General features: G+C 71.1%; 52 protein-coding genes (1 of these 52 running past the window's edge). 22 read left to right on the forward strand and 30 right to left on the reverse strand.

The annotated features are described in order from the left end of the window. Positions 1-47: 47 nt before the first annotated feature. The 11 genes from OB08_RS03775 to OB08_RS03825 all read right to left on the reverse strand — a co-directional run bounded on the left by OB08_RS03775 (position 48) and on the right by OB08_RS03825 (position 11831). Entirely contained in the window at positions 48-1448 is a 1401-nt protein-coding gene (locus OB08_RS03775; RefSeq protein ID WP_461472266.1) for an FAD-dependent oxidoreductase, read from the reverse strand. Beyond that, the gene (cobA, locus tag OB08_RS03780; protein ID WP_461472268.1) at positions 1445-2278 is read right to left on the reverse strand and encodes a uroporphyrinogen-III C-methyltransferase; all 834 of its coding nucleotides are present in this window, start codon (positions 2276-2278) and stop codon (positions 1445-1447) included. Before cobA ends, OB08_RS03775 begins: the two co-directional genes overlap by 4 nt. After that, the gene (locus tag OB08_RS03785; RefSeq protein ID WP_461472270.1) at positions 2275-3201 is read right to left on the reverse strand and encodes an ABC transporter permease; all 927 of its coding nucleotides are present in this window, start codon (positions 3199-3201) and stop codon (positions 2275-2277) included. Before OB08_RS03785 ends, cobA begins: the two co-directional genes overlap by 4 nt. Beyond that, complete coding sequence (locus OB08_RS03790; RefSeq protein ID WP_461472527.1) at positions 3191-3916, reverse strand: ABC transporter ATP-binding protein; 726 nt, start codon at positions 3914-3916, stop codon at positions 3191-3193. Before OB08_RS03790 ends, OB08_RS03785 begins: the two co-directional genes overlap by 11 nt. A gap of 143 nt (positions 3917-4059) precedes the next feature. Next, positions 4060-5127, reverse strand: a complete 1068-nt coding sequence (locus OB08_RS03795; RefSeq protein WP_461472272.1) for an ABC transporter substrate-binding protein — start codon at positions 5125-5127, stop codon at positions 4060-4062. A 46-nt stretch (positions 5128-5173) separates the two neighbouring features. Further along, on the reverse strand, positions 5174-6487 hold the full coding sequence (locus OB08_RS03800) for a sulfate adenylyltransferase subunit 1 (protein WP_461472274.1): 1314 nt from the start codon (positions 6485-6487) through the stop codon (positions 5174-5176). Beyond that, the gene (gene cysD, locus OB08_RS03805; protein ID WP_461472276.1) at positions 6487-7437 is read right to left on the reverse strand and encodes a sulfate adenylyltransferase subunit CysD; all 951 of its coding nucleotides are present in this window, start codon (positions 7435-7437) and stop codon (positions 6487-6489) included. Before cysD ends, OB08_RS03800 begins: the two co-directional genes overlap by 1 nt. After that, a complete protein-coding gene (locus OB08_RS03810) occupies positions 7434-8177 on the reverse strand; it encodes a phosphoadenylyl-sulfate reductase (protein ID WP_461472278.1) in 744 nt (247 codons plus the stop codon). Before OB08_RS03810 ends, cysD begins: the two co-directional genes overlap by 4 nt. Further along, positions 8174-9919 carry a nitrite/sulfite reductase gene (locus OB08_RS03815; RefSeq protein WP_461472280.1) on the reverse strand — a complete coding sequence of 582 codons (1746 nt, stop codon included), beginning with the start codon at positions 9917-9919 and terminating at the stop codon, positions 8174-8176. Before OB08_RS03815 ends, OB08_RS03810 begins: the two co-directional genes overlap by 4 nt. 171 nt (positions 9920-10090) lie before the next feature. Continuing rightward, positions 10091-10783, reverse strand: coding sequence for a sirohydrochlorin chelatase (locus tag OB08_RS03820; RefSeq protein WP_461472282.1), 693 nt, complete (start codon positions 10781-10783; stop codon positions 10091-10093). Between the two features lie 151 nt (positions 10784-10934). Next, the gene (locus OB08_RS03825; RefSeq protein ID WP_461472284.1) at positions 10935-11831 is read right to left on the reverse strand and encodes a hypothetical protein; all 897 of its coding nucleotides are present in this window, start codon (positions 11829-11831) and stop codon (positions 10935-10937) included. Positions 11832-11947: 116 nt separating this feature from the next. On the opposite strand from OB08_RS03825, the gene OB08_RS03830 reads away from it, so the two are divergent. Next, on the forward strand, positions 11948-12496 hold the full coding sequence (locus OB08_RS03830) for a MarR family winged helix-turn-helix transcriptional regulator (RefSeq protein ID WP_461472286.1): 549 nt from the start codon (positions 11948-11950) through the stop codon (positions 12494-12496). 15 nt (positions 12497-12511) lie between these two features. On the opposite strand, the gene OB08_RS03835 is transcribed toward OB08_RS03830, so the two are convergent. After that, positions 12512-13876: an MFS transporter gene (locus OB08_RS03835; protein ID WP_461472288.1), complete on the reverse strand. Its 1365-nt coding sequence runs from the start codon at positions 13874-13876 to the stop codon at positions 12512-12514. A gap of 169 nt (positions 13877-14045) precedes the next feature. On the opposite strand from OB08_RS03835, the gene OB08_RS03840 reads away from it, so the two are divergent. After that, the gene (locus OB08_RS03840) at positions 14046-15623 is read left to right on the forward strand and encodes an MFS transporter (RefSeq protein WP_461472290.1); all 1578 of its coding nucleotides are present in this window, start codon (positions 14046-14048) and stop codon (positions 15621-15623) included. A gap of 5 nt (positions 15624-15628) precedes the next feature. Here OB08_RS03840 and OB08_RS03845 read toward each other — a convergent pair whose 3' ends face one another. Further along, positions 15629-16189 carry a GNAT family N-acetyltransferase gene (locus OB08_RS03845; protein WP_461472292.1) on the reverse strand — a complete coding sequence of 187 codons (561 nt, stop codon included), beginning with the start codon at positions 16187-16189 and terminating at the stop codon, positions 15629-15631. Positions 16190-16473: 284 nt separating this feature from the next. Between OB08_RS03845 and OB08_RS03850 the strand changes: the two genes are divergently transcribed. The 5 genes from OB08_RS03850 (at position 16474) to OB08_RS03870 (ending at position 23741) form a co-directional block, all read left to right on the forward strand. Further along, positions 16474-19503 (forward strand): M14 family metallopeptidase, encoded by a 3030-nt coding sequence (locus OB08_RS03850; RefSeq protein WP_461472294.1) that lies wholly within the window; start codon positions 16474-16476, stop codon positions 19501-19503. Positions 19504-19751: 248 nt separating this feature from the next. Continuing rightward, complete coding sequence (dnaK, locus tag OB08_RS03855) at positions 19752-21623, forward strand: molecular chaperone DnaK (protein WP_461472296.1); 1872 nt, start codon at positions 19752-19754, stop codon at positions 21621-21623. Between the two features lie 2 nt (positions 21624-21625). Next, a complete protein-coding gene (locus OB08_RS03860) occupies positions 21626-22222 on the forward strand; it encodes a nucleotide exchange factor GrpE (RefSeq protein ID WP_461472298.1) in 597 nt (198 codons plus the stop codon). Between the two features lie 8 nt (positions 22223-22230). Next, positions 22231-23226 (forward strand): DnaJ C-terminal domain-containing protein, encoded by a 996-nt coding sequence (locus OB08_RS03865; RefSeq protein WP_461472300.1) that lies wholly within the window; start codon positions 22231-22233, stop codon positions 23224-23226. A gap of 29 nt (positions 23227-23255) precedes the next feature. Beyond that, positions 23256-23741: a heat shock protein transcriptional repressor HspR gene (locus OB08_RS03870; RefSeq protein WP_461472302.1), complete on the forward strand. Its 486-nt coding sequence runs from the start codon at positions 23256-23258 to the stop codon at positions 23739-23741. Between the two features lie 53 nt (positions 23742-23794). Here OB08_RS03870 and OB08_RS03875 read toward each other — a convergent pair whose 3' ends face one another. Then, positions 23795-25192, reverse strand: a complete 1398-nt coding sequence (locus OB08_RS03875; RefSeq protein WP_461472304.1) for a DUF2252 domain-containing protein — start codon at positions 25190-25192, stop codon at positions 23795-23797. 91 nt (positions 25193-25283) lie between these two features. On the opposite strand from OB08_RS03875, the gene OB08_RS03880 reads away from it, so the two are divergent. Genes OB08_RS03880 through OB08_RS03890 form a run of 3 tightly spaced genes read left to right on the forward strand, consistent with a single transcriptional unit; the run spans position 25284 to position 28228 of the window. Next, on the forward strand, positions 25284-26384 hold the full coding sequence (locus OB08_RS03880) for an AI-2E family transporter (protein ID WP_461472306.1): 1101 nt from the start codon (positions 25284-25286) through the stop codon (positions 26382-26384). Positions 26385-26388: 4 nt separating this feature from the next. Next, positions 26389-27459: a DUF998 domain-containing protein gene (locus OB08_RS03885; protein ID WP_461472308.1), complete on the forward strand. Its 1071-nt coding sequence runs from the start codon at positions 26389-26391 to the stop codon at positions 27457-27459. 49 nt (positions 27460-27508) lie between these two features. After that, positions 27509-28228 carry a potassium channel family protein gene (locus OB08_RS03890; RefSeq protein ID WP_461472310.1) on the forward strand — a complete coding sequence of 240 codons (720 nt, stop codon included), beginning with the start codon at positions 27509-27511 and terminating at the stop codon, positions 28226-28228. Between the two features lie 75 nt (positions 28229-28303). Here OB08_RS03890 and OB08_RS03895 read toward each other — a convergent pair whose 3' ends face one another. The 4 genes from OB08_RS03895 to OB08_RS03910 form a co-directional block, all read right to left on the reverse strand. After that, positions 28304-28654: an SHOCT domain-containing protein gene (locus OB08_RS03895; protein ID WP_461472312.1), complete on the reverse strand. Its 351-nt coding sequence runs from the start codon at positions 28652-28654 to the stop codon at positions 28304-28306. An 11-nt stretch (positions 28655-28665) separates the two neighbouring features. Further along, positions 28666-29085, reverse strand: coding sequence for a DUF6325 family protein (locus OB08_RS03900; RefSeq protein WP_461472314.1), 420 nt, complete (start codon positions 29083-29085; stop codon positions 28666-28668). Positions 29086-29109: 24 nt separating this feature from the next. Then, positions 29110-29490 (reverse strand): SHOCT domain-containing protein, encoded by a 381-nt coding sequence (locus tag OB08_RS03905; RefSeq protein WP_461472316.1) that lies wholly within the window; start codon positions 29488-29490, stop codon positions 29110-29112. Positions 29491-29587: 97 nt separating this feature from the next. Next, positions 29588-29809 (reverse strand): hypothetical protein, encoded by a 222-nt coding sequence (locus tag OB08_RS03910; RefSeq protein ID WP_461472318.1) that lies wholly within the window; start codon positions 29807-29809, stop codon positions 29588-29590. A gap of 145 nt (positions 29810-29954) precedes the next feature. Between OB08_RS03910 and OB08_RS03915 the strand changes: the two genes are divergently transcribed. Further along, positions 29955-32540, forward strand: a complete 2586-nt coding sequence (locus tag OB08_RS03915) for a LuxR C-terminal-related transcriptional regulator (protein WP_461472320.1) — start codon at positions 29955-29957, stop codon at positions 32538-32540. A 35-nt stretch (positions 32541-32575) separates the two neighbouring features. Next, positions 32576-33706 (forward strand): AI-2E family transporter, encoded by a 1131-nt coding sequence (locus tag OB08_RS03920; RefSeq protein ID WP_461472322.1) that lies wholly within the window; start codon positions 32576-32578, stop codon positions 33704-33706. A gap of 4 nt (positions 33707-33710) precedes the next feature. On the opposite strand, the gene OB08_RS03925 is transcribed toward OB08_RS03920, so the two are convergent. The 5 genes from OB08_RS03925 to OB08_RS03945 form a co-directional block, all read right to left on the reverse strand. Then, positions 33711-34610, reverse strand: a complete 900-nt coding sequence (locus OB08_RS03925) for a formylglycine-generating enzyme family protein (RefSeq protein WP_461472324.1) — start codon at positions 34608-34610, stop codon at positions 33711-33713. A gap of 4 nt (positions 34611-34614) precedes the next feature. Then, positions 34615-36093 carry a cardiolipin synthase gene (gene cls / locus OB08_RS03930; protein ID WP_461472326.1) on the reverse strand — a complete coding sequence of 493 codons (1479 nt, stop codon included), beginning with the start codon at positions 36091-36093 and terminating at the stop codon, positions 34615-34617. 9 nt (positions 36094-36102) lie between these two features. After that, positions 36103-36315 (reverse strand): hypothetical protein, encoded by a 213-nt coding sequence (locus OB08_RS03935; protein WP_461472328.1) that lies wholly within the window; start codon positions 36313-36315, stop codon positions 36103-36105. 89 nt (positions 36316-36404) lie between these two features. Further along, positions 36405-37244: an LLM class F420-dependent oxidoreductase gene (locus OB08_RS03940; protein ID WP_461472330.1), complete on the reverse strand. Its 840-nt coding sequence runs from the start codon at positions 37242-37244 to the stop codon at positions 36405-36407. An 11-nt stretch (positions 37245-37255) separates the two neighbouring features. Then, entirely contained in the window at positions 37256-37852 is a 597-nt protein-coding gene (locus tag OB08_RS03945) for a hypothetical protein (RefSeq protein WP_461472332.1), read from the reverse strand. Positions 37853-37915: 63 nt separating this feature from the next. On the opposite strand from OB08_RS03945, the gene OB08_RS03950 reads away from it, so the two are divergent. The 4 genes from OB08_RS03950 to OB08_RS03965 all read left to right on the forward strand — a co-directional run bounded on the left by OB08_RS03950 (position 37916) and on the right by OB08_RS03965 (position 43464). Further along, complete coding sequence (locus OB08_RS03950) at positions 37916-39187, forward strand: glycosyltransferase (protein WP_461472335.1); 1272 nt, start codon at positions 37916-37918, stop codon at positions 39185-39187. A gap of 4 nt (positions 39188-39191) precedes the next feature. Next, a complete protein-coding gene (locus OB08_RS03955) occupies positions 39192-40451 on the forward strand; it encodes a glycosyltransferase (protein WP_461472337.1) in 1260 nt (419 codons plus the stop codon). Positions 40452-40716: 265 nt separating this feature from the next. Further along, on the forward strand, positions 40717-41742 hold the full coding sequence (locus tag OB08_RS03960; RefSeq protein WP_461472339.1) for a GlxA family transcriptional regulator: 1026 nt from the start codon (positions 40717-40719) through the stop codon (positions 41740-41742). A 51-nt stretch (positions 41743-41793) separates the two neighbouring features. Next, entirely contained in the window at positions 41794-43464 is a 1671-nt protein-coding gene (locus OB08_RS03965) for a SulP family inorganic anion transporter (protein ID WP_461472341.1), read from the forward strand. A gap of 3 nt (positions 43465-43467) precedes the next feature. Here the strand turns inward: OB08_RS03965 and OB08_RS03970 are convergent, their stop codons facing one another. Beyond that, on the reverse strand, positions 43468-45393 hold the full coding sequence (locus tag OB08_RS03970; protein WP_461472343.1) for an alkyl/aryl-sulfatase: 1926 nt from the start codon (positions 45391-45393) through the stop codon (positions 43468-43470). A 162-nt stretch (positions 45394-45555) separates the two neighbouring features. Between OB08_RS03970 and OB08_RS03975 the strand changes: the two genes are divergently transcribed. Together OB08_RS03975 and OB08_RS03980 are read left to right on the forward strand one after the other, a co-directional pair. Then, entirely contained in the window at positions 45556-47724 is a 2169-nt protein-coding gene (locus tag OB08_RS03975; RefSeq protein WP_461472345.1) for an ATP-dependent Clp protease ATP-binding subunit, read from the forward strand. Between the two features lie 70 nt (positions 47725-47794). After that, positions 47795-48637: a UbiA family prenyltransferase gene (locus OB08_RS03980; RefSeq protein WP_461472347.1), complete on the forward strand. Its 843-nt coding sequence runs from the start codon at positions 47795-47797 to the stop codon at positions 48635-48637. A gap of 116 nt (positions 48638-48753) precedes the next feature. Here the strand turns inward: OB08_RS03980 and OB08_RS03985 are convergent, their stop codons facing one another. The 3 genes from OB08_RS03985 to OB08_RS03995 are packed head-to-tail and all read right to left on the reverse strand — an operon-like array spanning position 48754 to position 51837. Next, entirely contained in the window at positions 48754-49890 is a 1137-nt protein-coding gene (locus OB08_RS03985; protein WP_461472349.1) for an FAD-dependent oxidoreductase, read from the reverse strand. Beyond that, positions 49883-50611 (reverse strand): methyltransferase domain-containing protein, encoded by a 729-nt coding sequence (locus OB08_RS03990; protein ID WP_461472351.1) that lies wholly within the window; start codon positions 50609-50611, stop codon positions 49883-49885. Before OB08_RS03990 ends, OB08_RS03985 begins: the two co-directional genes overlap by 8 nt. Next, the gene (locus OB08_RS03995) at positions 50608-51837 is read right to left on the reverse strand and encodes a type III polyketide synthase (protein ID WP_461472353.1); all 1230 of its coding nucleotides are present in this window, start codon (positions 51835-51837) and stop codon (positions 50608-50610) included. The genes OB08_RS03990 and OB08_RS03995 overlap by 4 nt, the downstream gene beginning before the upstream one ends. Before the next feature lie 112 nt (positions 51838-51949). Here OB08_RS03995 and OB08_RS04000 point away from each other — a divergent pair, with 112 nt between their 5' ends. Continuing rightward, positions 51950-52417, forward strand: coding sequence for a class I SAM-dependent methyltransferase (locus tag OB08_RS04000; RefSeq protein ID WP_461472355.1), 468 nt, complete (start codon positions 51950-51952; stop codon positions 52415-52417). A 6-nt stretch (positions 52418-52423) separates the two neighbouring features. On the opposite strand, the gene OB08_RS04005 is transcribed toward OB08_RS04000, so the two are convergent. Continuing rightward, complete coding sequence (locus OB08_RS04005) at positions 52424-53875, reverse strand: MFS transporter (protein WP_461472357.1); 1452 nt, start codon at positions 53873-53875, stop codon at positions 52424-52426. Positions 53876-53932: 57 nt separating this feature from the next. On the opposite strand from OB08_RS04005, the gene OB08_RS04010 reads away from it, so the two are divergent. The 3 genes from OB08_RS04010 to OB08_RS04020 all read left to right on the forward strand — a co-directional run bounded on the left by OB08_RS04010 (position 53933) and on the right by OB08_RS04020 (position 56242). Next, complete coding sequence (locus OB08_RS04010; RefSeq protein ID WP_461472359.1) at positions 53933-54487, forward strand: ArsR/SmtB family transcription factor; 555 nt, start codon at positions 53933-53935, stop codon at positions 54485-54487. An 82-nt stretch (positions 54488-54569) separates the two neighbouring features. Beyond that, positions 54570-55781, forward strand: a complete 1212-nt coding sequence (locus OB08_RS04015; protein ID WP_461472361.1) for an acetyl-CoA C-acetyltransferase — start codon at positions 54570-54572, stop codon at positions 55779-55781. An 80-nt stretch (positions 55782-55861) separates the two neighbouring features. Then, complete coding sequence (locus tag OB08_RS04020) at positions 55862-56242, forward strand: VOC family protein (RefSeq protein ID WP_461472363.1); 381 nt, start codon at positions 55862-55864, stop codon at positions 56240-56242. A gap of 75 nt (positions 56243-56317) precedes the next feature. Here OB08_RS04020 and OB08_RS04025 read toward each other — a convergent pair whose 3' ends face one another. After that, positions 56318-57424, reverse strand: a complete 1107-nt coding sequence (locus OB08_RS04025) for an ABC transporter permease (protein ID WP_461472365.1) — start codon at positions 57422-57424, stop codon at positions 56318-56320. Beyond that, positions 57421-57671, reverse strand: partial view of an ABC transporter ATP-binding protein gene (locus OB08_RS04030; RefSeq protein WP_461472367.1) — the final stretch only. Its footprint extends 634 nt past the window's final position; the window shows 251 of its 885 coding nt (coding positions 635-885); the start codon falls outside the window, past its right edge — the gene reads right to left on this strand; the stop codon is at positions 57421-57423. The genes OB08_RS04025 and OB08_RS04030 overlap by 4 nt, the downstream gene beginning before the upstream one ends.

Here is a 57671-nt window from a genome sequence, read left to right on the forward strand (position 1 = left end):
ACAGGCCCGGTCCTTGACATCCACACACGGCAGCGCGATGACGTACGTCATGTGCGGATCAGCGCCCCGGACCGCGAGATGGCGACCTGCTCGTCTCGCGGCACGACCTTGACGCGCTCGCGGGTGTGCACGTGGCCGGCGCCCAGCGCGCGCTCGTGCGCGTCGAGGGCCAGCCAGCCGTCCCATGTCGTGTACGCGACCTCGCGCTCGTCGAGCACGTCGAGCACGTCGCCCTCGACGGTCGGCGCCGACAGCCGTCCGGCCGCGGCGTCGGCGACGAGGTGCGCGATCGTCTCCATCGCGTCGGACTTGGTGTGGCCGATCAGGCCCACCGGTCCGCGCTTGATCCAGCCGGTGGCGTAGAGGCCGGTGACGACCGGGGCGTCGACGTCGCCCGTGGTGGCGGCATCCTTCACCCGTCCTTCGACGTTCGAGACCACGCCGGCCTTCTCGTCGAACGGTGCGTCGATGACGGGCGTTCCGTAGTAGCCCACGGCGCGGTACACCTGCTGCACGGGGTACTCACGGAACTCGCCGGTGCCGCGCACCCGGCCGTCGCCCGCGGGCTCGGTGCGCTCGAAGCGGAGGCCTTCGACGCGCTCGGAGCCGAGCACCTCGACGGGCGAGTGGTAGAAGTGCAGGTGCAGCCGCCGGCTCGCGCCGGTCGCCTCGCGCGTGCGCCAGCTCTCGAGGATGCGCAGCATCACCTTGAGCTGGTTGGTGGCCGGTGTCACGCCCTCGAGATACGCGAAGTCCTCATCGTCCACGACGATGTCGACGTCCGGCACCTCGCCGAGCTCGCGCAGCTCGATGGGCGTGAACTTGATGTCGGCGGGCCCGCGACGCCCGAAGACGTGCACGTCGGTGACGGCGGACGACTCGAGCCCGGCGAGCACGTTGTCGGGGATCTCGGTCAGGCGCAGGTCGACCGAGTGCTTGGCGAGCATCCGTGCCACGTCGAGGGCGACGTTGCCGTTGCCGATGACCGCGACCTCGCGCTGGTCCAGAGTCCACGCGGTCGGCACGTCGGGGTGGCCGTCGAACCACGCCACGAAGTCGGCGGCGCCGTACGAGCCGGGAAGGTCGATGCCGGGGATGTCGAGCGCGGCGTCGCGGATGGCGCCGGTGGCGAGGATCACCGCGTCGTAGCGCTCCTTCAGCTCGTCGATCGAGATGTCGCGGCCGACCTCGACGTTGCCGATGAACCGCGTGGTGCCGGCATCCAGCATCTCGTGCAGCGAATTGACGATCCCCTTGATGCGCGGGTGGTCGGGCGCGACGCCGTAGCGGATCAGGCCGTAGGGCGCCGGCAGCGTCTCGAAGAGGTCGATGCCGACCGTGCCGCCGGCCTCGACGACCGCGTGGGTGAGGATGTTCCCCGCGTAGATGCCCGCGGGGCCGGCGCCGACGATCGCGACGCGGAGGTGCTGGAGGGTCGAAGAGGTCACAGGGCGGGGGCCTTTCCGGTGGCGTCCCCGCGCGAAGCCGGCGGGGTGAGGGGGTCGAAGTCCGCGAGGGCATCGATGGCCAGCTCGACGGGGGCGTAGGGGCTGAGGCGCACGACGTCGCCGACGACGACGACGGCGGGGGAGCGGATGCCGCGCTCGGCGGCCTGGTGCGCGATCGTCGCCAGGGTGCCGACGGTCACGCGCTGGCGCGCGCCGTACCCGTCCTCGACGATCGCGACAGGGCAGTCCGCGCCGCGCTCGCCGCGTGCGAGCGTGAGGGCGGAGTGCGCGAGCGTGCCGACGCCCATCAGCAGGACGACGGTGTGGTCGCGGCCGCCGCCGAGGTCGCGGATCTGGTCGTGTCCGGTCGCGACGGTGAAGGCCGTGGCCACACCGCGGTGTGTCAGCGGAATCCCGGCGATCGCCGGCACGGAGATCGCGCTGGTGATGCCGGGCACGACCTCGACCTCGACGCCGGCCTCGTGGCAGAACGCGAGCTCCTCGCCGCCGCGGCCGAACACGTACGGGTCTCCGCCCTTGAGGCGGACGACGCGCTTGCCGTCGTGGGCGAGCTGCACCAGGAGCGCGTTGATGGCGTCCTGGGGCACGGCGTGATGGCCGGGACGCTTGCCGACGTCGACGACCTCGGCGGTGAGCACGACGCCGTCGGCGGCGAGCCCGTCGAGCACCGCGCGGGCGCCGAGGCGGTCCGCGACGATCACGTCAGCGGCCTCGAGGGCCCGGAGCCCTTTCACCGTTAGCAGGCCAGCATCGCCGGGGCCGGCGCCGACGAGCCACACCTTGCCGGTGCGCTGCGCGAGCGCGCTCATCGCGTCGCCCCCGTGATGAGCAGACCGCGGCGGGTGAGCAGCCGGCGCTCGAGCGGGCCGAAGAAGACCAGCTCGATGAGGATGCCGATCGCGAGGATGAGGATGATCGTGGCGAGCACGCCCGCCAGGTCGGCCAGCTCGCGGGACTGCTGCAGCATCGCGCCGAGGCCGAAGCCGATGCTGCCGCCGGTGGCGATGATCTCGGCGGCCATGAGCGAGCGCCACGAGAACGCCCAGCCCTGCTTGAGACCCGCGACGTAGCCCGGCAGCGAGGCGGGCAGGATGACCGAGGTGGCGAGCTGCCAGCGGGAGGCGCCGAGCACGGTGCCGACGCGGCGCAGCTGCGGGGGCACCTGGTCGACGCCGGCGACGAGCCCGTTGACGATCGAGGGGATCGCGCCCATGAGGATCACGAAGTATACCGTCGCGTCCGAGAGCCCGAACCAGATGATCGCGGCAGGAACCCACGCGACGGAGGGCAGCACCTGCAGGCCCGAGATGAGCGGTCCGACGGCGCGGCGGATCGGCCGCACCTCGGCGAGCAGCAGCCCGAGCGGGGTGCCGACCACGATCGCGATGAGGAAGCCGACGACGCCGCGCTCGAGGCTCGTCCACACCGCCTCCTGGAGGCGGCCGGTCTCCCACGCGAGGCCCAGCGCGTTCCACACGTCGACGGGGCTCGGCACCTTGTCGGGCCGCGGGTCGGCGATGACGACGTACAGCTGCCACGCCACGATCAGCAGGACGAGGAACACGACGGGAGGGATCACGCTGGCGGCGATGCGCCGCCACCGGCTCTGGCCGGTCTGGGCGGTGGTCTGCAGACGGTCGAGGCCCGCGGAGAGGCTGCGCAGCTCATCGCCCTGCGACGACGCGCCCTCGTTCGCGCTTCGCGCGGGGGCGGTGGGGGTCTCAAGCGGCATTTCGCCGGATCTCCTTCCGCAGCTGGTCGGTGATCTCCACCGACAGTGCCGCCACCTCTGGGGACTCGATGCGCCGGCCGTGCGTCTTCGCGATCGTCCACTCCTGCACGATGCGTCCCGGACGGCTGCCCATCAGCACGACCCGCTGGCCCAGCCGGGCCGCCTCGCGCACGTTGTGCGTCACGAAGACGATGGTGCGGCCCGTCGCGCGCCACACGCGCTCCAGCTCCTCGTGGAGGAGGTCGCGCGTGATCGCGTCGAGGGCGGCGAAGGGCTCGTCCATGAGGAGCACGGGCCGGTCCTGTGCGAGCGCCCGCGCCAGGGCGACACGCTGGCGCATGCCGCCCGACAGCTCGTGCGGGCGCTTGTCGGCAGCATCCGTCAGGTTCACCGCATCGAGCAGGGAGAGGGCCTTCTCTCGGCGCTCGCCGCGCGGCACGCCGCGCAGCCGCAGCGCCAGTTCGACGTTCCGTCGGGCGGTCAGCCACGGCATCAGCGCGGACTCCTGGAACATGACCGCCGAGCCGGCCGCCGGCGTGCGGATGTCGCCCGCGGACGCGGCGTCGAGGCCCGCGATCAGGTTGAGCAGGGTCGACTTGCCGCAGCCCGAGGCCCCCAGCAGGCACACGAACTCGCCCGGGGCGATGTCGAGCGACACGTCGTCGAGCACGACGGGGCCGTTGCCGAACCGCTTCGAGACGTGCTCGATGCGCACCGCCGGCTCGGGCGCGGCAGCCGGCTGCACGACGGGTGCGACGCCGTCGAAGCTCGGCCCGAGATGGTTCGGGATGCCGCGGCCCGGTGCCGCGTGGCCGACGGGCGACGACGCGACACCGGCACCTCGGCGGCCGGAGGTCGTCACGGCGAGTCCTCACCGAGCCCGGCGGCCGAGACCGTCTCGGCACCGGACGCCTCGAGCAGGCCGTTCAGCAGACGCAGGTCGAACAGGCCCTCGATCGAGCCCTCCTTCTGCGTGCCCGCCTCGAGCCCGTTCGCGACCAGCGTCTCGAACGTGTCCGCGTGCGGGTCGGCCGAGAACGTCACGTGCTCGAGCGCGCGCTGGATCACCTCGTCGGAGAGCGGCTTGCCCGTCTCCGCCTCGATCGCGCCATTGATCACCGCGGGCGCCTCGTCGGGGTTGTCGGCGATCCACTGGACCGCCGCGAGGTGCCCCTCGAGCAGGTCCTCGACGACGTCGGGGTGATCCTCGAGGAACTCCGCACGCACGAGCAGCACGGTGGTGGGGAACTCCCCGTCGGGCCACAGGTCCGCCTCGTCGACCAGCACCTCCGCGCCCTCGTCGATCACGAGGCGCGAGACCCACGGCTCCGGCAGCCACGCGCCGTCGAGCTCCCCCTCCTGGAAGAGCGTGAGCGTCTGGGCGTTCTCGGTCGGAGTGACCGCGACGTCTCCGCCGCCCGACGTGTCGGTCTCGTAGCCCTGGTCGGCGAGCCACACGCGCAGCGCGACGTCCTGCGTGTTGCCCAGCTGCGGCGAGGCGAGGGTGGTTCCCGCGAGGTTCTCCGGGCTGTCGATGCCGGGCGCGACGACGAGCGCTGCGCCGCCGGTCGCGGCGCCGGCGATGATCCTCGCCGACTCGCCGCCCGACTGGATGAACGTGTTGATCGACGGGTTCGGCCCGATGTAGGTCGCGTCGATCGCGCCGGCCGTGAGAGCCTCGATGGCGGCCGGCCCGGCGTTGAAGACCGAGGTGGTCACGTCGACGTCGCCGAGCGACTCCTCGAAGAGCCCCTCCTCGAGCCCGACGAGCGCCGGAGCGTGGGTCACATTCGCGAAGTAGCCGAGGCGCAGCTCGGTCACGTCCTCGACCTCCGGTGTGCTGGCGCCGGCGGAGGCGCAGCCCGCCATCATCACCGCCACGAGTCCCAGGGTTGTGATCGCGGTCGCGGTGCGGATGTTGTTCACGGTGTCGCCTCCTTCAGTCGGTGGTGCTTCGGTGGATGGGTGCGCGTCAGTCGCGCGCGATGCCGGCGGCGAGAGTCGCGCCGTCGGACGGATGGATCACGAGGAACGAACCCCCGTGGCGGCTCGTGCCGTACGGCTCGAGCGGAAGGTCGGCGGCCAGGCGCAGACGCACTCGGCCGATGTCGTTGGTCTCGAGGATCTGCGCCGGCTCGTGCGTGAGGGCGTCGAGGTCGTAGCGCGACTCGATCTGGGCGACGATCGCCTGCACCGTGGCGGTGCCGTGCTTGACGAGCACGCGTCCGCCCGGGGTCAGCGGCCGGGCGTCGAGCTGGAAGAGCTCGGCGTCGATCTCGCGACGTCCCGCGGGCAGCGTGCCCTCGGCGACGATGACGGCGCCGCGCGCGGTGTCGAGGTCGTCGGCGAACTCGAGCGACACCGACTGCGGAGCGGCGGCCTCCTCGACGGGCGCGCCGGCCGAGCGGATGCCGGTGACCGACGTCGCGATGCCGGACGGGAAGATCTGCACCCGGTCGCCCACGCGCACCGTGCCCGACGAGATGCGTCCGGCGACGGCGCGGTAATCGCGCAGGCGCTCGGCCTCGGCAGCGTCGGACGCGAGCTCGGGCGACAGTCCGCCCTGCGGACGGACAACCAGCTGCACGGGTACGCGCAGCGGCTCGAGGTCCTCGGCCTCGTCGGCCGCCGGCAGCGTCTCGAGCAGCTCGAGGAGCGCCGGACCCTCGTACCAGGGCGTGCGCTCAGAGCGCTCGACGATGTTGTCGCCTTCGAGCGCCGACACCGGCAGCACGTGCAGGTCGTCGATCCCCAGCTCGGTCGCGACCGCCTCGGCCTGGGCCGCGACACCCGCGAAGGTCTCCTGCGAGAACCCGACGAGGTCGATCTTGTTCACCGCCACGATGACGTGCGGTACGCGCAGCAGCGCGACCACCGCGAGGTGCCGGCGGGTCTGCTCGAGCACGCCCTTGCGGCCGTCGACGAGCACGACCACCGCGTCGGCCGTCGTGGCGCCGGTGACCATGTTGCGCGTGTACTGCACGTGACCGGGGCAGTCCGCGAGAATGAACGACCGCGTGCCGGTCGAGAAGTAGCGGTAGGCGACGTCGATCGTGATGCCCTGCTCGCGCTCGGCGCGCAGGCCGTCGGTGAGCAGGGCGAAGTCGAACTCGCCGTGCGCGAACCCGCGGTCGGCGCTCGTTCGGGCGACCTGCTCGAGCTGGTCGGCGAGGATCGCCTTCGAGTCGTGGAGCAGACGCCCCACGAGCGTCGACTTGCCGTCGTCGACGGATCCCGCCGTCGCGAACCGGAACAGCGTCGTCTGGGTGGTGAGCGTCGTGCTCATCAGAAGTACCCGTCCTTCTTGCGGTCCTCCATGGCGGCTTCGCTCAGCCGATCGTCGGCGCGCGTGGCGCCGCGCTCGGTGAGGGTCGAGACGGCGACCTCGGCGACGATCGCGGCGAGGGACGAGGCATCCGATTCCACCGCCCCGGTGCAGCTCATGTCGCCCACCGTGCGGTAGCGGACCGTGCGCACCTCGACCGTCTCGTCCCCGCGCGGCGGCGAGAACGGGCCGACAGGGCGCCACATGCCGTCGCGGGCATACACCTCGCGCTCGTGCGCGAAGTACAGCGGCGGAAGAGCGATGCCCTCGCGCTCGATGTAGCGCCAGACGTCGAGCTCGGTCCAGTTCGAGATCGGGAACGCGCGCACGTGCTGGCCCGGCGTGTGGCGGCCGTTGTAGAGGCTCCACAGCTCGGGACGCTGGTTGCGCGGATCCCACTGCCCGAACTCGTCGCGGAGCGAGATGATGCGCTCCTTGGCGCGGGCCTTGTCCTCGTCTCGGCGCGCGCCGCCGAAGACCGCGTCGTGGCGGCCGGCGGCGATCGCGTCGAGAAGGGGCAGCGTCTGCAGCGGGTTGCGCGTGCCGTCGGCCCGTTCGTGCAGACGTCCGTCGTCGATGTAGTCCTGGACCCGCGCGACCTCGAGGCGGATGCCGAGGCGCTCGACGGTCGCGTCACGGAAGGCCAGCACCTCGGGGAAGTTGTGGCCGGTGTCGACGTGCAGCACCGGGAAGGGCACCTTGCCGGGCGCGAAGGCCTTCGTCGCGAGGTGCAGCACGACGACGGAGTCCTTGCCGCCTGAGAACAGCAGCACGGGGCGCTCGAACTCCGCCACGACCTCGCGGATCACGTGGATCGCCTCGGCCTCGAGCAGGTCGAGCGTCGACAGGGCGGTGCCCTCTGCCGCCGATCGAGTAGCCGAGGAACGAGGCGTATCGAGATCGAGGGTCATTCGTGGAGCCCGCATTCCGTCTTGGCCGAGCCGGACCAGCGGCCGGACCGGGGGTCTTCGCCGGCCGCGACCGGCTTCGTGCACGGCTCGCAGCCGATCGAGGGGTAGCCGAACCCGACCAGCAGGTTCACGGGCGCCTTGCGGTCGGCGGCGTACTCGAGCACGTCGTCGAAGCTCCACGCGGCGACCGGGTTCACCTTGACGAGGCCGTTGCGCTCGTCCCACGTCACGAGGGGCGTGTTCGTACGGGTCGGCGCCTCTTCGCGGCGCACCCCGGTGAACCACACCTCGTACCCGCCGAGCGCGTCCTGAAGGGGCGCCACCTTCCGTCGTGCGCAGCACAGGCTCGCGTCGCGCTCGAACAGCTTCGCGCCGAACTCGGCGTCCTGCTCGGCGACGGTCTGGTCGGGCGTGATGTCGACGATCCGCACGTCGAGCGCGCGCTGCACCTCGTCGCGCGTCGCATACGTCTCGGTGAAGTGGTAGCCGGTGTCGAGGAACAGCACGTCCACGCCGGGGAGCTGCTCGGCGACGAGGTGGGGCAGGGCGGCGTCGGCCATCGAGCACGCGACGGCAGTGGCCGTCATGGAGAAGTTGCGGGCCACCCACGCGACGACTTCTGCGGCGGATGCCTCGTGCCCGGTCAGGCTGGCGAGCTCGAGGTTTCCGCGCTCGGCGAGGGCGCGCAGCTCGTCGGCCGAGCGCTTGACCGCGACACGGGGTGCGAGGGAGACACTCACTGCAGGGCCTCCTCGTCGGCCCGGTGCGCCCACTGCGCGAAGGTCTCGTCGGTGGCGGCATCCCGGTCCGTCAGGAAGCGGCGCACGACGCGGTCGACGTAGTCGGCGATGCCGTCGGCACCGACCTTGAGGCCGCGCACGGTGCGGCCGAGGCCGGCTTCGTCGCGGTCGGCGCTCACCAGGCCGCCGCCCAGGTGCACCTGGTACCCGGGCACCTGCTCGCCTTCGATAGTCACGAGCTGGCCCTTGAGCCCGATGTCGGCCGTCTGGATGCGCGCGCACGAGTTGGGGCATCCGTTCACGTGGAGCGATATGGGATGCGGCAGGTCGAACTGCTCGAGCCGCTTCTCGAGGTCGAGCACCGCGGCCGTCGCGTACGCCTTCGTCTCCACGATCGCGAGCTTGCAGAACTCGATGCCGGTGCACGCGATCGTGCCGCGGCGGATGAGGCTCGGTCGGGCCGAGAGGCCGAGCTCGTCGAGCCCCGCGACGAGCGACTCGACGCGGTCCTCGGGGATGTCGAGGATCACCAGCTTCTGGTGGGGCGTCGTGCGCAGGCGGGTCGACCCGTGCGCCTCGACGAGATCGGCGAGCTTCGCGAGCGTCGGACCCGACACGCGCCCGACGATCGGCGTCACGCCGACATAGAAGCGGCCGTCCTTCTGCCGGTGCACGCCGACGTGGTCGCCGTGGGCGAGCGGCTTCGGCGCCGCCGGGCCGTCCGGGAGCGCGTAGCCCAGGTACTCGTCCTGCAGCACCTGTCGGAACTTCTCGGCGCCCCACTCCGCGAGCAGGAACTTGAGGCGCGCCTTGTTGCGCAGGCGCCGGTAGCCGTAGTCGCGGAAGATCTGGGCGACGCCGTGCCAGGCATCCGACACCCGATCGGGCGACACGAAGACACCCAGGCGCTCAGCCAGACGCGGGGTCGTCGACAGGCCGCCGCCGACCCACAGGTCGTAGCCGACTCCCAGCTCGGGGTGCTCCACCGCCACGAACGCGACGTCGTTGATCTCGTGCACGACGTCCTGGCTCGGGTGGCCGGTGATCGCCGACTTGAACTTGCGGGGCAGATTGGCGAGCGTCGGGTCGCCGATGAAGCGCGACGTGATCTCGTCGATCTGCGGTGTCGGGTCGATGAGCTCGTCGGCGGCGATGCCCGCGACGGGCGAACCGAGCACGACGCGCGGCACGTCGCCGCACGCCTCGGTCGTGCCGAGGCCGACGGCTTCGAGGCGGCGCCAGATCTCCGGCATCGACTCGACCTCGACCCAGTGCAGCTGGATGTTCTGCCGGTCGGTCAGGTCGGCGGTGTCGCGGCCGAACTCGTGCGAGATCCCGGCGACGACACGCAGCTGCTCGGTGGTGAGCTGCCCGCCGTCGATGCGCACGCGCAGCATGAAGTAGGCGTCCTCGAGCTCGTGCGGCTCGAGCGTCGCGGTGCGGCCGCCGTCGATGCCGGGCTTGCGCTGCGTGTAGAGACCCCACACGCGGAAGCGCCCGTGCAGATCGGTCGGGTCGATGCTCGAGAAGCCGCCCTTGGAGTAGATCTTCTCGATGCGCTCACGCACGGCGAGGCCGTTGTCGACCTGCTTCCACTCCTCGTTGCCGTTGAGCGGCGCGGTGCCGTCGATCTTCCACTGCCCGTTGGGCTTGGACGAGGGCCGCGGCGGGCGCGCGGTGGCGCCGGCGCTGCGCTCGGGACGCGGCGCCGCGGCGCGGGTGTCGGTGTCGCTGATGGTCACGGTGGCCTCCGGGTGACCCCGGACGTCTCCGGGGCGGACTCTATCGAGCCCATGCCGCGAGATTAGGAGCGGCGCGACGGGGGACCTAGGCGCGCGTCAAGCGCCGTCACCGTGCGTAACGGGGCGTCACACAGGTTGCGGCGCGGCAGGTTTGCGGGCCGGGTGCAGAAATCAGAGCGCGGCGCGATACCGGTCGACGACGATGTCGACGAGGGATGCCGCGGGAGCGTCGTCGTCGAGCAGCGGACGCGCCACGGGCGAGCCGTCGGCCAGCCGGACGGCGAGGTCGTGGAAGTAGCCCGGCGCCAGAAGGTAGTTCGCGACGACCACCCGCGCCGCTCCCTCTGACCGCGCGGCGGCGACCGCGGCTCCGACGCGGGGATCGGCGGCGGCGAGGAATCCGACCGCCACCTCGCGCGACAGGCGGTCGGCGAGCATGCCGGCGATCACGCGGCAGTCGTCGTTGGCGCGTTCGTCGCTCGACCCGGCCACCGCGATCACGAGCGGCTCGCCCGGCTGGAGGTCGAGCGGCGAGAGGCGTTCGACCATCGCATCGACGAGGCGCGGATCGGGGCCCAGGGCGGCGGCGATCGTGACGCCCTCGCGGCCGGCGGTCTGCTTCTTCAGGTCGACGCGCACGTGGTACCCGGCCGACAGCAGGAGGGGGACGATGACGACCGGCTGCCCGTCCGGAAGAGCGTCGAGGGAGGCCGCGACATCGGGCTGCTGCACGTCGACGTGCCCGAGCCTGACGGTGACGTCGGGCAGACGTGCGGCGACCGCGTCGACGAGCGCGGCGACCGCGGACTGTCCGGCAGGCGAGGCGGTGCCGTGGGAGATCGCGAGGAGCGCGGGCGTGGTCATCGCGTCCATTGTGCTCCCGTCGTGTGGCGGGCGTGTTACGTCGCGGACGACGGGGCCCGGATGTGTCGAAGCGGCGGGAGATTCCGGACCGAGGGCGTCGTGTGACGCCGTCGGGGCGCAGAATCTCCCGGCGCTTCGACGGAGGGACGGGTCAGGCGGCGCCGGCCTCGCGACCGCGCCGGTAGCCGGCGTCGAAGCCGCGCTCGTACGCGCGCTGCCGGCCCTGGCCGCCGTGACGCGGGTGGCCGTGGTGGCTGCCGTGTCGGTGGTCGCCGTGGGGGCCGTGGCCCTCGCCGTGGTGCCCGAGGCCGTGGTGGCCCTGGCCGTGGTCGCCGTGGTGCCCGCGACCCTCGCGGGGGTGCCGCTCGCCGTGCCCGGCGTGGCCCGGGTGCCCGCGGTGGCCGTGATGCCCGTCGAAGCCGTGGCGGCAGTCGTCCTCGTCGCGTCCGTACGCCCAGGCCTCACCCCGCGACATGCCGTGTCTCGGACCGAAGCCGAAGCCGGCGCGCGGTCCGAAGCGCGGGCCGAACCCGAAGCGGGCGTCCGGGCCGAAGGCGGGCGGTCCGCCGAAGCGGCGCCTCCACCCGCGCCCGCTCCGCGGCGTGCTCTCGTCCCACCCGAGCTCGCGCGCGATCGCCTCGAGAGAGGTCATCGTGATGGCGAAGTCGTCGTCGGAGACGGCGCCGGAGACCCGGGAGCGGATGCCCGCGACGGTCTCGCCGAGGCGCACGTGGGCCTCGCGTCCGGCGTCGGTGAGGGTCCATGTGCCGTCGCCCTGCTCCTCGGCCCAGCCGAGGTCCTCCAGGCGCCGCAGGCGCTTCCCCTTCGGTGCGGGGCCTCCGGGGGTTCCGGCGGAGGGGGCGCCGGCCAGCGTGTTCAGCAGCATCCAGTCGCGGCGCGTCACGCCCTCGTCGCGGAAGGCCGCGGCGAACTCCTCGGTCAGGAGCGCGTCCACGGCGCGGAGCCAGTAACCCAGCGGCAGGCCTTCGGTGGGGGCGCCCGTCGTGTCGTCGTTGCCGTCGAAGTCGATGTTCTCGTCGTCGTTCATGTGAAGTCCTTTGGTCGGGGGCAGCGGGTCGGCCGCCCGATTACATGTCGAAGTGCATGTATATGTAGCATGACATGCGTTCCGGATGTATGTCAAGTCGCATGTAAATTGGACGCATGCCAAAGGATTCCGCCGAGCCCGCCGAGGCCATCGCCGCCGCACTCGTCCGGCTCCGAGGGCGGCGCCCGCCCCGCCCTCCCTGGGAGGGCGGGGGCCCGCATCCCCATTCCCCGCACCCGGGTCCGCACGGCCACGGAGACGGACCGTGGGGGCGCGGCGGTCCGCACTTCGGCCACGGCGGTCCGCCATGGGCCGCATCCGGTCGCATGGGCGGCCCGGCACGCATGCGCCTGCTCGAGGCCCTGGCTGCAGCATCCCACCCGCTGTCCGTGGGCGAGATCGCGGATGCGGTCGGCGTCGATCAGCCGCGTGCGTCGCGACTCGTGCAGCAGGCGGCTCAGCTGGGGCTCGTGCGCCGCGAAGCGGACCCTGACGACGCGCGGCGTACCAGGGTGGCGCTGACGGATGCCGGCACCGCCCTCGTCCGCGGGTTCCGCGGCGAACGGCGCGAGGCGGTCGACACCGCGCTGGCCGGCTTCACCGACGACGAGCGCGCCGAGCTCGCGCGGCTGCTGACGAAGCTCGCCGACGCCTGGCCCCGGTGAGGCGCGGAGCCGGGGTCAGTCCGTCAGCTGAGGCTGGCTGGCCCGCACCGGAAGCAGCAGGATGAGGCCGAGGACAAGCACGAGCACGATCCCGAGGATGCCGTAATAGGCCTCGCCCGAGAGCCCGACGAACAGCGCGAACATCGTGGGCGCCAGGAACGAGACCGCGCGACCGGTCGTCGCATACAGGCCGAACACCTCGCCCTCGCGGCCCGGCGGGATGATGCGGGCGAGGAATGTCCGCGACGCCGACTGCGCGGGTCCGACGAAGAGGCACAGCGCGAGGCCTGCCGTCCAGAAGACGATCTGGCCGCCGTCGTGGAGGAAGAACACGAGCAGCCCGGAGATGACCAGCCCGATCAGTGCGCTGACGATGACGGGCTTGGCGCCGAGCCTGTCGTCGAGCGCGCCGACGGCGATCGTCGAGACGCCGGCGACCACGTTGGCAGCGATCGCGAAGATGATCACTTCGCCGGCGGAGAAGCCGAAGACCGAGGCGGCGAGCACCCCGCCGAAGGTGAAGACGCCGGCGAGTCCGTCGCGGAAGACCGCGCTGGCGAGCAGGAACCACACGGTGTGTCGGCTCTCGCGCCACAGGCGCCGGATGTCGCGCCCGAGCCGTGCGTACGAAGCGAAGAAGCCGATCTTGTCGCGCTTGGCGCCGACGCCCCGGTATTCGGGGACGGCGAAGAGGACGGGGAGCGCGAAGAGGCCGAACCACAGCGCCGAGACCACCATCGCGATGCGCACGGGCCAGCCGTCGCCCTGCGGCACCCCGAAGAGCCCCTGGATGAACCCGAAGTAGACGATCAGCAGCAGCACGATGCCGCCGACGTATCCCATGCCCCACCCGAAGCCGCTCACGCGGCCGATCGATCGAGGTGTCGAGACCTGCGACAGCATCGCGTTGTAGTTGACGCCCGCGAACTCGAAGAAGATGTTGCCCGCGGCCACGAGGAAGAGTCCCAGCCAGAGGTAGGACGGCTCGGGCGCCACGAACACCATCGCCGCGGTGAGCGCCACGACGATGTAGGTGTTGACCGCGAGCCACAGCTTGCGGCGACCGGAGGTGTCGGAGCGCTGGCCGGTGACGGGCGCCAGCACCGCGATCAGCAGCCCGGCGCCGGCGAGTGCCCAACCGAGCTGTGCCTCGACCACACCTGCCGAGCCGAAGCTCTCGCTCGTGAGGTAGACCGTGAAGACGAACGTGGTCACGACCGCGTTGAAGGCCGCCGAGCCCCAGTCCCACAGCCCCCACGCGAGCACGGCCTTGCGGCTCGTCCGGGCGGGAGCCTCCGTCGTGTGCGCCGTCGCGGCGACCGCCGCCGTCGAGAAGCGGGGCTCGGGCTGAGGGGAGGCGGGAGGTTCGGTCGCGCTCATGTCCGTCACGCTATGGCCCTTCGGTGAACGGCGGATGGCGCCGGCGGGCGCGTCGCCTCATCGCGACGCCAGGCAAGAGTACCGGCCGCGCGAGTGCGCGCAATCTTCACCCGGGTGATCCGTCGAGAGAGGGATGGATGCCTCGCCCCCGGTGTGGTTTGCTTCGCTCATGTCGGACGTGCCCTCGCCCGCCGCGCCGTTCAACGGCCGCCTCGCGATCCTGCTCGCGATGGCGATGTTCGTGCTCGTGGTCGACACGTCGATCATGAACGTCTCCATCTCGGCGGTGGTGAACGAGCTCGGAACGACGGCCAGCGGCGTGCAGGGGGCGATCGCGCTCGAGGCGCTGGTCTCGGCCGCGTTCATCCTCATCGGGGGCAAGACCGGCGACCTCATCGGACGCAAGCTCGCGTACGTCCTCGGGCTGGTCGGCTACGCGGTGGGCGCCGTCGCCATGACCTTCGCGCAGAGCCTCACCGCGGTCATCATCTTCTGGGCGGTGATCGGCGGGATCGGGGCATCCCTCCTCCTGCCGTCGATGCAGTCGCTCATCCACGGCAACTTCGCCGGAGCCCACCAGAAGCGGGTCTACGCCCTGGTCGGCGCGTCGGCGGCGATCGCGGCCGCCGTCGGCCCGCTGCTCGGCGGGCTCATCACGACGCTGTGGTCGTACCGGGTCGCATTCGCCCTCGAGGCCGTCATCATCGCCGTCGTGCTCCTCGGCGTCGGCCTCGTCAAGGACGTCAAGTACACGGGCGACCGTTCGATCGACCTGGTCGGCGCGGGCCTGTCGGTGATCGGCATGGGCGGTGTAGTGCTCGGCATCCTGGTGTGGCAGGAGGGCGGCGGCTACGTCGGGCTGATCATCGGCCTTGGCGCCGTGGCGCTCGGCGGCCTGGCCTGGTGGCTGAACTCGCGCAAGAAGCGCGGCAAGCCGGTGCTGCTCGACCCGGCGCTCTTCTCGTCGAAGCCGTTCCGCACCGGTGTCAGCGGGCAGCTGCTGCAGCAGATCGCCCTCGGCGGCACGATGATCGTGCTGCCGCTGTATCTGCAGATGGTGCTCGAGTACAACGCGTTGCAGGCGGGGCTCTCGATCGCCCCGCTGTCGCTCAGCATGTTCGCCGTGGCGATCGTCGCGGGCCGTCGCGGCAGGGGGCGCCCCGCGAACCTCATCCTCGCCGGGTTCGCCCTCGCCCTCGTCGGCCTGATCGCGATCGTCCCGCTCGTGCCCGTCGCCGACTCGGGCTGGTACCTGGTGGTCCCGCTCATCGTCGCCGGCGCCGGCCTCGGCCTGCTCGTCTCGCAGCTCAACAACTACACGCTGTCGCCGATCTCCGACGAGCGCGTGAGCGAGGCGGCCGGCGTCAACTCCGCCGCGGGGTCGTTCGGGCTGTCGTTCGGTCTCGCGTTCGCCGGCGCCATCATGCTCGCCACGCTCGCGGCATCCTTCACAGCGCTCGCCGATTCGAGCGCCGTGCTCGACGCGCAGCAGAAGGAGCAGGTCTCGACCGTGCTCGAGGAAGACGCCCAGCTCATGTCGAACACCGGTCTCGCCGAGCTTCTCGCCGATGAGCCGCCGGATGCCGCGGCCGAGGTCCTGCGCATCAACACCGAGGCGCGCCACATCGCGCTCCAGGTGGCGCTCCTCATCCCGATCCTCGCCGCCGGGCTCGGCGTGCTCAACGCGTTCCGAATGCGTCGCCTGCCCGACCCGAAGGCGTCGTCGGCGGAGACGCTGCTGGGGTAAGGGCGTCAGCCGCGCCACTCCCGCTCGAGGATCGCGTAGTGACCGGTGTCGGTCCACTCGCCCTTCAGCCACATGTGCTCGAGGTGGTGCGCCTCGTGGCGCATGCCGAGCCGCTCGCAGATGCGCACCGAGGCGGTGTTGCGCGGGTCGAGCTCGGCGTACACGCGGTGCAGGCCGAGCTCGCCGAACGCCAGGTCGAGCAGCACGCGCGCGGCCTCGGTCGCGTACCCGCGCCCCTGCGCGTGGGGCGCGATGATCCAGCCGATCTCCGCCGTGCGGTCGTCGAGGCTCGCGAGGTTGAGGTACATGGTGCCGATGAACGCGCCGTCCTCGTCGCGGATCGCAGGCTGGAGGTAGCTGTCCTTCTCGTCGAGGCGCGTGGCTGCGGCATCCCGCGTCAGGATCTTCGCCACCTCGTCGCGCGGCCTCGCCTCGTGCAGCAGGTAGCGGCAGACCCCGGGGTCGCCCTGCAGAGCCGCCAGAGCGTCGAGGTCGTCGGGGTCGCGCAGCGGATCCAGGGTGATGCGCTCGCCGCGCAGGGGGCGGAACTCCCAGGGAAGTGGCACCCGTCCATCCTGCCGACCCCGCCCGGGAACGCAAGCCACGCGCTCACGCTCCCTCTTGACCCGGCACGCTCCCTCTTGACCCGGCACGCTGCCGGGACGAGGATGTGCGGGTACGCCGGAGCAGGGGTGCTCCGGTCGGCGGAATCAAAGGGGCTTCCATGTACCGTCGCTTCGTCGTTGTCGCAGTCTCCGCCCTCGCCCTGGCCGGACTCGTCGCGAGTCCGGCAGCCGCAAGTCCACCTCCGGAGACCCCCTCCGCGGGCCCCTCCGTCTACTCGGGGACCGTGACGCCAGCGGGTCTGCAGTCGATCGTCGAGCTCGGGGTCGACCGGCACGAGCTCGTCGTGGAGCCGGCGACCGAAGGCGAGCTGGAGGTGAAGGTCATCCTGAACGCGGCCCAGGCCGCTGAGCTCGAGAAGCAGGGAACGGCGCTCGAGCAGGCGCCGCCGTCGGCGCAGCGCCGGACGCTGCTGGCGGCCGAGGGCGTCTACCGCACCTACGGCGGCGAGGGCGGCATCCTCGAAGAGCTCAAGGCGCAGGCCGCCGCTCACCCCGAGATCGCGCAGTACCGGGTCATCGGCACGACCTGGCAGGGGCAGGGGATCGGCGCGGTCCGCGTGACCGGCGACATCGCCAAGCAGAAGAAGGAGGGCAAGCGCCCCACGACGGTCTACGTCGCCGCGCAGCATGCCCGCGAGTGGATCACGCCCGAGATGGTGCGACGCCTGCTCGATCTCTACCTCACCTCCTACGGCAGCGACGAACGGATCACCGACATCGTCGATCAGACCGAGGTCTGGTTCGTCCCCGTCGCGAACCCCGACGGCTACGACCACACGTTCGTGGAGGGCAACCGCCTGTGGCGCAAGAACCTGCGCGACAACGACGGCGACGGCGCGATCACCGACGCCGACGGCGTCGACCTCAACCGCAACTCGGCGACGCGCTGGGGGTACGACAACGAGGGCTCCTCGCCCAACCCCGTCAGCGACACCTACCGCGGGCCGAGCCCCGGCTCGGAGCCCGAGACGCAGGCGCTCGACAACCTGTTCAAGAAGATCACGCCCGAGTTCCTGATCAACTATCACTCGGCGGCCGAGCTGCTGCTGTACGGCCTGGGCTGGCAGGTGGCGACGCCGTCGCCCGATGACGTCATCTACGAGGCGATGGCCGGAGACGACGCCACTCCGGCGGTGCCGGGTTACGACCCCGACATCTCGGCGGAGCTGTACACGACCAACGGCGACCTCGACACGCACATGCAGGAGGAGTACAAGACCCTCGGCTTCACGCCCGAGATGTCGACCTGCGAAGCGGCCGCCGACTCGGTCCCCGACGACGAGTGGGTGGCCGCCGACGACTGCGTCGCGCTCGGCTTCGACTTCCCCGACGACGAGTCGCTGATCCAGACGGAGTTCGAGAAGAACATCCCGTTCGCGCTCGCCGTCGCCGAGTCGGCTCTCGATCCCGACGACCCGGTCTCGGTCGTGGGACGGGATGCCGAGGACTTCCGCGTCGACTCGTTCAGCGTCTCGTACGGCGACCCGCAGACGGTGGCAGTGTGGGCCAAGCGCAGCCTGCGCGCCATGACGATGTACTACTCGATCAACGGCGGCCGCACCGAGAAGACCAGCCCCGACGAGTGGGAGGGCGGTGAGCGGTACGGGTTCGAGAACACCGACTACTACGCCGAGTACCGAGGCGTCGTCGAAGGCGCCGAGCCCGGTGACTCGGTCGAGGTCTGGTTCGACGCCAAGACCCGCAGCCGCGACCTGCCGAAGGGTGAGAAGGCCGGCAAGGTCGAGAGCGAGCACTTCACCTACGAGGTCGCGCAGGACACCGGCAACTCGGTCCTCATCATCGCCAACGAGGACTACACCGGCGCCCGCAACGGCGGCGAGCCTCCGCTGGCCTCGGGACCGAAGTACCTGGACGAGCACATCGCGGCGCTCGAGGCGAACGGCGTCACGCCGGACGTCTGGGACGTCGACGCGCAGGGCGTGCCGCACGACCTCGGCATCCTGAGCCACTACGACGGCGTCGTCTGGTACCTCGGCGACAACCGGCTCACACAGGATCAGGAAGACCTTCTCACCGAGACCTACGCGGGTCCGTTCACCGACCTGTCGGTCGCCGAGCGGCAGCAGTACCTGACGATCGCCGTGCGCGACTACCTCAACGACGGCGGCAAGCTCGCGCTCGCCGGGGAGACGACGGCGTACTACGGCGCTCTGGCGAGCACTCTCGGCGGGATCTACTACGGGCTGGACGGGGCACCCGACGAGCAGTGCGTCGTCTCGTCGGACATCTTCTCGGACTGCCTCATCCTGGCGGACGACTTCACGCAGTACTGGCTGGGTGCCTACGACCGCTCGATCATCAGCGGCAGCGGCGTCGTCGGCGTGGATGAGCCGCTCACCGGCCTGGAGGCCCTGTTCGGCGGTCCGGCGGTCGAGGACAACCCGCTCGACGAGGCGGGGGCGTTCACCGCGACGAGCGACGTGCTCCCCGTCGACGAGTTCCCGCAGTTCGAGAGCTGGCCCGCAGCGGAGTACACGGACCCGTCCGGTCCGTTCGTCCCGGTGGAGGGGGAGTGGGCCGCGTTCGCCGGTCACGTCGACGAGGGCTACCTGCGGCTGGGTCGCACGTTCGACGTCCCCGACGTCGCCGACGGCGAGTCCGTCACCTTCGACGCGCAGCTGTCCTACGCGACGGAGGGCGGCTACGACCATGTGATCCTCGAGGTCCGGCCGGTCGGCACGGACGAGTGGACGACGCTGCCCGACCTGGGCGACGCGACGAGCTCCGCCCCGTCGGCGGAGTGCGAGGCGGGCTACTACGTCGACATGCACCCGCAGCTGGAGCACTATCTGACGGTCGGCGATCCGTGCCTCTCGACCGGCACCATCGGCGAGTGGAACTCCTTCACCGGATTCTCCGGCGGGTGGATCCCGGTCTCGTTCGACCTCAGCGCCTACGAGGGCGAGGAGATCGAGCTCGTGCTGAGCTACGTCACCGATCCGTTCACGGGCGACACGGGAGCCATCGTCGACGACACCCGCTTCACGGTCTCCGGCTCCGAGGTCGAGGCGGAGGGCTTCGAGTCCGGATTCGGCGACTGGACGGTGCTCGGCGCGCCGGAGTCGAGCCCCGGCAACGGCGGCGACTGGGAGCGCGTCTCTGTCGGCGGGCCCTACTACGGCGCGACGGCGACGCCCGACAGCGTGCTGTTCGGCTTCGGTCTCGAGCAGCTCTCCACCGACGCCGAGCGCGCCGCGGTGGTCGCGCGCCTGCTCGACCACTTCGAGGGCTGACGCGGGCATGCGACGCAGGGGCGGCGATCGATCGGGATCGCCGCCCCGACGTCGCGCCCCGACGTCGCGCCCGATTCGGGGCCGCGAAAGAAGTTGACACGGGTCGACTCAACTTCATTTGACACGCTCGCACACCCCGGGTAGCCTTGAGTCATCGCGACTCAACCTCGTCGTCGAGTCGCCTCCAGACTTCCCATCACCCCCCAGGGTCGAGGCATCCGCCCCGCCCGCGAGAAGGAGAGATACACATGGCACGTGCTGTCGGAATCGACCTCGGTACGACCAACTCGGTCGTCAGCGTCCTCGAAGGCGGCGAGCCGAAGGTCATCGCCAACGCCGAGGGCTTCCGCACGACCCCCTCGGTCGTGGCCTTCACGAAGGACGGCGAGGTGCTCGTCGGCGAGACCGCCAAGCGCCAGGCCGTCACCAACGTCGACCGCACCGTCTCGTCGGTCAAGCGCCACATGGGCACCGACTGGAGCTTCGACGTCGACGGCAAGAAGTGGACGCCGCAGGAGATCTCCGCGCGCATCCTCCAGAAGCTCAAGCGCGACGCCGAGCAGTATCTCGGCGACACGGTGACGGATGCCGTCATCACGGTTCCCGCGTACTTCAACGACGCCGAGCGCCAGGCCACGAAGGAGGCGGGCGAGATCGCCGGCCTCAACGTCCTGCGCATCATCAACGAGCCCACCGCGGCGGCGCTCGCCTACGGCCTCGACAAGGGCAAGGAGGACGAGCTCATCCTCGTCTTCGACCTCGGTGGCGGAACGTTCGACGTGTCGCTGCTCGAGGTGGGCAAGGACGACGACTTCTCGACCATCCAGGTTCGCGCCACTGCGGGCGACAACCGCCTCGGCGGCGACGACTGGGACCAGCGTCTCGTCGACTACTTCATCAAGCAGTTCAAGGACACCACCGGCGTCGAGGTCTCGGGCGACAAGATCGCCCTGCAGCGCCTCAAGGAGGCCGCTGAGCAGGCCAAGAAGGAGCTCTCGTCCTCCACGAGCACGAGCGTCAATCTTCCCTACCTCTCGCTGACCGACTCCGGCCCCGTGTCGCTGTCCGAGACCATCACGCGTGCCAAGTTCGAGGACCTCACCAAGGACCTCCTCGACCGCACGAAGAAGCCCTTCGAGGACGTCATCCGCGAGGCGGGCATCAAGGTGGCCGACATCGACCACGTCGTGCTCGTCGGCGGGTCGACCCGCATGCCCGCCGTGAGCGAGCTCGTGCAGCGCGAGGCCGGCAAGGAGCCCAACAAGGGCGTGAACCCGGACGAGGTCGTCGCCGTCGGCGCCGCCCTGCAGGCCGGTGTCCTCAAGGGCGAGCGCAAGGACGTCCTGCTCATCGACGTGACCCCCCTGAGCCTCGGCATCGAGACCAAGGGCGGGATCATGACGAAGCTCATCGAGCGCAACACGGCCATCCCGACCAAGCGCTCGGAGACCTTCACGACCGCCGACGACAACCAGCCGTCCGTCGCGATCCAGGTGTTCCAGGGTGAGCGCGAGTTCACGCGCGACAACAAGCCGCTCGGCACCTTCGAGCTCACCGGCATCGCGCCCGCTCCGCGCGGCATCCCGCAGATCGAGGTCACCTTCGATCTCGACGCCAACGGCATCGTGCACGTGTCCGCGAAGGACAAGGGCACCGGCAAGGAGCAGTCGATGACCATCACCGGCGGCTCGTCGCTGCCGAAGGAGGACATCGAGCGCATGGTGCGCGAGGCCGAGGAGCACGCCGCCGACGACAAGAAGCGCCGCGAGTCGGCCGAGGTCCGCAACCAGGCCGAGACGCTCTCCTACTCGATCGAGAAGCTCATCAAGGAGAATGACGACAAGCTGCCCGAAGACGTCAAGACCGAGGTCCAGGCCGATGTCGACGCTCTCAAGACGGCGCTCGCCGGCGACGACGACGACGCGGTGAAGACGGCTTTCGACAAGCTCAACCAGAGCCAGGGCAAGCTCGGCGAGGCCATCTACGCCTCGAACCAGTCGGCGCAGTCGGCTCCCGACGCGTCGGGCGAGCAGCCCGCCGAGGGCGACGCCGGCCAGGCCGGCGCCGACGAGGACGTCGTCGACGCCGAGGTCATCGACGACGAGGACGAGAAGAAGTAACCATGACCGACAAGGACTTCGAAGAGCCCCAGGGCGCCGAGGTCCCCGGCGGCGAGGACCCGGAAGCGCAGGCTTCCGGGTCCGACCCGCAGGAGGGCCAGGACGACGAGCTGACCATCGACGACATCCTCGGTGCGAAGCAGAACGCGGATGCCGCGGCCGAGGACGCGGTGATCGCCGACCTCGAGTCGCAGCTGCTCAACGACCTGAAGCGTCTGCAGGCCGAGTACGCGAACTACCGCCGCCGCACCGAGGAGCAGCGCGAGATCGAGGTCGAGCGCGCTCAGGGCGCGGTCGCCAAGGGCCTCCTGCCCGTACTCGACGACCTCGACCGCGCCGACAAGCACGGCGATCTCGAAGAGGGCACGCCGTTCGCCGCGATCGCCGACAAGCTGCGCGGCGTCGCCGAGCGCATCGGCCTCACGACCTACGGCGCTGCGGGCGAGCTGTTCGACCCCCAGCACCACGAGGCGATCTTCCAGGCTCCGACCGCGGGCGTCGAGGCGCCGACGATCCTCGAGGTCGTCGAGGTGGGCTACCGCCTCGGCTCCGTCGAGCTCCGCCCGGCGAAGGTCGTCGTCGCGGTGCCGGCCGAGTAGGGGAATCCATGGCCAGTCAGGACTGGTTCGACAAGGACTTCTACGCGACCCTCGGCGTGTCGAAGGACGTCAGCGACGCCGATCTCAAGAAGACGTATCGCAAGCTCGCCCGCAAGTACCACCCCGATTCCAATCAGGGCGACGCGAAGGCCGAGGCGAAGTTCAAAGAGGTCAGCGAGGCGTATTCGGTGCTCTCCGACGCCGAGCAGCGCAAGGAGTACGACCAGATCCGGGCGATGGGCTCCGGCGCCCGCTTCACGGCGGGCGGTCAGGGCGGCAACGGCGGGTTCGAAGACGTCTTCAGCATGTTCAACCAGAGTCGCGGCGGCAGCCGCTACCAGGCTGAGGACTTCGACGACATCTTCTCGATGTTCAACCAACAGCAGGGCGGCGGCTTCGGCACCGGCCGGTTCGGCCAGTCGACCGGCGGCTACCGCGGCTACGGCGGTCCGACGCGGGGTGCCGATGTCACCGCGCGGACGACCATCGACTTCCTCACTGCGACCAAGGGCGAGACCATCACGCTCCAGGGCGAGGACGGGAAGCCGTTCAAGGTGAAGATCCCCGCGGGCGTCTCCGACGGGCAGAAGATCCGGCTGCGCGGCCGCGGCCGTCCGTCGCCCGACGGCGGCGAGGCCGGCGACATCGTCGTGCAGGTCGCGGTGCGTCCCCACCCGGTCTTCACGCGCGACGGCCTGAACCTGCGGGTGACGATCCCGGTGACGTTCACCGAGGCGGCGCTGGGAGCGACCATCGAGGTGCCGACGCTCGGCGGCGACCCGGTCAAGCTCCGCGTCGCCCCCGGCACACCGTCCGGCCGCGTGCTGCGGGTCAAGGGCCGGGGGGTGGAGACCGCGAAGGGCGTCGGCGACCTCCTCGCCGAGGTGCAGGTCGCCGTGCCGTCGCACCTCGACGACGCGGCGCGCGAGGCCCTCGAGCGCTATCACGAGCTCGAGCCGAAGGAGAACCCGCGCTCCGACCTCATGGCGAAGGCGCGCGGCTGAGAGGATAGGGCGCGAGGAGGGTGATCCGGATGGGCGAGCAGCACGACATCGACGACGACGCGCCGATCTTCGCGATCGCCGTGGCCGCCGAGCTGTCGGGCATGCATCCCCAGACCCTCCGTCAGTACGACCGGCTCGGTCTGGTCGTGCCCGCCCGCACCCCGGGCGGCTCCCGCCGCTACTCGCTGCGCCACGTCGCCCAGCTCCGCGAGGTGGCGCGCATGTCGTCCGACGGCATCGGCCTCCCCGCGATCGCGCGCATCCTCGAGCTCGAAGACCGCGTGCGCGAGCTGCACGGCCGGGTGCGCGACCTCGAGGAGCGCGTGCGCACCGAGCTGGAGCGCCGGCCGGGCGCCCGCGTCTTCGCCGCCGGCGCGACGGGCTCCGTCGTGACCCTCCGCTCGGGCACGCGGGTGCGCCGGGCGACCGAGCTCGTGGTGTGGCGTCCGCGTCATCAGCTCGAGCGCGGCGACGAGGGGCCGGATGCCCCGCCCAGCCGTCCCGGCAACGGCTGAGCCGCGGCATCCCACTCCCCGGACTCACAGCCCGGGCGCGCGCGGTCCCCAGGTCAGGACGCGTCGACCCCGCGATGCGTGCGGAACAGCTCCCAGTCCGCGCGGGAGAGGTCGGCATAGGCGTACGACCACTCCAGGATCGCCTCGCCGGCGACCCGCCCGCCGCCGACGTAGCCGGCGACCACCGAGGCGTTCGGCGACTGCCCGTGGGCGCGTGCGAGGGTCGTGGCACAGGCATCCGCGTACCAGCCGAAGGCGGAGTCCTCGAGCGTGTCGACGTCGAACCCGCCCTTCTTGTCGTGGAACTGCCGCACGTAGAACGAACGCACCGGGCCGTCGACGGACGGACCCGTGAGGTGCCCGAGGAACGGATCGGACACGGCCTGCAGGATGCGCTGCATCGCGACGACGCGGCCGCCCTCACCGCTGCGCTCGATGAACCGGCCCACCGCCTCGGGCTGTTGGACCTGACCGTACTCGATCAGCACGCTCTGGGCGGCCTCCTTGGCCTGCAGGATCAGCGCGTTCCCGTCGCCGTCGGCCATCGACACGAGGTAGCAGCGGGTGCCGACGCTGCCGACGCCCACGACGCGCCGTGCGATGTCGGTCACGTGGTACTTCTGCAGCAGGACGCGGATGTCGATGTTGGCCGACTGCTGGTACTCGCCCACGAACTCGTTGATGCGCAGCTCGATGCGCGGGTCGACGTGCGTCATCGTGGGCGGCTGCTCGATGAACACGAGGCGACCGTTCTCGTCGACGTGCGTCAGCTTGCGCACAGCCCGCACAGCGGTGCGCTTCTCGGCGTCCTTCACGGCCTTGCGCAGCGCCTCCTGCGACTCGGGGTCGACGGAGTCCGAGCCGGCGTCGGCGTCGAAGTGGTCGTAGTAGCGCTTGAGAGGACTGCGCTTGGCGCCGCTGCCCAGGGCCCGCGCGTACGTGCGGACCGCGCCGAGCGCGGCATCCCTCACCACCCCCTCGTCGCGCGAGGTCGACTGACCGGCGATGACGATGCTGGTCACGAGACGTTTGACGTCCCACTCCCACGGCGCCCACGCCGACTCGTCGAAGTCGTTGAGGTCGAACACGAGCGTGCGCTGCGGTGAGGCGAACAGGCCGAAGTTCGACACGTGCGCGTCGCCGCACGACCCGACCGTCAGGCCGCTGCTCGGCGAGCGCGCGAGGTCGGCGGCCATGAGCGCGGCCGTGCCCCGGTAGAACGCGAACGCGCTCTCGGCCATCCGCTGCGTGCGGATCGGCACGAGCTCGGGCACGCGCGTCGAATCCTGCCGGTCGAGGATGCCCATCGGGTCGCGCTCACCGTCGGGGAGGACGGCGAGGGACTCGCGCGGAGCCGACTCGCGCGCTGCGCGGCCCTCCGCGAGGTGGTCCTGAAGGGTGGGCGGAGCCGACCAGGTCTCCGCCAGCGGTCGCGCATCTGTCGCTGACATGTGGACAGTGTGGCATCGCGCGGCGGCGCGCGGGGGTGAGTTCGAGGATGAAATCCGGCGCGGCCGACCGCCCGCTGGATACCCTGGCCGCGTGACCCGCGCCGCAGCCCCGCCCCCGCCCCCGGCGCTGTCGCCGAGCCTCCGCACGCTGATCGGCCTGGCCGCCGCCGCGGTGGTCCTCGCCGGGGTCTACTTCGCGCGCGAGATCGTCGGCCCGCTCGCCCTGGCGATCGTGCTCGTGGTGATCTGCGAGCCGGTCCGGCGGCCGCTCGAGCGGCGCGGCTGGCCGCGCTGGACGGGGACGACGGCGGTCATCGTCGTCGCCTACCTCGTGCTGGTCGTCATGGGGGCGCTGCTATGGCTCGCCGGGAGGCAGTTCGCGGCGCTGGTGGGCGAGTTCGCCGACCAGCTGCAGGCGAGCGTGCAGAGCGTGCTCTCGTGGCTCCAGTCCGCGGGCCTCGACGACCAGGCGGCGGATGCTGCGGCCTCCGTCCTCGATCCCGAGACGCTCGTGGGGCTCGCCTCGAGCCTCGGCGGCACCGTCCTGGGCATCGCGACGGCCCTCTTCTTCGTCTTCGCGTACATCATCTTCATGGCCGCCGACGCGGCGCGCTACCGCGACGCCCGCCGCGTCTTCGGGGCTGCGAAGGCGCCCGTGCTCGCGCGCATCCGCCACCTCAACTCGGGGGTGCGGCGCTACTACGTCGTCAACGCGAGCTTCGGTGCGATCGTCGCGATCATCGACGGTTTCGCGCTGCTGTGGCTCGGTGTTCCCGCTCCGCTGGTGTGGGCGATCCTCGCCTTCGTCACGAACTTCATCCCCAACATCGGCTTCGTGCTCGGACTGGTGCCCCCGGCTGTGCTGGCCTTCGTGGTGGGCGGCTGGCCGCTCCTGCTCGCGGTCATCGCGATCTACTGCGTCGTCAACGTCGTGCTGCAGGTGCTCGTGCAGCCGAAGTTCGTCAGCGACGCCGTCGACTTGAGCCTCACGCTGAGCTTCTTCTCGGTCATCTTCTGGACGTTCATCATCGGTCCGCTCGGGGCGATCCTGTCGATTCCGCTGACGCTGTTCGTGCGGACGCTGGTGCTCGAGGGCGATCCCGGCGGGCACTGGCTGCGCTGGCTGTCCGGCGACCGCACCGCCGTCCCGCCACGCGACCCCGATCCCTCGCCGAACCACACACGGAGGTAGCGCCATGGCCCAGACCCCCCTCGCCGAACCCGAGACCCGCCGCGGCCGCGCGGCATCCCGTCTCGTCGACACCTCGAGCGAACGGTCGCTCGAGTCGCTCGCGCTCGGCATCGGCGCCATCGCGTTCGTCGTCGCCGCGGTCGTCGCGGCGTTCGCCTTCCGTCTCGAGGCCGCGCCGATCGCCGGACCGGACTCGGTCGGCCAGTTCGCCGCGATCGCGTCGGCGGTCGCTGCTTTCCTCGCCGTGCTCGCGGGGCGCTGGCTGCTGCACGAGAGGGGGCCGCACGGGCGCCTCGGCGCGCTCGACTACTTCGACATCATCGCGCTCGCGATCGCGCACGCCGTGATCGCGCTCCTCGGCTGGACCCTTCTCGCGGTGATCCTCGAGCAGGCGTTCATCGGCGCAGAGGTGTTCGCGCTGCCGGTGCTCATCCTCGCCGGCGCCACGGCGGCGATGAGCGCGTACCTCGCCTTCTTCTCGGCCACGCACATGGATCTGCAGCTGCTCGCCTCGGTGCTCGCGGTCTTCCTCGTGCTCGGCGTGCTGGCGAGCATGCTCACCGCGAGCGACCCGACGTGGTGGAAGGACAACCTGAGCGCCCTCGGCATGACGACGAACGTGTCCGCCCTCGCCTTCAACCTCACGCTGATCGTGGCCGGGTTCCTGGTGACCACGCTCGCCCGCTACGCCACCCGGGGGATCCCGACCGACAACCCCGTCGGCGTCGGGCGCGTGCGGGTGTGCCTCATCGTCGTCGGCGTCTTCCTGGCGCTCGTGGGCCTGTTCCCCGTCAACCTCTTCTTCGGCATCCACACCGGCGTCGCCTCGGGCATGGTCGTCGCGTACGGCGTGCTCGTCATCGGCCTGCCGAGATGGATCACCGGGATGCCGCGTCCCTTCGTCCTCCTCGGATGGCTGTTCCTCGCCGTGACGCTCGTGCTCGCCGTGTTCTTCGCGATCGGCTACTACACCCTGACGGCGGTGGAGCTCGTCGCGGGCATCCTCGTCTTCACGTGGATCGTGCTGTTCATCCGCAACGCCGCAGCCCTAGAGCAGGACTCCCGCGCCGCCTGATCCGCGTGCCCTCGCCGGACTCGCCGCCGACGTGCGGGATGATTCGGCTGTGGACGAGAAGACGTGGCATCGCCGGACGCAGGTGCCGCTCATGCTGGCGTCCCTCGCCTACCTGGTGGCGTACTCGTGGCGCGTGATCGGCGGCCTCGAGGGCGCGGCCCACGTCGTCATGACGATGATCATCCTCGGCACGTGGGCGCTGTTCATCATCGACTACCTCGTGCGGCTCTTCCTCGCGAAGAACCGGGCGCGGTGGTTCCGCACGCACCTCGGCACGCTCGCGATCGCGCTCATCCCCGTGTTCCGCCTCGTGCTCCTGCTGCAGGCCCTCACCCGTGTGCCGGGGATGCGCCCGTCCGCGGGCATGCGGCTGCGCACCCAGATCATGGTCTACGGCGCCGGTGCCGGGGTCCTGCTCATCTACATCGCCTCGCTCGCCGTGCTCGAGGCGGAGCGCCTGTCGACGGAGGCGAACATCACCACCTTCGGCGAGGCCGTGTGGTGGTCGTGCGTGACGATCACGACGACGGGGTATGGGGACTACTTCCCGGTGACGATACCCGGGCGCCTCGTCGGCATCGGCGTGATGTTCAGCGGGGTGGCGCTCGCGGGCATCATCACGGCCACCCTCGCCTCGTGGATCCTCGAACGGGCGACCCGCAACCACGACGACGCCGAGCCTGCGACGCGTGGTCAGATGCGCCAGCTCCTCGAGAAGATGGACGCCCTCGGCCCTCGCAGCGGCGAAGGCGATCAGACCGGAAGCTGACGGCCGTCGGGGTCGGAGGGCGTCCGCGACGACGAAGGCCGCACCCTCGCGGATGCGGCCTTCGTGCGTCGGCGATCAGGACAGGAGCTTGGCCTTCGCGGCCGCGAACTCCTCGTCCGACAGGATGCCCTGCGCGTGCAGGTTCGACAGCTGGGTGAGCTGCGCCATCATGTCGGAGCCACCGCCCGCGGGTGCGGGGGCCGCGGCCGGGGCCGCTGCCTGGGCGTTGGCGACGGCCTGGGCGGCGGCGGCGTCCATGGCCGCCTGCTGCTGCTGGGCCTCGTACGCCTGTGCCTCGTACTGCTGGTTGGCCTTGTTCTGCTGGTGTCGGGCGACGCCCCCCGAGACTGCCGTCGCGGTGCCCGCGACGACGGCTGTGCGTGCCGCCATTCCGATGAGGCCGGGACGGCCCACTCTGCGCATCATGTCGGTCTCCTTCAGCCGGCGTTCTCGGACAGGAACGCGTTGACGATCGGCGCGGGGATGCCCTCGCGCGCGATGACGGCGCCGCCGGCGTCGTACAGGGCCGAGGCGAACGCCTTGGCCCACAGCAGCTCGACGACGAGGATCGCGGCGGAGGCCCCCGGGGGAACCTGCTCCGCGAGTGCCTCGATGTCTTCGAGACCTGCCAGCCCCGCAAGGTCGAGCGCCGGCACCCCGCCGTCGTCGGTGGTGTCGGAGAGCTCGACGACCGTGAGCTCGCCCTCGGGCGAGCGGGTCGCGTACACGAGGTCGAGGACGTTCACGGTGCCGGCGGCGACGAGGTCGTCGATCGCCTGCAGCACGCCCGGACCCGGCTTGTCACCGTCGAAGCCGATCGCGTAGAACTCGATCGGGCCGTAGTCGAATGTCGTCATGAGGTCATCCTCCTCTGCGGGGCGTCAGCCCGCGAGTGCCTTCGCCTTGAGGGAGTCGAACTCGGCCTGCGAGATCGCGCCCGAGTCGAGGAGCGACTTCGCCTTAGCGATGTCGTCGGTGGCGCTGCCGGTGCCGGCCGTCGCCCGGATGTAGGCGTCCTGCTGCGTCCGCAGCTCCTGAGCCTGCTCGATGGCGCGCTTCTGCATGCCCGGCCCGCGCGCGATCAGGTAGATCAGCGCCGTGAGGAACGGCACGAAGATCAGGAAGATGATCCACAGAGCCTTGCCCCAGCCGTTGAGCGTGTGGTCGCGGAAGATGTCGCCGATGATCGAGAACAGGACCATGAGGTACGCCACGAACACGAAGACCCAGAAGAACCAGGCGACCAAACTCCAGAGATCCATTGTTTCCAGCCAATCGTCGCGGGCGGACCGAACGCCCGCCACACTCGAAAACTACGAGGGCGGGAGGGGGAGCGACGTCACCCCGTGAGGGTGAATATCAGCGGCCTCCCTGGGGGACGGGGTTGACCGACACGACGTCGATGCCGAGCTCCTCGAACAGGTCGAGCAGCCCGAGCAGACGAGCCTGGTCGGGGATCGGGCCCTCGACGCTCGTGCACCCGTCGTCCGTCTCGCGCAGCGCGAAGCCGTCGAGAGCGGCGACCAGCGCAGGACCGAGGCGCCCTCGAACGAGGATGCGCACGACCTGGGCGTCCTTCATGGGTCCTCCCGGCGAGGGCGGCGTGCACGGGTGGCCTCCCGGTGAACGTTGCAAGACATTGTGACGGTCGCATACTCGCATCGACGTCACCCCTGTGGGATGATTCCCCCGAGCTCACACCCACTCGCCAGGGAGGCTCGGGGTCTTGTCTGATTCACGTCGTATTCCGTCGCATGCAGTAGATCGACCATCGCTGCGACGGCAGCTCGACGCCGGCGTCTCATCGCCGCTGTCGCTCGTCGTCGCGCCCGCGGGCGCAGGCAAGACGGTGCTGCTGTCGCAGTGGGCGCAGTCGCGCGACGACATCGCGGTCGCCTGGTTCGACATCACGTCGGCCGACGATGCGCCCGCCGCCTTCGCCGCGCGCCTGGTCGCCGGCCTCACCGCCGCGGTGCCCGGACTGCAGCCGTCGAGCGCACCGCTCGAAGCGTCGGAGGGCCGCCTCGGCGAAGCGTTCCTCGAGGACCTCGCCGCCAGCCTCGCCGACGCCGGGACGGTCGTGATGGTCTTCGACGATCTCGACCGCATCTCGGGCAGCTCGATCCTGACCGACCTGTGGCGCCTCGTCGACCTCCTGCCCGGCAACGCCCACGCGGTCTTCTCGTCGCGCGTCGACCTCCAGCTCGGCTGGAGCCGGCACCGGCTCGAGCACGGCCTGGTCGAGATCCGCCAGCGCGAGCTCGCCTTCGACGACTCGACGACCGCCCGCGTGATCGAGCGCATCGCCGGCAAGCCGGTCACCGAGCACGCGGTCGCGGCCGTGACCGCCCGCACGGAGGGGTGGGCGGTCGGCGTGCAGCTCACGGCCCTCAGCCTCCGCTTCGCCGACGACCCGGAGCGCGTCGTCGACGAGCTGACGGGCACGGACCGCCTCGTGGTCGACTACCTCAGCGAGGAGGTCTTCGACGCCCTCGACCCGGCCCGCCGGACGGCCCTCATGCACCTGGCCGTGCTCGACGAGGCCTGCGCCGGACTGGTCGAGGCCGTCGCCGACGTCGACGGCGCCACGTTCCTGGCCGAGCTCGAGCGCGACTCGATGTTCATCGTCGCCGTGCCCGAGAGGGCCGGCTGGTACAGGTTCCACCGGCTCTTCCGCGACCTGCTTCTGTATCGCCTGCGCGCGGCGGATCCCCGCGCCGAGGCGCACCTGCTCGAGCTCGCGGCGGACTGGCATCTCGAGGAGCACGACCTGGAGACAGCCCTCGAGTACCTCCTGCGCGCGCGGCGCTGGGACCGGGTGCTCGAGCGCGTGCTCATGAGCGGCCGGGAGGTGTTCGAGCAGGGCCGGGCCGCCACGGTCGCCCGCTGGATCGGCCGCGTACCTCCTGAGGTGCGGGCGTCCAACGTCGACGCCCAGCTCCTGCTGGCGATCGCCGAGGGCATGAGCGGACGCGGTCTCATCGCCGTCGACGCCATCCACTCCCTGCTCGCGAGCCGCGACATCTCGATCGGCCAGCGCCAGATCGCGCTCGCGTACCTCGCCGCCTGCGTGCAGTTCCACCCTCACCCCGAGCCCTTCCAGCGGGCGGCGGTCGAAGCGCTCACGCTCTTGCACGACCACCCCGATGCTGAGCTGCCGGACCTGCTCGGTCTCACCAGCCGCCCTTTCCTCGAGTTCATCTCGCGGGGATCGCTCGGGCGGGCGCATCTGTTCCTCGGCGAGCTCGTCGAGGCGCGCGAGCACCTGTCCGCCGCGTGGGAGATGCCGGGGTTCGCCTACACCCCGTACCGTATCCATCTGCTCGGCAGCCTCGCGCTGGTGGAGGCGATCGACGGCCGGCTCGGTGACGCCGCCGACCATGCCGACGAGGCGCTGCAGACCGCGCGCAGCGGAGGCCTGCTCGCCCACCCGGCGCCGGCGGACGCGTATCTCGCCCGGGCGATCCTGGCGATCCAACGGGGTGAGCCCGACGTCGGGGCGCTCGCGCTGGAGGAGGGGCTCGTGCGGGCGTCGTCCAACCAGCGGACGCAGCTGATGTGGATCGGCCACGCGATCTCGATGCTCATCGACCCCGACGGTGAGCAGGCCGTCGGCACCGAGCCTCCGGGCCCGCCCCCGCCCATGGTGCGCCAGTGGCTCATCAACATCGCGATGCGCCGCGCCCGGCTGCGCGGGGTGGTGACGGCGCCGCCCGCCCCGGCGTCGAGCTGGTCGCCCGTCGCGTTCGAAGAGGTCGCCGGCCTCCTCGCGGATGGGCAGACGTCGGCCGCCCATGCGCGCATCGGCCGGCTGCGGTTCGAGCCCGACCCGCTCGCCCCCCTCGCGACGATCGAGTTCACGATGCTCACCGGGTGGCTGTGCGCCCAGGAGGGTCGCCGTCAGCAGGCACGCGAGCATCTCGAGGGTGCGCTCGCCCTCGCCTCGCAGGAGTGGAATGCCGATCCGTTCCTGCGTGCGGGCCCGGTGGTGATCGACCTGATCGAGGAGCTCACCGGCGGCCGCACCGAGTTCGCGCGATTCGTCCTCGCGCGCGCCCGTGCGGCGGGCGTGCGGCGCGACCGCAAGCTGCTCGACGAGCTGACGCCGCGTGAGCTCGAGCTGCTCGCGTTCCTGCCGAGCCGCCTGACGATCGCCGACATCGCCGCCCGGTGCTTCGTGTCGACGAACACGGTCAAGACGCACCTCGGGCACATCTACCGCAAGCTGGGGGTATCGGGTCGGGATGCCGCGATCGAGCACGCGCTCGAGCTCGGCCTGCTCGATCCCCACGAGATCGCCCGCGTGGGGTGACGTAGACGTCGTCCCCGCGCCGCCATCATGGCCGCATGGACGATGCTGCCCCGCAGGACGACGCGCCTCCGGCGGACGACCTTGTGCATCCCGACCGGCCCCGCCGGTTCACCGGCGTGCTGGCCGCCCTCGACCGGCCGCTCGCCCTCGGCTTCATCACCACGCTGGGCGTGCTGGGGGCGTTGCTGCTCGGCAGCGCGCTCAGCTCGATCTCGACGATCCTCGTCTACATCGTGCTCTCGATGTTCCTGGCGGTCGCCCTCGATCCGATCGTCCGGCGCCTCGAGCGCCGGCGGGTCAAGCGCGGCGGCGCGATCGCGATCGTCTTCGGCGGCTTCGCACTCCTCTTCGTGGCATTCCTCGTGTGGGTGCTGCCGCCGGTGATCGCGCAGATCGCCGAGTTCGTCGACGCGATCCCCGAGACGATCGCCGGCATCCCGCAGACGGAGTGGTTCGCGACGCTGGGCGCCGACACCCAGGCGGCCATCGTCGTCGGCCTGGGGCAGCTCGCCGACTGGATCTCGAGCCCGGCGACCATCGCGGCTCTCGGCGGCGGCGTCCTCGCGGTGGGCGTGGCGTTCATCGGCGGAATCTCGGCGTCGTTCATCGTCGTGGCGCTGACCCTTTACTTCCTCGCGTCGCTCTCATCGATCAAGGGCGCGTTCTACGCGCTGGCGCCGGCGCGCAACCGCGTGCGGCTCGCCGACCTCACAGAGCGCATCACCGACTCGGTGGGCAGCGCTCTCATCGGCTCGGTCATCCTCGCGGCGATGAACGCCGGCGTCGTCTTCGTGCTCCACCTCGTCATCCGCCTGCCGTTCCCGGCGCTCATGGCGGTGATCGCGTTCGTCGTCACCCTCATCCCGCTGTTCGGGTCGGTGATCTTCCTCGTCATCGGCACGGGCGTGGCGCTCTTCACGAGCCCGACGCAGGCGGTCATCTTCGCCGTCGCGTACCTCGTCTACATCCAGCTCGAGTCGTACGTCGTGAGCCCTCGCGTCATGAACCGCGCCATCTCGATACCAGCGGCGCTCGTGCTCATCGGCGCGATGGTCGGCGGCGCGCTCATGGGCGTGATCGGGGTCCTCGTGGCGCTGCCGGTGATGGCGTCGATCCTGCTCATCATCCGCGAGGTGGTCGTGCCGAAGCAGGACCTGAAGCTCTGACGCGTCACAGGTCGCGCGCGCACCGGAACCCGATGTGCGACATGCCGGTGTCCTCCGCCTGCGGAGAGCGCGCCGCGGGACGGAAGCGCAGGCAGTAGTCGGGCGAGCACAGATGCGAACCGCCCTTCAGCACGCGCCGCGGCGTGGCGAAGCCCTCCTGCGCGCTCGCCGTGGCGAGCAGGTTCCGCCGGCGGCCGGGGTCGACGGGCCGGTCGGACAGCCGCAGGTGCCGTGGGGTCCAGTAGTCCGTCGTCCACTCCCACACGTTGCCGGTCATGTCGTACAGGCCATAGCCGTTCGCCGGATAGGAGCCGACGGGCGCGGCATCCCCCACCCCTTCGTTCCGGTACGGGAACCTGCCGAGCCACGAGTTCGCCATCACCTCGCCGCCGGGCTGCGGATCGTCGCCCCACGCGAACCGGGCGCCGTCGAGCCCGCCGCGGGCGGCGTACTCGTGCTCGGCCTCGGTCGGCAGCCTCTTGCCCGCCCACGCCGCGTACGTCGACGCGTCCTCGAAGGCGACATGCACGACCGGATGCCGCATCCGGTCGTCGATCGACGAGTCGGGCCCGAGCGGCCGTCGCCAGTGCGCGCCCGGTTCCCACCGCCACCAGTTCCGCCAGTCGCCGAGGTCGACGGGTCCGTTCGTCGGGGTGAACACCATCGCACCGGGAACGAGGTCGGCGGAGTCGGCGCCGGGGAAGTCGGCTGGGTCGAGCTCGCGCTCCGCGACCGTCACGTAGCCGGTGTCGTCGACGAATGCCGCGAACTCCTCGTTCGTGACGGCGTGGCTGTCCATGAGGAACGACTCCACCGCGCGCTCGTGGACCGGGGTCTCGTCCGGATAGAACTCGTCCGAGCCCATGCGGAACGAGCCGCCCTCGATCAGGACCAGGTCGGCCATGCGCTCAGTTCAGCGCGGACGTGAGTCGCGCGAGGCCGTCGAGGAACGTCGCCTTGCCCGGCTGATCGCGCCACTCCTGCAGCGTGAGCTCGCGCCCGGCGTCGCGGTAGGCCTGCTCGACCTCGCGCATGCCGTCGACGAAGGACTTCCCGCGCACCATGAGCGAGACCTCCATGTTGAGGCTGAACGAGCGGATGTCCATGTTGCTCGAGCCGATCACCGCGATGTCGTCGTCGATCGAGAAGTGCTTGGAGTGCAGGATGTACGGCGCGGGGTAGAGATAGATCTTCACGCCCGCCTCGAGCAGCGCCGTGTAGTACGACCGCTGCGCGTGGTAGACGAGACCCTGGTCGCCGATCTCCGAGACGAACAGCTGCACCTCGAGGCCGCGCTGGCACGCGGTGGTGATCGCGTAGACCATCGCCTCGTCGGGCACGAAGTACGGGCTCGTCAGGATGACCTTCTCGGTCGCACCGTAGATCAGCGACAGGAACAGGCGCAGGTTGTTCTCGGTGTCGTAGCCCGGGCCGCTCGGCACCACCTGGCACAGCAGCGCGTCGGGCGAGGTCGAGCGCTCGAGCTCCATCGGCGCGACGTGCTCCGACGCCGAGAGGTCCTGGCCCGTCTCGATCAGCCAGTCCGACAGGAACACCGCGTTGACCGCCGAGACCACGGGCCCGGTCAGGCGGGTCATGAGCTCCTGCCACTTGAGGCCCCGCTTGATGTTCTTGGGGGAGTCGTACGTGCGGTCGATGAGGTTCTGCGAGCCCATGAACCCCACCCGGCCGTCGACGACGACGATCTTGCGGTGGTTGCGCAGGTCGGGACGCTGATACTTGCCCTTGAGGGGCATGACCGGCAGCATCCACGCCCACTCCACGCCGATGCGGTCGAGCTCGGCGAGCGTCGCCTTGCAGTTGCCCAGCCGGCGCGTGGCGACGTAGTCGGCCAGGAGCCGCACGCTGACGCCCCGCTGGACCGCGCGCTCCATCGCGGCGAAGAACTCGCGGGTCGTGTCGTCCCACGCCACGATGAAGAACTCCACGTGCACGAACGACGTGGCCGTGTCGATCTCGGCGGCCATCGCGTCGATCGAGCCCTGATAGTCGGGGAGGAGGGATGCCTCGTTCCCCGCGGTCGCGGGAAGGGCGGTGAGCAGCTCGTTCTGCTGCACCACGCGCTGGAACCAGCGTGGCCAGTCGGGCTCCTCGGTGCGGAGCCCCTTCTCGTCGACGGCGCCGCGGATCATGCCGTCGATGCGCGCCTGCTCGTCGCGCCGCGCCTTCGGCAGGCGGAAGCTGCCGATCAGCAGGAACAGCAGCATGCCGATGAACGGCAGCAGGAAGATGAGGAGCAGCCAGGCCATCGCCGCGGTGGGCTTGCGACCGCGCGGGATGACGATGAGCGCGATGATGTCGATCGCGAACACGAGCGCCAGGGCGATCGGCCACAGGGCGGTCTGGTCGAGGAACGTGGTGCCCACGGGTCTCCTTCAGGCGGGGGTGACGCGATTGATCGACACGACCTCGATGTTGAGGTCGTCGAACACGGAGAGCAGGGCGCGCAACTCGGCCTGATCGCAGACGGTGCCGGTGACGCTCGAGGTGCCGTCCTCCCGCTCGGCCACATCGTAGCCATCGAGCGCCGCGAGCAGCGTCGGGCCGAGGTGCCCCGTGATGACGACTTCGACGAGGTGAGCGGACATGGCCCTCTTTCCGGCACGATGGCGAAACGGACACTGCCAGGGTGGGGGACGCCCCGGCCCGCCGTCGTCACCCGCGGGGGACGATTCGCTCAGCCGAGGTCGTTCACCCGGTCGCGCCACTCGAGGAGCGGCACCAGCGGAGACAGGTCGTAGTCGGGTCCGTCGATCGCGGGGATGATGAGACGGAACCCGAGCTCGTACAGGCGCGCCGGCGCGTCGGTCTCGAGCAGGGGCCCGAATCCGCGGATCGTGTAGCCCGTCGACAGCTCGATCTCTGACGGGTCGCGGTCCTCTTCCGCGCACCACTCGTGCAGCACGCCGATCTTGCGGGGCATGTCGTCGAGCCGGGTGAACGTGTGCCAGATGTCGGCGTGCCGGGCGACGAGCCGCAGCGTCTTGCGCTCGCCCTGCCCGCCGATGAGGATCGGGATCCGGCGCGTGGGCGCGGGGTTCAGGCGGTCCCACCGCGAGCGGATGCGGGGGAGGTCGGCGGCGAGGTCGTCGAGGCGTGATCCGACCGTGCCGAACTCGTACCCGTACTCGGCGTAGTCGGGCTCGGCCCACCCCGAGCCGGTGCCGAAGATGAGCCGCCCCGTGCCGGTGGCTCCGGCGCTGATGTGGTCGACCGTCCGGGCCATGTCGGCCTGCAGGTCGGGATTGCGGTAGGAGCTGCAGTTGACGAGCGGACCGAACTCGACGCGCTCGGTCTGCTCGGCCATCGCGGCGAGCACCGTCCACGCCTCGAAGTGCTCGGCCTCGAACGGCGTGGTCAGCGGGAAGAAGTGGTCCCAGTTGAAGATGACGTCCACACCGAGGTCCTCGGCGCGGAGCACGGCGTCGCGATAGGCGGCGTAGCCCGCGTGCTGCGGCGCGAGCTGCACGCCGATCCGTACGGGGCGGTGGGCGGCGGGATGCCTCGTCTCGGTCACTCTCGGCTCCTTCAGCTCTTCGGCTCGATGCGCAGTACCGAGGGCGACTCGCCCACGGCGAGGTCGTCGACGATGCGGACGGTGCGGGCGAGGTCGTCGACCGATCCGACCACCGTGCCGAAGCGCTCCTTGTCGGAGCACACCGCCGTGACGGTCACGAAGTGTGTGCCCGTGTCCCACGTGTAGGTCGCGAACGGAGGAGTGCGGGGATCGGAGGGGAGCGCCATCTCGAGCTTCTCGCCCACGCCGAGGTAGGCGCTGCGGAACGACTCGGTGTCGTCGTACTCCATGGGCATCATGGCGCGCGCGGTGCGCAGCTGCGCCGTCGCCTCCTGCACCTGGGCCATGACCACGACGAGTTCGGCGTCGGCCTTCCACACCCACACGAGCACGCGGCCGTTCGCGCGTCGCATGAGGAAGGGGGCGGCCTGGCTCATCGCCCACGCCGCGACGCCGCTGCCCGGGCGCTCGGCGGCGCCCATCGCGGTGTTCGCCTGCGACAGCAGCATCCGGATCGCCGCCTTGCGGTGGCGGCGTCCTCTGAAGCCGAGGGACTCGGTCACCGGCACCCAGAGGTTCGGATCGGCATCGGCCTGGAGTCGGGGCATGGTTCCAGCGTAAGGGGCGTTCGGAAGGCCCTCGGGTACAGTGGAGAACGCGCGATCACCCCCATGTCCGCCGCGCTCCCCGCCGCACAGACAGGCCCCCGCATCCCCGTGACCGAGTCCGTGACGCCCGCCCCCGACGACGATTCGCCCGACGATGCCGCGGGCAAGCCGCCGCTGAAGATCCTCATCGGCGCCGACACCTGGCTGCCGCACGTCAACGGCGCGGCGCGCTTCGCCGAGCGGCTCGCCGCCGGTCTGGTCAAGCGCGGTCACGACGTGCACGTCATGGCCCCGAGCGCGACCCATCGGCAGCACGGCACCTTCACCGAGGTGATCGAGGGTGAGCCCATGACGATGCACCGCATTCCGTCGTGGCGGTGGTATCCCCACGACTGGCTGACCTTCGTGATGCCCTTCCGCTCGAAGCACTATGCGCGACGCGTGCTCGACACGGTCAAGCCGGACGTCGTGCACAGCCAGTCGCACATCGTGATCGGGCGCGGCCTCACGCGCGAGGCTCGCAAGCGCGGCATCCCCGTCGTCGCCACGAACCACGTGATGGCCGAGAACGTCCTCGACTTCACCGTGCTCCCCGCGTCGTGGACGCGATACGCGATCAAGCTCGCGTGGGAGGACGCCAAGCGCACCTTCGACATGACCCGCGCGGTCACGACGCCCACGCGCAAGGCCGCCGAGTTCCTCGAGCGCACGATCGAGATCGAGAACGTGATCCCTGTGAGCTGCGGCATCGACGCGGCGAACTACACCGCCGACCTCACGCCGCGCGACGCGCACCGCATGGTCTTCGTCGGACGGCTCACGACCGAGAAGCAGATCGACGTCGTGCTGCGCGCGATGGCCGCCCTCGACCCCGCGCTGAACGTGACGTTCGACATCGTGGGCAAGGGCGACCAGCGCCGCAATCTCGAGGAGCTCACGCGCGAGCTCGGGCTGTCGGACCGCGTCACCTTCCACGGTCACACCACCGACGAGCAGCTCACCGCGTTCCTCACGAACGCGAGCGTGTTCGTGATCGCGTCGATCGCCGAGCTGCAGTCGATCGCGACGATGGAGGCGATGGCGTCCGGGCTGCCGATCGTGGCCGCCGACGCGGTCGCGCTGCCGCACCTCGTGCACGACGGCGAGAACGGGTACCTCTTCACGCCGGGTGACGTCGACGACCTCGCCGCGAAGCTCACGAAGGTGCTCACGCTTCCCCCCGACGAGCGCCTGCGCATGCAGCAGGCGTCCCTCGACGGCGTGAAGGTGCACGACATCCGGCGCACGCTCGACACGTTCGAGGCGCTCTACCGCGACGAACCGCTGCCGGAGTAGCGCCGTGCACGTCGTGATGTTCGGCGACCAGCACGTCGAGACCCTCGGCGGGGCGCAGGTGTCGATGCGCCTGCAGCGCCGGTTCCTCGAGCTCGCCGGGCACACCGTCACGATCGTCGCGCCGTCCGTGCACGGTCCGCGCGGCAAGGAGATCGCGCCGGATGCCGCGTACCTCGACATGCCGTCGATGCCGATCACCGCGGACCGCGAGTACTCGACGTCGTGGCCCGGCGGGAGCACCGACCGGTGGGTGGATGCCGCGCTCGCCGCCCGTCCCGCCGTCGACGTGGTGCACGTGCAGGCCGACTTCTGGGGCGCGTTCATCGGGCACCGCTACGCCGCCCGGCACGGCTTGCCCGTGGTCCACACGATGCACAACCGGCTCGACGTGGGGATCGAGGCGACGATGCCCTTCCCGGCGCTGGTGCTGCGGACCCTGAATGCGTGGCAGCGGCGGGCGCTCGGCGTGCAGTCGAGCGCCGACGCCGAGGGCGGCGACGGCTGGGCGTACCTCCGCCGCTTCGCGGGACGCTCTCATGCCGTCACGGCACCGTCGGCCCATTTCGCACGCAGGCTCGAAGAGCATGGCGTGCTGCCGGGCGGTGCGCGCAGCATCCTGGATCTGCACTCGCACGGCTCGCGCGTCGATGTCGTGTGGAACGGGATCGACGACGAGATCCTCGACGCGACGCTGACGGCGGCTCCCGCCGAGCGCGCCCCAGGACCCGCGAGGCTCGTGTGGCTCGGCCGCATGAGCCCCGAGAAGCGCCTGCTGCCGTTCCTCGAGGCGCTCGCCGACTCGGGCGTGCGCGCCCACGTCGAGGTGATCGGGGGCGGGGGTCAGCTGGCAGCCGCGCAGCGGCTCGTCGAGAAGCGCCGGCCCGCGGCATCCGTCGCCTTCTCGGGGCGACTGCCGTACGCCGAGACGCTGCGACGCATCGCCGCCGCGGACGCCGTGGTGCAGACGTCGATCGGCTTCGAGACGCAGGGCATGACGCCCTTCGAGGCCGCATCGCTCGGCACCCCGTCGATCATCAGCGACCCTGACATCGGGGCCGAGCTGGGCGCGGGGTTCTGGCCCGTCGGCGACGGGAAGACGGCGGATGCCTCGTCCGGCGCGCTCGCTGATGCGCTGCGGGTGGCGGTGGCCGACATCGACGCGGGTACGCCGGTGGAGGTCGACCCGACCATCCGCGACCGGTTCCGGCAGTCGTCGCGGACGGCGGCGATGATCGAGGTCTACGAGCGGATCACCACCCGCTGACCTGCCCACCCGACCCGCGTCGCGAGCGACGGCGGGCCGGGGAGGGACGAGGGTCAGGGGAGGCGTGCCGGATCTGTGGGGAGACGGTGGTAGCCGTCGTTGCGGAGTGCCGTGATCGTCGAGGCGACCGCGACAGCGGACAGTGCTGCGAGAAGAATCACCATGAACATGGCAGAAACGCTACGCTTGCGCTGGGACTGCCAACAGTGGCAGGATGGACACGCATCGTACGAAAACTGCCACACCCCGACGCAGGAGGTTCGCCATGAAGACGGTCGCCGTCATCGTGCAGGACGGGTTCGCCCCGTTCGAGTTCGGAGTCGCGTGCGAGGCGTTCGGCCTCGACCGCACCGAGGACGGGATCCCGAACTTCGACTTCCGCATCGTCACGCCCGATCCGGGTGCGGTTCAGTCGAAGATGGGATTCTCGATCAACGTCGACCTCGACCTGTCGTTCGCCTACGAAGCCGACCTCGTCGTCGTCTCGCCGACGCCGCGCCAGTACTGGGCGCGCAGCACGTCCGACGAGCGCGTGGGCGATGTCATCCGCCATGCCGTGGCCCGCGACGCGTGGGTTCTGAGCGTCTGCAGCGGATCGTTCGTCGTCGCTGCCTCGGGCGTGCTCGACGGCCGCAAGGCGACGACGCACTGGATGTACGCCGACGCCATGGCGCGCATGTACCCCGAGGTCGACGTCGACCCCGACGTGCTGTACGTGCAGGACGGCCGCATCATCACGAGCGCCGGCACCGCCGCCGGCCTCGACGCGTGCCTGCACCTGCTGCGACAGGAGCTCGGCGCCGAGCTGACCAACAAGATCGCGCGGCGCATGGTCGTGCCGCCGCAGCGCGACGGCGGCCAGGCGCAGTTCATCGACCGGCCGCTCCCCGAGGTGGCGTCGCTGTCGCTCGCGCCCGTGACCGACTGGATGCTCGAGAACCTGCGCCTCGACCTCACCGTCGATCAGCTCGCCGCCAAGGCGCACATGTCGCCGCGCACGTTCGCGCGGCGGTTCAAGGCCGACTACGGAGCGACGCCCGCCGCCTGGCTCGCGCGCCAGCGCATCATCCACGCGCAGCGGCTCCTCGAGAAGACCGACCTGGGGCTCGACCGCATCGCGTACGAGAGCGGGTTCGGCTCGGCGGCGGTGCTGCGCCAGAACTTCGCCCGCGTGCTCGACACCACCCCCACCGCGTATCGCGCGCGGTTCTGCTGCACGCGCGAGGCGATGGAGGCGGCGGGGGTCGACGCCGCGACGGCACGCGAAGCGGTGCTCGAACCGGTCGCGTAACCACCCGCCGCGGGCGACGCCCCCGGCGGTGCGGGTCGCTACGGTGTGAGCGTGCGGATCGATCCGAGGCGGTGGTTCTCCCGCAAGACGACGGGGAAGGATGCCGCGGCCGGCCTGGTGCTCGGCATCGAGGCGGTCCCCGACGGTCTGGCCGCGGGGCTGCTCGCCGGCGTCAATCCGCTCGCGGGCCTCTACGCGTACCTCTTCGGCATGGCGGGGGCGGCGTTCTTCACCAGCAGCGCGTTCATGGCGGTGCAGGCGACGAGCGCGATGGCGCTGGTGGTGTCGGACGCCGACCTGGCGAGCCGCCCCGACCCGGACCGCGCGCTGTTCACGCTCGCGATCCTCACCGGGGTCGTGATGATCGTCGCCGGCATCCTGCGGGCGGGCCGGCTCGTGAGCTTCGTGCCGACGGCGGTGATGACCGGGTTCATCACCGCGATCGGCGTGAACATCATCCTCGGCCAGTTCTCGAACTTCACCGGCTACCCGGGCCGCGGGGCGAACCGCCTGCTCAAGACCTTCGACGTGCTCCTGCACATCGGCCAGTGGAGCGTCGCGTCCGTGGTCGTCGGCACCATCACGATCCTGCTCATCGTCGTGCTGCGCCCCACTCGCGTGGGCAGCCTCGGTCTCGTCGTCGCCGTCGTCGCGGGATCGGTCTGCGCCGTCCTCCTGAACCTGTGGGTCGGCGATCCCGTCGCACAGCTGCGCGACATCGTCGACGTGCCCCGCGGCCTCCCGGCACCCGTGCTGCCGAGTGTCGCCGACATCCCGGTCCTGCTCGTGCCGGCGGTGTCCCTCGCATTCATCGGCCTCGTGCAGGGCGCCGCCGTCTCGGCCGGCATCCCGACGACCGACGGCCGGCCCGCGAACGCGAACCGCGACTTCATCGGCCAGGGTGCCGGCAACGTCGTGTCGGGACTCTTCCAGGGAATGCCGGTGGGCGGGTCGATGTCGGGATCGTCGATCATCGTGCAGTCCGGCGCGAAGACCCGGCTGGCCCTGTTCATCGCCGCTGCGGTGATGGCCGTGGTCGTCTTCCTCGCGTCCGACCTCGTCGCCTACGTCGCGATGCCGGCCCTCGCCGGTCTGCTCATGGTCGTCGGGTTCGGCGCGATCAAGCCCAGCCGCGTCTACTCGGTCATCAAGTCCGGCCCGCTGCCGACCGCGATCATGGCCGTGACCTTCGGGCTCACGCTCATCATCCCGCTGCAGTTCGCGGTGCTCGCCGGCGTCGGGCTCGGGATCATCCTCTACGTCGGCCAGCAGTCCAACCGGGTGCGCGTGCGCGCCGTGCACGTGGAGCCGGGCGGCCGCCTGCGCGAATCCGACCCGCCCGCGGTCGTGCCGGCCGGAGAGGTGCTCGTGCTCCAGCCCTACGGCAGCCTCTTCTTCGCCAGCTCGCCGATCTTCGAGAAGCAGCTCCCCGAGGTGAGTCGCGCATCCCGCAACGCCGTCGTCATCGTGCGGCTGCGCGGCACCGACCAGATCGGGCTCTCCCTCGTCGACGTGCTGCGGCGATTCGCGCACGCCCTGCGGGACGCCGACTCGAGCCTCAAGGTCGTCGCGACGGAGGACCGGGTCATCGAGGCGCTGGCCGCCGGGGGACTCACCGGCGACATCGGCGAGGCGAACGTCTACCGGAGCTCAGAGTGGGTCGGTGAGACGCTCCGCCGCGCCTACGACGACGCGAGTGATGAGATCGCGCGGCGCGCGTGAGGGTCAGGGCCCGGCGATCGGGAACCAGAACGGGAAGTCCTCGAGCAGCGAGAACAGGCGGGCGACCGCGTCGCGATCGCCGTCGACCGCCATCGCGTCGACCGGCGACCCTTGGGCGCCGGCGGCGCCGAACACCGCTTTCGCGAGGTCGCCCCGGGTGGAGGTGACGCGGGCGTCGGCCGCCTCGAGCTCCTTGCCGGGCGTGTAGATCAGGCATCCGTTGCGCAGCTCGAGCGCATACGTCGAGGGGTCGCCGTCCGCGGCATCCGTCAACGACCACTGGATGCGGGATGCCGCAGCCTCCGCCCGCCGCGCGTCGAGCTTGATCCCCATGAAGTCGAAGATCATCTCGGGCGGCATCGCGCCGAGCACGTCGAGGGTGGCCAGCTGGATGGTGCCGAGGTCCTTCACGCCGCCGCGCAGCTCTTGGGCTCCCATGAGGTACTCGTTGCGCCACGTCGGGTTCTCGCACTGGTAGCCGAGCTGCTCGAGGGTGTCGGCCTGCAGGAGCGCTGCCTCGCGGTTGCCGGGGTCGGCGAAGACGAGGTGCGAGAGCAGTTCGGCCGCCCACCGGTAATCGCCGGCCTCGAACGCCGCACGCCCCGCGTCGAGCAGCGCGTCCGCGCCGCCTGCGAGCGCGACGTACCGCGCGCCGACCTCGGCGGGCGGCAGGCCGTGGAGGTGCGCGGGGTTCGAGTCGTACCAGCCGAGATAGCGCTGGTACACGGCTTTGGCGTTGTGGCTGACCGAGCCGTAGTAGTCGCGGTTGTACCACTGCGCCGACAGCGCCGGCGGCAGCTCGAGCTGCTCCGCGATCTCGAGCATCGTCTCGCCCTTGTTCGCGAGGTGCAGAACGCGGTCGTGGAGGAACTTGTACAGATCCCGCTGGTTCTCGAGGTAGGCCACGATGTCGTCGGTGCCCCAGCGCGGCCAATGGTGCTGCGCGAAGACGACGTCGGTGTTCTCGCCGAACAGCCGGATCGTCTCGTTGAGCGTCTTCCACCACGTCGCGGCGTCGCGCACCTGCGCGCCGCGGAGCGTGTAGAGGTTGTGCAGGGTGTGCGTCGCGTCCTCCGCCGCGCACAGCGCGCGATGCCGGGGGAAGTGGATGAGGAACTCCGACGGCGCCTCGGTGCCCGGCGCCATCTGGAACACCATCTCCACACCGTCGACCGTGCGGGTCTCGCCGGTGTCCTTCACGAGGTCGGTCGGCGCGACGAGCGTCGACGCACCCAGATTCGACAGGGCGTTCGCGAGTCCGGCGTTGACGTGGCCGCGGGGTCCAGGTGGGATCATCGGCCCGTACATGTAGGTCGCGCGCCGGGTCATGGCGTTGCCGGCGTAGACGTTCTCGGCGACCGCCTCGTAGAGGAAGCCCTCCGGCGCGATGACCGGGACCCGGCCGCCGTCGACATCCTCCTGGCTCACGATGGCGCGCGAGCCGCCGTAGTGGTCGGCGTGGCTGTGCGTGTAGATCAGGGCCGTCACAGGGCGGTCGCCGCGGTGGGCACGGTACAGCGCGAGCGCCGCCTGCGCGGTCTCGAAGTACACGAGCGGATCGATCACGATGACGCCCTCGTCGCCCTCGACGAAGGTCACGTTCGACAGGTCGAGGCCGCGCACCTGGTAGATGCCGGCGGTCACCTCGAAGAGCCCGTGGGGGTGGTTGACCTGGGCGTGCCGCCACAGGCTCGGGTGGACCGTGTCGGGCGCTTCGGAGTCGAGCACGAAGTCGTGGCCCGACACGTCGATGACCGGGATGCCGTCTGCGCGGCGGATGACGGGGTCGTCGATCGTCGCGATGAAGCCGCGCGCGCCGTCGTCGTAGTCTCGTCGGTCCGAGAGGGGAAGCCCGGCTGCGGCAGCGGCGTTGGCCCGTGCCGTGTGGCTCGTCGCGGGTTTGGGGGCGAGGGTGGGATCTTCGGCCATGTCGGCTCCTTCGATGGGGGCGGCGCTTTCACGGTAGCCGTCGACCGTCGTGCGTGCCATCGCGCGGACGAAGTTCCTGCTCCCTCTCCCGCACCGGTGGCGAGACTGCTAAACTTGAGTCACGACGACTCAAGTTTTCCCAATGCGCACGTCAGGAGACGCATGAACGCCACTCAGCAGCCCGGGCAGGAGGACGCGCGGAGCGCTCTCGAGCAGTTCGGCATCAACCTCACCGACCGCGCCCGCCAGGGCAAGCTCGATCCCGTCATCGGGCGCGACAGCGAGATCCGCCGGGTCAGTCAGGTGCTGACCCGCCGCACGAAGAACAACCCGGTGCTCATCGGCGAGCCCGGCGTCGGCAAGACGGCCGTCGTCGAGGGGCTCGCACAGCGCATCGTCGCGGGTGACGTCGCCGAGTCGCTCAAGGACAAGGAGCTCGTCACGCTCGACATCTCCGCCCTCGTCGCCGGCGCGATGTACCGCGGCCAGTTCGAGGAGCGCCTCAAGAGCGTCCTCAAGGAGATCACCGAGTCCGACGGGCGCATCATCACGTTCATCGACGAGCTGCACGTACTCATGGGCGCCGGCGGCGGCGAGGGCTCGGTCGCGGCGTCGAACATGCTCAAGCCCATGCTCGCGCGCGGCGAGCTGCGCCTCATCGGTGCGACGACGCTCAACGAGTACCGCGAGTTCATCGAGAAGGATGCTGCGCTCGAGCGTCGCTTCCAGCAGGTCTACGTCGGCGAGCCCAGCGTCGAGGACACCGTCGCGATCCTGCGCGGGCTCAAGGGGCGCTACGAGGCACACCACGGGGTGACCATCACCGACGGTGCGCTCGTCGCCGCGGCATCCCTCTCGAATCGCTACATCCCGAGCCGTCAGCTGCCCGACAAGGCGATCGACCTGATCGACGAGGCGATGAGCCGGCTCAAGATGGAGATCGACTCCAGCCCGCTCGAGATCGACCAGCTCCGCCGTCAGCTCGACCGCATGCGACTGGAGGAGCTCGCGCTCAAGAAGGAGAAGGACGACGCCTCGAAGGAGCGACTCGGGGCGCTGCGCGAGCACATGGCCACCGCCGAGGCCGAACTCTCGGCGCTCGAGCAGCGCTGGGAGCGCGAGCGGTCGAGCCTCAACCGCGTCGGCGAGCTGAAGAAGCAGCTCGAGGAGGCCGTCACCGAGCGCGACCGCGCGCTGCGCGAAGCGGACTACGCGCGGGCGTCGAAGCTCGAGTACGAGACGATCAAGCGGCTCCAGCTCGAGATCGCCGAGGCGGAGCGCACCGAGGTCATCGCCCCCGAGGACCGCATGGTCAACGAGCAGGTCACCGACGAGGACATCGCCGCCGTCATCGCCGCGTGGACGGGCATCCCGGTCGGCAGGCTGCTGCAGGGCGAGACCGAGAAGCTGCTGCATCTCGAGACGGAGCTCGGCCGCCGCCTCATCGGGCAGAAGGAGGCGGTGAAGGCCGTGTCCGACGCCGTGCGCCGCTCGCGCGCGGGCATCAGCGACCCCAATCGGCCCACCGGGTCGTTCCTGTTCCTCGGGCCGACCGGCGTCGGCAAGACCGAGCTCGCGAAGGCGCTCGCCGAGTTCCTGTTCGACGACGAGCACGCGATGGTGCGCATCGACATGTCGGAGTACGGCGAGAAGCACTCGGTATCGAGGCTCGTCGGCGCCCCTCCCGGATACATCGGCTACGAGCAGGGCGGCCAGCTGACCGAGGCCGTGCGCCGCCGGCCGTACTCGGTCGTGCTGCTCGACGAGGTCGAGAAGGCGCATCCCGAGGTGTTCGACGTGCTGCTGCAGGTCATGGACGACGGCCGGCTGACGGACGGGCAGGGCCGCACGGTCGACTTCAAGAACGTGATCCTGATCCTCACCTCGAACCTCGGCTCGCCGATCCTCATCGACCCGACGCTGTCGACCGAGCAGAAGCGCGAGCAGGTGCAGGGGCTCGTGCGCCAGGCGTTCAAGCCGGAGTTCGTCAACCGCCTCGACGACATCGTGATCTTCCAGGCGCTGACCGAGGACGACCTCGCGCAGATCGTCGAGCTCGCCGTGTTCGCGCTCCAGCGCCGGCTCAAGGACCGGCGGCTGACGCTGGCCGTGACTCCGGATGCCCGTGCCTGGCTCGCCGAGCGCGGCTACGACCCGGTGTTCGGCGCGCGCCCGCTGCGCCGGCTGATCCAGTCCGAGATCCAGGACCGCCTGGCGATGGCGATACTGGGCGGCGGCGTGCACGACGGCGACACGGTGCGGGTCGACGTCGCCGCCGACGGCTCGGGCCTCACGCTGGTGAGCGAGGGGCCCTCGCCCGCGACCGACTGACCGCCGCGGGTCTCCGGCAGGTCGGCGCAACCCGGGGTGCTTCGGCGAGGCGGCGTGAGAGCATCGGACGGTGCGCAACGTCCGGGCCCTGTGGGGGTCGACCCATCCCGGGCCGACGGTCGTGGTCAGCGTCCTCGCGCTCACGCTCGGGCTCGCCGTCGGTCTCGCGCCGTGGCGTCTCGCGCTGCTGACGCTCGCGGTCTTCGCCGGGCAGCTCTCGGTCGGCATCTCGAACGACGCCCTCGACGCCGACCGCGACCGCGCCGTCGGGCGCACCGACAAGCCGCTCGCCCGCGGGGACGTGTCGCTGCGGACGGCGTGGGCGGCGGCATCCGCTTGCCTGATTCTCGCGCTCGTGCTGTCAGCTCCGCTCGGGTGGCGGATGCTGGCGGCCCACGCGCTCTTCCTCGGTTCGGCCTGGGCGTACAACGCCGGGCTGAAGTCGAGCGTCTTCTCGATCGTGCCCTTCCTGGTGAGCTTCGGGATCTTCCCCTCGCTCGCGACGCTCTCGGCGCCGGAGCCGTCGTTCGCCCCGGGCTGGGCATGGGTCGCGGGTGCGGCTCTCGGCGCCGCCGTGCACCTCACCAATGTGCTGCCCGACCTCGAGGACGACGCCCGCACCGGCGTGCGGGGACTTCCGCACCGGCTCGGTCCGAGGGTGTCGGCGGTGACGGCGGCGGCCGCAGTGCTCGGCGGTGGGATCGCCGTGCTGCTGGGCGTCTCGGGCGGCGACCTGGGCGCGGTGGCGCCGGTGACGTGGGTGTTCTTCGTCGGCGTCGCCTTCGTCGCCGGCTGGACGATCGTGCGTGCGCTCGTGCGTCCGCCCGGGAGGATCCTCTTCCGCCTCGTCATGCTCGCGGCGCTCCTGCTCGCCGCGCAGCTCGTCGCGAGCGGCGCCGCCCTGACCGCCTGACCCTTGACCCCCCGCGCGGGGCGCCGAGGGGTCGCGAATCACCGTTCCGGTGGGGGTGAAACGGTGATCTGCGCGCTCTCGGCCCGATCTCGGGTGCCCGACCCTCCGCACGGGCGTCACGCGTCGGCGTCGAAGCCCATCGAGTAGGCGCGGGCGAAGACGCGGTCGGCGGGCGGGATCAGCATCGCCCGCACGAGCGCGCTGCGCGCGGCGTCCACACCCCGAGGAGCGCGCCGGCCGAGCGCGGTGTTCGCCGCGGCCAGGCGTGCGGCGGTGCGCGCCGACCGCACCCGCCGGGCCTCCCACCGCGCGAGGTCGGCGTCGGGGGCCTCGCCGGTCCGCACCCACGTCGCGAGCAGCGGTGCGAGGGTCGCGGCGTCGAGCAGGCCGAGGTTCATGCCCTGCCCGCCGATCGGGCTGACCTCGTGCGCGGCATCCCCGATCACGATCACCCGGCCGTTGCGCAGTCGCGGCGCGACGAAGCGGCGGACCCCGAAGGCGGTCGCGTCGGCGACGGACGCCTCGCCCTCGCCCCGTGCGGCGACGGCGTCGCGCAGCCGGGCCGCACGCGCGGCCGGCTCCGGGTCGGCTCCGGGGCGGTCCCAGGCCACGAAGCGCCGGTGCCCGTCGGGCAGCGGGAAGGACTCCAGCACCCCCGCGGGGTCGAGGTGGATCACGGCGAGGTCGTCGTCGGGACGGTCGCCGACCGCGGCATCCGCCATCAGATACCGGTCGGGGTAGTCGTGCGCGCGCCCCGCGCCACGGCGGAAGACCAGGTCGCGCCCGCCGGCGCCGGTCGCGACCACCACGATCGGAGCCGTGAGCTCGGTGGGCCGGCCGCCGATCCCGATGCGCACCCGCACGCCCTGGGGGCGCGGCGCGATCGACATCGCCGTGGCGCCGCGGGTCGGCTCGGGGGCGCCGGCGGCGAGCACCGACTCCGTCGCCGCCTGCGGCAGCGTGGCCACGAACGGGAAGCGCGTCGATCCGCGGACGAACCGGAGCGTGCCGAGCGTGCGCCCGCGCGACCTCGCTTCGCCGTGCGGGACGCGGGCGGCGACGGCCAGCAGGCGCTCGGTGATCCCGCCCGGTTCGAGCGCGGCGAGCACGGGCGCGTGCACGCCGATCGCGCGCGTGCCTCCGCCGGGGGCGGGGCGGCGTTCGTACAGGCCGACGTCGACTCCGCGGCGCGAGAGCTCGCCCGCCAGCAGCATCCCCACCGGCCCCGCCCCGATGACGACGACGTCAGGCACGCGGCGGCTCCGGCGCGGGGGCCGTTCCGCGTCCGACCGCGAGCAGGCGGAACGGGGCATGGCGACCGACCGACCACGCGCCCGGCGCCTCGTCGTCGAGAAGTCGCTGCAGTTCGTGCTGCGTGAAGCTGCGCCGGATCGATCGCAGGCCGTCGGTGCGCAGGAAGCTTCCGGGCGCGAACGGCGTGACCGCCACCGAGTACAGCACGTACGGCCGGCGGCCGCGGGCGATGTCGCTGTGCAGGACCAGCCCGTGAGACAGCTCGCGCGACTGGGCGAAGAACGTGGGGGCCTCAGCGCCGAGATGGTGCACGACGTGGTTGGAGATCACCACGTCGTACGTCTCGCCCGCCGCGACGAGGGTCGCGGCATCCGTCATGCGGAACTCCGCGTTCGGCGGCGACGAGCGTGCGACAGCGACCTCGTGCGAGCGGGGGTCGGGATCGACGCCCGTCCAGTGCACGTCGAACCCGTCGCGGGCCGCGAGGGCGGCGAGCCGCAGCACCAGGTCGCCCCCGCCCGAGCCGAGGTCGAGCACGCGGGCGGGCCGGTCCAGGGCAGCCAGGTACGGCGCGAGCTCGGCGCGATAGGTGGTGCCCCAGCCGGAGAACAGGCGGTTGATCGTGCCGAAGCGCCGCAGCGTCGCGCGCAGACGGCGGGGATCGCACGCCGGATCGTCCATGAGCTCCTCGAGCTCGAGGTCGCGGACGGCGAGGCTCATGCGCCCGCGGCCGCGCCGGCTGCTGCGACGGCCGCTGCGCCCGCGACGGCACCGACGACATGCGCCGCGGAGGTCGCCGCGTGCTCGGCGACCGGCTCGCCGAGCGACGCCGCGCGAGAGGTCGCACGCTTGGTGAGGAGCGCCGACTCCACCGTCAGCCCAGGACCGAATGCGAGGGCGGCGACGCGTGCGCCGTCCGCCACGGCGTCGTCGCGCAGCATCCGCTCGAGGATGAACATGATCGTCGCACTCGACATGTTGCCGAAGTCGCGCAGGACCGACCGCGACGCGTCGAGGGCCGACGGCGCGAGATCCAGCCCGCCCTCGACCCGGTCGAGCACGCTGCGCCCGCCCGGATGCACCGCCCACACGTCGGGCGTCGTCTCGCCCGCGAGGAAGCGGTCGACCGCGCCGCGGATCTCGCGTCCGACGATGCGCGGCACCTCGGCCGACAGGATCATCTCGAAGCCGTGGTCGCCGATGGTCCACACCATGTCGGCCTCGCCCTCCGACGTGAGCGCCGTGGCGAAGCGGTCCAGCTCGAGACCGCCGGCCCTCCCCGCATCGGGGTCGGCCGTCACGATCGCCGCCGCCGCGCCGTCGGCGAACACCGACGCCGCCACGATCTGCTGCGGGTCGGGCGACGGGCGGATGTGCAGCGTGCACAGCTCGACGCACACGACGAGCACGACGGCTGCGGGGTCGGACTCGGCGATCCGCGAGGCCAGGCGCAGGCCCGGCATCGCCGCAGCGCAGCCGATGAAGCCCAGGTGGTAGCGCTCGACGGTCGGGTCCAGGCCCAGGTCGCGCACGAGCCGGTAGTCGGGGCCGGGGGCGAAGAAGCCGGTGCACGAGACCGTCACGACGTGGGTGATGGCGGATGCCTCCACCGCGGCATCCGTCATCGCGGCCCTCGCCGCCTCGGCGTAGAGGGCGGGAGCGGTCCGCACGTAGACGTCGTTCCGCGTGCCCGTCGTCGGTCGCACCAGCCGGCCGTCGCCGTCGATGAACCGGGCGCCCTCGTCGCCGGGCACCCGTGCCGGGTCGCCGAGCTGCGACAGGACGGTGTGCCGGTGCTCGATGGCGGCGGCGTCGAACGCCGCGCCGATCAGCCGGGCGGTGAGACGGTCGACGCCGGGCTGCAGGGCGAACAGATCGCGCGCGGTGGCCTGCTCGACGCGGGTCGACGGGACGGCTGTTCCGATCGACACGATGCGCGGGCTCATGCTCACACCTAAGCATCCCGGCAGGGTCTGCGGGGCGGTCTTGTGCGAACCGACAGGTTCGTGCTGATCGTCCGTCGTCGTCGCGGGCGGCCTGGAGCGCTACCGTCGGACCATGCACATCGAGGGAACCGGCCGCTTCGTCTACTACGCGCAGTGGCCGGTCGCCGTGTTCCTCCCGGTGTTCTTCTTCCTCGGCCGGGGCAACCTCGGGGCCGGCGTCGGATGGCTGGGCTTCTTCGGCCTCGTATACGGACTCATCGTCATCGCCCTGCTGCTCGTGCCGCCGGCCCTCACGCTCTTCGACCGTGAGGTGCGGCGCGAGCGCGCGACCCGCCTGTCCTACGACATCGCGAGCGCCGTGCTCTGGCTCGGCTTCCTGCTCGGCGCGCTGACGGTTCCGGATGCCGGTGACAGCGGCCCCCTCGACACCGTGCTCATGGCGTGGTGGGGCATCACCGCGCAGACGTCGGCGGCGCTCTTCGCGATCAGCGCGGCGCTGATCGGACTCGCCTACCTCGCGCAGCTGGTGCTCGCCGTGCGCGGAATCGCGCGCGGGCGTGCGGCGGTGGCGAAGGGCTGAGGCGGCTCAGCCGTCGTCGCCCGCGCTCGCGGCGGTGTGCTGGTCGGGGAGCTCGCGCACCGTCCAGAACGGCGCGAACACGACGAACGCGGCGGATGCCAGCTGGCCGATCGCCCCGATCCACATCGTCGGCACGACGCCGAGCCACGTGCCGAGCGCGCCGGCGAGGAGCGCGGCGATGGGCATGACGCCCCACACCACGAACCGCACCGAGGCGTTCATGCGGCCGAGCAGCCGCGGCGGGGTGATCCGCTGACGGAACGTCACCTGCGTGATGTTGTACAGCAGCACGGTGAAGCTCATCACGAAGAACTGCGCCACGAGCAGCGGGAACGCGATCGACGGGGTGAGCGCGGCGACGGGCAGCAGCAGCGCGACGAAGCTGAACCCGAGCGCGCTGATCGGGATCGCGCGAGCCTCGCCGATGCGCTTCACGATGTGCGGTGTCGCCATCGCCCCGAGCAGGCCGCCGACCGCCGCGAGCGAGAAGATGAGGCCCAGCGACGCGGGGCTGAACCCGAGTTCGCGCAGCAGGAACAGGGGGAGCAGCGTCGTCGACACTGTGTTGAAGAAGTTCGACGTGCCGGTGGTGCCGACGATCCGCCGCAGCAGCTTCTCGGTGAAGACGAAGTGCAGGCCCTCCCAGATCTCGCGCAGGATCGGACCGCGCTCGGTCGGGTCGTGCGCCTCCTCGTGGTCGCGCGTGAACATCAGCGCGATGGCCGACACGACGTAGGTGCCGGCGGTCGCCAGCACCGCGAGCGGCGCCGCGATCACCCCGACCAGCCACCCGCCGATGCCCGGGCCGGCGATGTTCGCGAGCTCGTAGGTCGACTGCAGCTTGCCGTTGGCCTCGGCGATCTGGTCCGGGCGCACGAGCGACGGGACGATGCTCTGGTACGAGACGTCGAAGAACACGGTGGCGACGCCGACGACCACCGCCACCGCGATGAGGTGCCACACCTCCAGCACGCCCATCGTCCACAGCAGGGGCACGAGCGCCAGCGCCGCGGCGCGCACCAGGTCGGCGACGATCATGACGTGGCGCTTGCGCATGCGGTCGATCCACGCGCCTGCCGGCAGTCCGACGAGCAGGAAGGCCGCGACATTCGCCGCGTTGAGCGCCCCGACCTGGAACTCGGTGGCGTTGAGCAGCAGGACCGCCAGCACCGGGATGGCGAGCTCTGCGATCTGCGCGCCGAACTGGCTGAGCGCCTGCCCGCTCCACAGCGTCAGGAAGTTGCGGTCGCGCCAGAGCGAGCCGACCGGCGCCGCCGGTCGGCTCGGGAGCGTGCGGTCGTCCGGCCGGTTCGCGTCGGCGGGGTCGTCGGGCTGGTCCGCATCGGCGGCCGCGTCCGCGCGTGCGGCGGCGGAGGTTCCGGATGCCTCGGCCCGCGCCTCGGCCAGGATCATGTCGTCGACGTCGGCGTCGTCCGCGCGATCAGGTGATTGGGACATGCCAATCAGTTTCGACGACTGATTGAGGATTGTCAATCAGTCGTCTACCCTGGGCGGGTGGGAACGAGCGCGGACGATCAAGGCAGGCTTCCGGCGACCGGTCCCGAGGCCGAGGCCCGCATGCGGGCGCTGAGCTCGCCGCTGCGCCTGCGCGTCCTGAGGCTCTGCGCGTTCGAAGCCCGGACGAACAAGGAGCTCGCCGAGCTGCTCGGCATCAACCCCGGCACGATGCTCCATCACGTGCGCACGCTCGTCCAGACCGGGTTCCTCGTCGCCGAGGCCGACCGGGTGGGCGCCCAGGGCGCGCGCGAGGTCCCGTATCGTGCGACGGGGCTCTCGTGGCGCTCGCCGCTGCCCGAGCGCAGCCGCGTGCTGGTCGACGTGTTCCTCCAGCAGATCGAGGGCGTCGACCCCGAGACGGTCGACACGACATGGCTGGGGCTCAAGCTGAACGCCGAGCATCGCGAGGAGTTCCGCGACCGGCTGCGCGACCTGCTCGTCGAGTTCAAGGACCGCCCGGCCGATCCGGACGGGGAGACCTACTCGGTGTTCACCGCCTTCCATCCCGACCTCAACCCGCCGGGCTCCGGTCCCTCGCCCGGCGACGCCTGATCTCGTCCACGCCCGACGGGCACCACACCCCCCGACCCCTGCGTCCGGTGGCACGATGGAAGCAGCGATCGAGGGAGACGCCATGTCCGAGGCCTTCGTCTACGACGCCGTGCGCACGCCGCGCGGCAAGGGAAAGCCGACCGGCTCGCTGCACGCGGTGCGGCCGCACGAACTCGTGGTCGGCCTGGTCGACGCGCTCCGCGACCGACACCCGGGGCTCGATCCGGCCGCGATCGACGACGTCATCCTGGGCTGCGTCACGCCGCTCGGCGACCAGGGGTCCGACATCGCCAAGGTCGCCGCGCTCGCAGCCGGGCTGCCCGACACCGTCCCGGGCGTGCAGCTCAACCGCTTCTGCGGATCCGGTCTCGAGGCCGTCAACCAGGCGGCCGCCCGGGTGCGGTCCGGGTGGGAGGACCTCTTCCTCGCCGGCGGCGTCGAGTCCATGAGCCGGGTGCCGATGGGTTCCGACGGCAGCCCGTTCGCGACGGACCGGGCGGCCGCGATCGCCGCGGACTCGGTGCCCCAGGGCATCAGCGCCGACCTCATCGCGACACTCGAGGGCTACACGCGCGAAGACGTGGACCGCTTCGCCGCAGAATCCCACGAACGCGCCGCACGCGCCTGGCAGGAGGACCGCTTCGCCCGCTCAGTCATCCCCGTCACCGACTCCGAAGGCAGGATCGTCCTCGATCGCGACGAGACCATCCGCCCCGGGACGACCGCCGACACCCTCGCCGCCCTGCCCCCGGCGTTCGCAGCGATGGGCGCCGCCGGATTCGACGAGCTCGCGCTCTCGAAGTACCCGCAGGCCGGCGCCATCGACCACGTGCACCACGCGGGCAACTCGTCGGGGATCGTCGACGGAGCCGCCCTCGTGCTCATCGGCAGCGAGGCCGCCGGCGCCCGGCACGGGCTCCCGCCGCGCGCCCGCATCCGCTCGGCCGCTGTCGTGAGCAGCGAGCCGACGATCATGCTCACCGGTCCCGGCCCCGCCTCTCACCTGGCGCTCGAGCGGGCCGGCCTGACGATCCACGACATCGACCTGGTCGAGATCAACGAGGCCTTCGCCTCGGTCGCGCTCAAGCTCATGCGCGACCTCGGCGACTTCCCGCACGAGCGCACGAACGTCAACGGCGGCGCGATCGCGATGGGCCACCCGCTCGGCGCGACCGGGGCCATGATCCTCGGCACGCTCGTCGACGAGCTGGAGCGATCCGGCGGCCGGTACGGCCTGGCCACCCTGTGCATCGGCGGCGGCATGGGCGTCGCCACGGTGGTCGAGCGTCTCTGAGCCCATCGCCGGGCACAACCCCTGGACACCGCGCGGCCGGAGGCGGAGGCTGGCACCACTCACGACTGAGGAGGACACGCATGTTCACACCCGACCGCGCCTTCAGCGGCTTCGCCGTCCGCGACATCGACGAGGCGAAGAAGTTCTACGGCGACACCCTCGGCATGCCCGTGGAACTCGGAGAGATGGGGATCCTCGAGCTCAAGCTCGGCTCCGGGGCGAGCGTGATGGTGTACCCCAAGGCCGACCACGAGCCCGCGGTCTTCACGATCCTGAACTTCGACGTCGACGACGTCGAAGCCGCGGTGGACGACCTCAACGCCCGCGGCGTCGTCACGAAGATCTACGACGATTCGGAGTTCCCGACCGACGCGAAGGGCATCGCGCACGGCATGGGTCCCGACATCGCGTGGTTCCGCGACCCGTCGGGCAACGTCATCTCGGTCCTCAAGGCGAGCTGACCCGAAGGGGACAGACGAGCGGATGCCCCGCCCCCGCGCACACGGCGCGGGACGGGGCATCCGGAACAGCGGTGATCAGCGCGCGAGCGCCTCGGAGAGCTTGACGCGACCGCCCATGCGCAGCAGCGAGTTCTCGTAGATGCGGGCGCCGACGAGGATCGCCGCAACGCACGTCGCGATGAGGATCGCGAGCGAGAGCAGCGGCTCCCACCACTGCGCCTCGCCGAGGAACAGGCGCATCGGCATGCCGACGGGCGCCGAGAACGGCACGTACGACATGATCCCCAGCACGAGCGGGTTGTCGAAGAAGAAGATCACCAGGAAGTACGGCGCCATCACCAGCATCGTGAGCGGTGTCGTGGTCGATCCGATGTCCTCCATGCGCGACACCATCGAGGCGGCCGCCGCGAACAGCGCGGCGAGCAGGATGAAGCCGAAGAGGAAGAACACGGCGAACCACGCGATGGGTCCGCCGAGGCCCTGGAGCAGCGCCGTCTGGTCGGTCACCGTCAGCCCGACGATCGCGATCGCGGCGAGCAGCAGGATCTGACCTATCGCGAGGATCGTGTTGCCGATGACCTTGCCCGCGAGCAGCGACCGCACCGGGATCGCCGAGATGAGCAGCTCGACCACGCGGGTCTGCTTCTCTTCGACGACGCTCTGCGCGATCGTGCCGCCGAACATCGACGCGGCGAAAAGGAAGACGATGCCGAAGCCGATCGCCACGAGGTAGGCGAGTGCGTCGTTGCCCTCCTCCGGCTCGAGCAGCTCGACCGTGGGCGTCTGCGCGAGCTGGAGGAGCAACTGCGACGGCGCGTCGGACTCGGCGATGACCGCGAGCCCGACGGGCGACTCGGGGTCGACGACGATCGCCGCGTCGACGTCGCCGCTCTCGACGAGCGCCACGGCCTCGTCGCGATCGGCGACCTCGGTCAGGTCGAGACCCTGCGCGTTCTCGACGGCCGCCGCGGCGTCGGCCGTCACGGCCACCGGCGTGCCCTCGTTGTTCGCGGCCGCGAAACCGCCCCAGATGACGAGCGCGAGCGCGCCCAGCAGCAGGATCGCCGTCGAGATGACGAAAGCCTTGCTGCGCAGCTTCGAGCCGATCTCGCGCTCGGCGACGAGCCAGATGCCCTGCGCGGTGCCGAGGGTCGGGGTGGAGGAGCGGGTTGCGGTGCTCACTGGATGACCTCCTTGAAGATCTGAGCGAGGGTCGGATGCTGCGGAGCGAAGCTCGCGACATCGCCCTGGTCGACGGCCCGGCGCAGCACGCGCTGGGCGGTCTCGTCGGTGTCGGCGTCGAACACGGCGTAGCCGCCGTCGAAGTCGAGGACCTCGACGCCGGGCTCGGTGCGGAGCCAGCCCGCGTCGCCCGTCGAGACGAGCTCGAACCGGCGCGTGGAGTGCCGGGCGCGCAGCTCGTCACGGG

This window comes from Microbacterium sp. HJ5 (genome assembly GCF_054824025.1).

Bases quoted from the DNA above. Each gene is read 5' to 3' on its own strand.
- OB08_RS03960 (WP_461472339.1), top strand. From the start codon at position 40,717: ATGAAGACGGTCGCCGTCATCGTGCAGGACGGGTTCGCCCCGTTCGAG.
- OB08_RS03895 (WP_461472312.1), bottom strand. From the start codon at position 28,654: ATGATGCGCAGAGTGGGCCGTCCCGGCCTCATCGGAATGGCGGCACGC.
- OB08_RS03835 (WP_461472288.1), bottom strand. From the start codon at position 13,876: ATGAGCGCGACCGAACCTCCCGCCTCCCCTCAGCCCGAGCCCCGCTTC.
- OB08_RS03830 (WP_461472286.1), top strand. From the start codon at position 11,948: ATGCCAAAGGATTCCGCCGAGCCCGCCGAGGCCATCGCCGCCGCACTC.
- OB08_RS03875 (WP_461472304.1), bottom strand. From the start codon at position 25,192: ATGTCAGCGACAGATGCGCGACCGCTGGCGGAGACCTGGTCGGCTCCG.
- OB08_RS03870 (WP_461472302.1), top strand. From the start codon at position 23,256: ATGGGCGAGCAGCACGACATCGACGACGACGCGCCGATCTTCGCGATC.
- OB08_RS03860 (WP_461472298.1), top strand. From the start codon at position 21,626: ATGACCGACAAGGACTTCGAAGAGCCCCAGGGCGCCGAGGTCCCCGGC.
- OB08_RS04020 (WP_461472363.1), top strand. From the start codon at position 55,862: ATGTTCACACCCGACCGCGCCTTCAGCGGCTTCGCCGTCCGCGACATC.
- OB08_RS03935 (WP_461472328.1), bottom strand. From the start codon at position 36,315: ATGTCCGCTCACCTCGTCGAAGTCGTCATCACGGGGCACCTCGGCCCG.
- OB08_RS04000 (WP_461472355.1), top strand. From the start codon at position 51,950: ATGCACATCGAGGGAACCGGCCGCTTCGTCTACTACGCGCAGTGGCCG.
- OB08_RS03885 (WP_461472308.1), top strand. From the start codon at position 26,389: ATGGCCCAGACCCCCCTCGCCGAACCCGAGACCCGCCGCGGCCGCGCG.
- OB08_RS03970 (WP_461472343.1), bottom strand. From the start codon at position 45,393: ATGGCCGAAGATCCCACCCTCGCCCCCAAACCCGCGACGAGCCACACG.
- OB08_RS03820 (WP_461472282.1), bottom strand. From the start codon at position 10,783: ATGACCACGCCCGCGCTCCTCGCGATCTCCCACGGCACCGCCTCGCCT.
- OB08_RS03800 (WP_461472274.1), bottom strand. From the start codon at position 6,487: ATGAGCACGACGCTCACCACCCAGACGACGCTGTTCCGGTTCGCGACG.
- OB08_RS03975 (WP_461472345.1), top strand. From the start codon at position 45,556: ATGAACGCCACTCAGCAGCCCGGGCAGGAGGACGCGCGGAGCGCTCTC.
- OB08_RS03825 (WP_461472284.1), bottom strand. From the start codon at position 11,831: ATGAACGACGACGAGAACATCGACTTCGACGGCAACGACGACACGACG.
- OB08_RS03920 (WP_461472322.1), top strand. From the start codon at position 32,576: ATGGACGATGCTGCCCCGCAGGACGACGCGCCTCCGGCGGACGACCTT.
- OB08_RS03840 (WP_461472290.1), top strand. From the start codon at position 14,046: ATGTCGGACGTGCCCTCGCCCGCCGCGCCGTTCAACGGCCGCCTCGCG.
- OB08_RS03995 (WP_461472353.1), bottom strand. From the start codon at position 51,837: ATGAGCCCGCGCATCGTGTCGATCGGAACAGCCGTCCCGTCGACCCGC.
- dnaK (WP_461472296.1), top strand. From the start codon at position 19,752: ATGGCACGTGCTGTCGGAATCGACCTCGGTACGACCAACTCGGTCGTC.
- cysD (WP_461472276.1), bottom strand. From the start codon at position 7,437: ATGACCCTCGATCTCGATACGCCTCGTTCCTCGGCTACTCGATCGGCG.
- OB08_RS03990 (WP_461472351.1), bottom strand. From the start codon at position 50,611: ATGAGCCTCGCCGTCCGCGACCTCGAGCTCGAGGAGCTCATGGACGAT.
- cobA (WP_461472268.1), bottom strand. From the start codon at position 2,278: ATGAGCGCGCTCGCGCAGCGCACCGGCAAGGTGTGGCTCGTCGGCGCC.
- OB08_RS04005 (WP_461472357.1), bottom strand. From the start codon at position 53,875: ATGTCCCAATCACCTGATCGCGCGGACGACGCCGACGTCGACGACATG.
- OB08_RS03905 (WP_461472316.1), bottom strand. From the start codon at position 29,490: ATGGATCTCTGGAGTTTGGTCGCCTGGTTCTTCTGGGTCTTCGTGTTC.
- OB08_RS03945 (WP_461472332.1), bottom strand. From the start codon at position 37,852: ATGCCCCGACTCCAGGCCGATGCCGATCCGAACCTCTGGGTGCCGGTG.
- OB08_RS03865 (WP_461472300.1), top strand. From the start codon at position 22,231: ATGGCCAGTCAGGACTGGTTCGACAAGGACTTCTACGCGACCCTCGGC.
- OB08_RS03910 (WP_461472318.1), bottom strand. From the start codon at position 29,809: ATGAAGGACGCCCAGGTCGTGCGCATCCTCGTTCGAGGGCGCCTCGGT.
- OB08_RS03900 (WP_461472314.1), bottom strand. From the start codon at position 29,085: ATGACGACATTCGACTACGGCCCGATCGAGTTCTACGCGATCGGCTTC.
- OB08_RS03785 (WP_461472270.1), bottom strand. From the start codon at position 3,201: ATGCCGCTTGAGACCCCCACCGCCCCCGCGCGAAGCGCGAACGAGGGC.
- OB08_RS03950 (WP_461472335.1), top strand. From the start codon at position 37,916: ATGTCCGCCGCGCTCCCCGCCGCACAGACAGGCCCCCGCATCCCCGTG.
- OB08_RS03925 (WP_461472324.1), bottom strand. From the start codon at position 34,610: ATGGCCGACCTGGTCCTGATCGAGGGCGGCTCGTTCCGCATGGGCTCG.
- OB08_RS04015 (WP_461472361.1), top strand. From the start codon at position 54,570: ATGTCCGAGGCCTTCGTCTACGACGCCGTGCGCACGCCGCGCGGCAAG.